Origin of the sequence: Sphingobacterium hungaricum (genome assembly GCF_015210005.1) — a bacterium.
In the GTDB taxonomy this organism is placed as follows: domain Bacteria; phylum Bacteroidota; class Bacteroidia; order Sphingobacteriales; family Sphingobacteriaceae; genus Sphingobacterium; species Sphingobacterium hungaricum.
In genome coordinates, this window is sequence record NZ_MU158698.1 from 800,112 (window position 1) to 857,782 (window position 57,671).

At 36.9% G+C, this 57,671-nt stretch carries 53 protein-coding genes and 5 tRNA genes (2 of these 58 cut by a window edge); 14 read left to right on the forward strand and 44 right to left on the reverse strand.

Annotated features, from left to right (window positions below; translation table 11 throughout):
* Both C4F49_RS06670 and C4F49_RS06675 read right to left on the reverse strand, forming a co-directional pair.
* Nucleotides 1-1,289 carry the 5' portion of an amino acid permease gene (locus C4F49_RS06670; RefSeq protein ID WP_196935097.1) on the reverse strand. It extends 406 nt beyond the left edge of the window, so 1,289 of the gene's 1,695 nt are visible here — the first part of the coding sequence; its start codon is at nucleotides 1,287-1,289; its stop codon lies off the left edge, out of view.
* A 43-nt stretch (nucleotides 1,290-1,332) separates the two neighbouring features.
* Nucleotides 1,333-2,016, reverse strand: coding sequence for a hypothetical protein (locus C4F49_RS06675; protein ID WP_196935098.1), 684 nt, complete (start codon nucleotides 2,014-2,016; stop codon nucleotides 1,333-1,335).
* Between the two features lie 88 nt (nucleotides 2,017-2,104).
* Here C4F49_RS06675 and tyrS point away from each other — a divergent pair, with 88 nt between their 5' ends.
* Nucleotides 2,105-3,388, forward strand: coding sequence for a tyrosine--tRNA ligase (gene tyrS / locus C4F49_RS06680; RefSeq protein WP_196935099.1), 1,284 nt, complete (start codon nucleotides 2,105-2,107; stop codon nucleotides 3,386-3,388).
* 199 nt (nucleotides 3,389-3,587) lie between these two features.
* On the opposite strand, the gene C4F49_RS06685 is transcribed toward tyrS, so the two are convergent.
* Complete coding sequence (locus C4F49_RS06685) at nucleotides 3,588-4,286, reverse strand: DUF4397 domain-containing protein (RefSeq protein ID WP_196935100.1); 699 nt, start codon at nucleotides 4,284-4,286, stop codon at nucleotides 3,588-3,590.
* Between the two features lie 153 nt (nucleotides 4,287-4,439).
* Here C4F49_RS06685 and C4F49_RS06690 point away from each other — a divergent pair, with 153 nt between their 5' ends.
* The 3 genes from C4F49_RS06690 (at nucleotide 4,440) to C4F49_RS06700 (ending at nucleotide 8,772) form a co-directional block, all read left to right on the forward strand.
* Nucleotides 4,440-7,019 (forward strand): FtsK/SpoIIIE family DNA translocase, encoded by a 2,580-nt coding sequence (locus C4F49_RS06690; RefSeq protein ID WP_196935101.1) that lies wholly within the window; start codon nucleotides 4,440-4,442, stop codon nucleotides 7,017-7,019.
* A gap of 2 nt (nucleotides 7,020-7,021) precedes the next feature.
* A complete protein-coding gene (lolA1, locus tag C4F49_RS06695; RefSeq protein WP_196935102.1) occupies nucleotides 7,022-7,663 on the forward strand; it encodes an outer membrane lipoprotein periplasmic chaperone LolA1 in 642 nt (213 codons plus the stop codon).
* Nucleotides 7,664-7,740: 77 nt separating this feature from the next.
* Complete coding sequence (locus tag C4F49_RS06700) at nucleotides 7,741-8,772, forward strand: LacI family DNA-binding transcriptional regulator (protein WP_196935103.1); 1,032 nt, start codon at nucleotides 7,741-7,743, stop codon at nucleotides 8,770-8,772.
* Between the two features lie 84 nt (nucleotides 8,773-8,856).
* On the opposite strand, the gene C4F49_RS06705 is transcribed toward C4F49_RS06700, so the two are convergent.
* Genes C4F49_RS06705 through C4F49_RS06715 form a run of 3 tightly spaced genes read right to left on the reverse strand, consistent with a single transcriptional unit; the run spans nucleotide 8,857 to nucleotide 12,235 of the window.
* Nucleotides 8,857-10,221 carry an MFS transporter gene (locus C4F49_RS06705; protein WP_196935104.1) on the reverse strand — a complete coding sequence of 455 codons (1,365 nt, stop codon included), beginning with the start codon at nucleotides 10,219-10,221 and terminating at the stop codon, nucleotides 8,857-8,859.
* 8 nt (nucleotides 10,222-10,229) lie between these two features.
* Entirely contained in the window at nucleotides 10,230-11,402 is a 1,173-nt protein-coding gene (gene uxuA, locus C4F49_RS06710) for a mannonate dehydratase (RefSeq protein WP_196935105.1), read from the reverse strand.
* Between the two features lie 11 nt (nucleotides 11,403-11,413).
* Nucleotides 11,414-12,235 carry an SDR family oxidoreductase gene (locus C4F49_RS06715; RefSeq protein ID WP_196935106.1) on the reverse strand — a complete coding sequence of 274 codons (822 nt, stop codon included), beginning with the start codon at nucleotides 12,233-12,235 and terminating at the stop codon, nucleotides 11,414-11,416.
* A gap of 170 nt (nucleotides 12,236-12,405) precedes the next feature.
* Here C4F49_RS06715 and C4F49_RS06720 point away from each other — a divergent pair, with 170 nt between their 5' ends.
* The 3 genes from C4F49_RS06720 to C4F49_RS06730 all read left to right on the forward strand — a co-directional run bounded on the left by C4F49_RS06720 (nucleotide 12,406) and on the right by C4F49_RS06730 (nucleotide 14,965).
* Nucleotides 12,406-13,395, forward strand: a complete 990-nt coding sequence (locus tag C4F49_RS06720; RefSeq protein ID WP_196935107.1) for a sugar kinase — start codon at nucleotides 12,406-12,408, stop codon at nucleotides 13,393-13,395.
* An 8-nt stretch (nucleotides 13,396-13,403) separates the two neighbouring features.
* Nucleotides 13,404-14,045, forward strand: a complete 642-nt coding sequence (locus tag C4F49_RS06725; RefSeq protein WP_196935108.1) for a beta/alpha barrel domain-containing protein — start codon at nucleotides 13,404-13,406, stop codon at nucleotides 14,043-14,045.
* Nucleotides 14,046-14,140: 95 nt separating this feature from the next.
* Nucleotides 14,141-14,965 carry a KilA-N domain-containing protein gene (locus tag C4F49_RS06730; RefSeq protein WP_196935109.1) on the forward strand — a complete coding sequence of 275 codons (825 nt, stop codon included), beginning with the start codon at nucleotides 14,141-14,143 and terminating at the stop codon, nucleotides 14,963-14,965.
* A gap of 63 nt (nucleotides 14,966-15,028) precedes the next feature.
* On the opposite strand, the gene rpoC is transcribed toward C4F49_RS06730, so the two are convergent.
* From rpoC to C4F49_RS06845, 23 genes are all read right to left on the reverse strand, one after another.
* Nucleotides 15,029-19,306, reverse strand: coding sequence for a DNA-directed RNA polymerase subunit beta' (gene rpoC / locus C4F49_RS06735; RefSeq protein ID WP_196935110.1), 4,278 nt, complete (start codon nucleotides 19,304-19,306; stop codon nucleotides 15,029-15,031).
* Nucleotides 19,307-19,374: 68 nt separating this feature from the next.
* Complete coding sequence (gene rpoB, locus C4F49_RS06740; RefSeq protein ID WP_418895776.1) at nucleotides 19,375-23,169, reverse strand: DNA-directed RNA polymerase subunit beta; 3,795 nt, start codon at nucleotides 23,167-23,169, stop codon at nucleotides 19,375-19,377.
* 177 nt (nucleotides 23,170-23,346) lie between these two features.
* Entirely contained in the window at nucleotides 23,347-23,724 is a 378-nt protein-coding gene (gene rplL, locus C4F49_RS06745; protein ID WP_196935112.1) for a 50S ribosomal protein L7/L12, read from the reverse strand.
* A 73-nt stretch (nucleotides 23,725-23,797) separates the two neighbouring features.
* Nucleotides 23,798-24,316, reverse strand: a complete 519-nt coding sequence (rplJ, locus tag C4F49_RS06750; protein ID WP_196935113.1) for a 50S ribosomal protein L10 — start codon at nucleotides 24,314-24,316, stop codon at nucleotides 23,798-23,800.
* 2 nt (nucleotides 24,317-24,318) lie between these two features.
* Entirely contained in the window at nucleotides 24,319-25,017 is a 699-nt protein-coding gene (rplA, locus tag C4F49_RS06755) for a 50S ribosomal protein L1 (protein ID WP_196935114.1), read from the reverse strand.
* A gap of 22 nt (nucleotides 25,018-25,039) precedes the next feature.
* Nucleotides 25,040-25,483 carry a 50S ribosomal protein L11 gene (rplK, locus tag C4F49_RS06760; protein WP_196935115.1) on the reverse strand — a complete coding sequence of 148 codons (444 nt, stop codon included), beginning with the start codon at nucleotides 25,481-25,483 and terminating at the stop codon, nucleotides 25,040-25,042.
* 220 nt (nucleotides 25,484-25,703) lie between these two features.
* A complete protein-coding gene (locus C4F49_RS06765) occupies nucleotides 25,704-26,027 on the reverse strand; it encodes a nucleoside triphosphate pyrophosphohydrolase family protein (protein WP_196935116.1) in 324 nt (107 codons plus the stop codon).
* 190 nt (nucleotides 26,028-26,217) lie between these two features.
* Nucleotides 26,218-26,862 carry a hypothetical protein gene (locus tag C4F49_RS06770; protein ID WP_196935117.1) on the reverse strand — a complete coding sequence of 215 codons (645 nt, stop codon included), beginning with the start codon at nucleotides 26,860-26,862 and terminating at the stop codon, nucleotides 26,218-26,220.
* 439 nt (nucleotides 26,863-27,301) lie between these two features.
* The gene (locus tag C4F49_RS06775) at nucleotides 27,302-27,451 is read right to left on the reverse strand and encodes a hypothetical protein (RefSeq protein WP_196935118.1); all 150 of its coding nucleotides are present in this window, start codon (nucleotides 27,449-27,451) and stop codon (nucleotides 27,302-27,304) included.
* A gap of 51 nt (nucleotides 27,452-27,502) precedes the next feature.
* Nucleotides 27,503-27,715: a helix-turn-helix domain-containing protein gene (locus C4F49_RS06780; protein ID WP_196935119.1), complete on the reverse strand. Its 213-nt coding sequence runs from the start codon at nucleotides 27,713-27,715 to the stop codon at nucleotides 27,503-27,505.
* A 3-nt stretch (nucleotides 27,716-27,718) separates the two neighbouring features.
* On the reverse strand, nucleotides 27,719-28,276 hold the full coding sequence (locus C4F49_RS06785; protein WP_196935120.1) for a DUF2975 domain-containing protein: 558 nt from the start codon (nucleotides 28,274-28,276) through the stop codon (nucleotides 27,719-27,721).
* Between the two features lie 170 nt (nucleotides 28,277-28,446).
* Nucleotides 28,447-29,427, reverse strand: a complete 981-nt coding sequence (locus tag C4F49_RS06790; protein WP_196935121.1) for a BtrH N-terminal domain-containing protein — start codon at nucleotides 29,425-29,427, stop codon at nucleotides 28,447-28,449.
* Nucleotides 29,428-29,590: 163 nt separating this feature from the next.
* Complete coding sequence (locus C4F49_RS06795) at nucleotides 29,591-29,953, reverse strand: VOC family protein (RefSeq protein WP_196935122.1); 363 nt, start codon at nucleotides 29,951-29,953, stop codon at nucleotides 29,591-29,593.
* 109 nt (nucleotides 29,954-30,062) lie between these two features.
* Complete coding sequence (locus C4F49_RS06800; RefSeq protein ID WP_196935123.1) at nucleotides 30,063-30,707, reverse strand: DNA alkylation repair protein; 645 nt, start codon at nucleotides 30,705-30,707, stop codon at nucleotides 30,063-30,065.
* A gap of 175 nt (nucleotides 30,708-30,882) precedes the next feature.
* Nucleotides 30,883-32,013: a WD40 repeat domain-containing protein gene (locus C4F49_RS06805; RefSeq protein WP_196935124.1), complete on the reverse strand. Its 1,131-nt coding sequence runs from the start codon at nucleotides 32,011-32,013 to the stop codon at nucleotides 30,883-30,885.
* A gap of 75 nt (nucleotides 32,014-32,088) precedes the next feature.
* Nucleotides 32,089-32,805: a DUF1963 domain-containing protein gene (locus C4F49_RS06810; protein WP_196935125.1), complete on the reverse strand. Its 717-nt coding sequence runs from the start codon at nucleotides 32,803-32,805 to the stop codon at nucleotides 32,089-32,091.
* Between the two features lie 98 nt (nucleotides 32,806-32,903).
* Nucleotides 32,904-33,278 carry a VOC family protein gene (locus C4F49_RS06815; protein WP_196935126.1) on the reverse strand — a complete coding sequence of 125 codons (375 nt, stop codon included), beginning with the start codon at nucleotides 33,276-33,278 and terminating at the stop codon, nucleotides 32,904-32,906.
* A 103-nt stretch (nucleotides 33,279-33,381) separates the two neighbouring features.
* Nucleotides 33,382-33,807, reverse strand: coding sequence for a hypothetical protein (locus C4F49_RS06820; RefSeq protein ID WP_196935127.1), 426 nt, complete (start codon nucleotides 33,805-33,807; stop codon nucleotides 33,382-33,384).
* A gap of 591 nt (nucleotides 33,808-34,398) precedes the next feature.
* A complete protein-coding gene (locus C4F49_RS06825; protein WP_196935128.1) occupies nucleotides 34,399-35,088 on the reverse strand; it encodes a hypothetical protein in 690 nt (229 codons plus the stop codon).
* Between the two features lie 156 nt (nucleotides 35,089-35,244).
* Complete coding sequence (locus C4F49_RS06830; RefSeq protein WP_196935129.1) at nucleotides 35,245-36,123, reverse strand: DUF5677 domain-containing protein; 879 nt, start codon at nucleotides 36,121-36,123, stop codon at nucleotides 35,245-35,247.
* 157 nt (nucleotides 36,124-36,280) lie between these two features.
* Nucleotides 36,281-37,744: an FAD-binding oxidoreductase gene (locus tag C4F49_RS06835; protein WP_196935130.1), complete on the reverse strand. Its 1,464-nt coding sequence runs from the start codon at nucleotides 37,742-37,744 to the stop codon at nucleotides 36,281-36,283.
* Between the two features lie 261 nt (nucleotides 37,745-38,005).
* Nucleotides 38,006-38,821: an alpha/beta hydrolase gene (locus C4F49_RS06840; protein ID WP_196935131.1), complete on the reverse strand. Its 816-nt coding sequence runs from the start codon at nucleotides 38,819-38,821 to the stop codon at nucleotides 38,006-38,008.
* A 501-nt stretch (nucleotides 38,822-39,322) separates the two neighbouring features.
* A complete protein-coding gene (locus tag C4F49_RS06845; RefSeq protein WP_196935132.1) occupies nucleotides 39,323-39,676 on the reverse strand; it encodes a hypothetical protein in 354 nt (117 codons plus the stop codon).
* Nucleotides 39,677-39,891: 215 nt separating this feature from the next.
* Between C4F49_RS06845 and C4F49_RS06850 the strand changes: the two genes are divergently transcribed.
* Entirely contained in the window at nucleotides 39,892-40,221 is a 330-nt protein-coding gene (locus C4F49_RS06850; protein ID WP_196935133.1) for a single-stranded DNA-binding protein, read from the forward strand.
* A 95-nt stretch (nucleotides 40,222-40,316) separates the two neighbouring features.
* Here C4F49_RS06850 and C4F49_RS06855 read toward each other — a convergent pair whose 3' ends face one another.
* The 9 genes from C4F49_RS06855 to C4F49_RS06895 form a co-directional block, all read right to left on the reverse strand.
* Nucleotides 40,317-41,213: an SMP-30/gluconolactonase/LRE family protein gene (locus C4F49_RS06855; RefSeq protein ID WP_196935134.1), complete on the reverse strand. Its 897-nt coding sequence runs from the start codon at nucleotides 41,211-41,213 to the stop codon at nucleotides 40,317-40,319.
* A 159-nt stretch (nucleotides 41,214-41,372) separates the two neighbouring features.
* The gene (nusG, locus tag C4F49_RS06860) at nucleotides 41,373-41,918 is read right to left on the reverse strand and encodes a transcription termination/antitermination protein NusG (RefSeq protein WP_196935135.1); all 546 of its coding nucleotides are present in this window, start codon (nucleotides 41,916-41,918) and stop codon (nucleotides 41,373-41,375) included.
* A gap of 25 nt (nucleotides 41,919-41,943) precedes the next feature.
* On the reverse strand, nucleotides 41,944-42,138 hold the full coding sequence (secE, locus tag C4F49_RS06865) for a preprotein translocase subunit SecE (protein WP_196935136.1): 195 nt from the start codon (nucleotides 42,136-42,138) through the stop codon (nucleotides 41,944-41,946).
* A 24-nt stretch (nucleotides 42,139-42,162) separates the two neighbouring features.
* Nucleotides 42,163-42,233, reverse strand: a tRNA-Trp gene (locus tag C4F49_RS06870).
* 165 nt (nucleotides 42,234-42,398) lie between these two features.
* Nucleotides 42,399-43,583, reverse strand: coding sequence for an elongation factor Tu (tuf, locus tag C4F49_RS06875; RefSeq protein WP_196935137.1), 1,185 nt, complete (start codon nucleotides 43,581-43,583; stop codon nucleotides 42,399-42,401).
* 74 nt (nucleotides 43,584-43,657) lie between these two features.
* A tRNA-Thr gene (locus C4F49_RS06880) sits at nucleotides 43,658-43,729 on the reverse strand.
* Nucleotides 43,730-43,826: 97 nt separating this feature from the next.
* A tRNA-Gly gene (locus C4F49_RS06885) sits at nucleotides 43,827-43,899 on the reverse strand.
* Nucleotides 43,900-43,953: 54 nt separating this feature from the next.
* Nucleotides 43,954-44,034: transfer RNA gene (locus tag C4F49_RS06890), tRNA-Tyr, on the reverse strand.
* Nucleotides 44,035-44,060: 26 nt separating this feature from the next.
* Nucleotides 44,061-44,133 (reverse strand) — tRNA-Thr (locus tag C4F49_RS06895).
* A 332-nt stretch (nucleotides 44,134-44,465) separates the two neighbouring features.
* On the opposite strand from C4F49_RS06895, the gene C4F49_RS06900 reads away from it, so the two are divergent.
* Nucleotides 44,466-45,608 carry a BamA/TamA family outer membrane protein gene (locus C4F49_RS06900; protein WP_196935138.1) on the forward strand — a complete coding sequence of 381 codons (1,143 nt, stop codon included), beginning with the start codon at nucleotides 44,466-44,468 and terminating at the stop codon, nucleotides 45,606-45,608.
* Here C4F49_RS06900 and C4F49_RS06905 read toward each other — a convergent pair.
* The 6 genes from C4F49_RS06905 to C4F49_RS06930 form a co-directional block, all read right to left on the reverse strand.
* Nucleotides 45,605-46,090: a hypothetical protein gene (locus C4F49_RS06905; protein WP_196935139.1), complete on the reverse strand. Its 486-nt coding sequence runs from the start codon at nucleotides 46,088-46,090 to the stop codon at nucleotides 45,605-45,607. The genes C4F49_RS06900 and C4F49_RS06905 overlap by 4 nt on opposite strands.
* 477 nt (nucleotides 46,091-46,567) lie before the next feature.
* The gene (locus C4F49_RS06910) at nucleotides 46,568-46,846 is read right to left on the reverse strand and encodes a Txe/YoeB family addiction module toxin (protein WP_196935140.1); all 279 of its coding nucleotides are present in this window, start codon (nucleotides 46,844-46,846) and stop codon (nucleotides 46,568-46,570) included.
* Complete coding sequence (locus C4F49_RS06915; protein WP_196935141.1) at nucleotides 46,843-47,067, reverse strand: hypothetical protein; 225 nt, start codon at nucleotides 47,065-47,067, stop codon at nucleotides 46,843-46,845. The genes C4F49_RS06910 and C4F49_RS06915 overlap by 4 nt, the downstream gene beginning before the upstream one ends.
* Before the next feature lie 315 nt (nucleotides 47,068-47,382).
* Nucleotides 47,383-48,669 (reverse strand): sensor histidine kinase, encoded by a 1,287-nt coding sequence (locus C4F49_RS06920; RefSeq protein WP_231388229.1) that lies wholly within the window; start codon nucleotides 48,667-48,669, stop codon nucleotides 47,383-47,385.
* A gap of 42 nt (nucleotides 48,670-48,711) precedes the next feature.
* Nucleotides 48,712-50,070 (reverse strand): sigma-54-dependent transcriptional regulator, encoded by a 1,359-nt coding sequence (locus C4F49_RS06925; RefSeq protein ID WP_196935143.1) that lies wholly within the window; start codon nucleotides 50,068-50,070, stop codon nucleotides 48,712-48,714.
* A 17-nt stretch (nucleotides 50,071-50,087) separates the two neighbouring features.
* Nucleotides 50,088-51,449 (reverse strand): TolC family protein, encoded by a 1,362-nt coding sequence (locus C4F49_RS06930; protein WP_196935144.1) that lies wholly within the window; start codon nucleotides 51,447-51,449, stop codon nucleotides 50,088-50,090.
* Between the two features lie 254 nt (nucleotides 51,450-51,703).
* Between C4F49_RS06930 and C4F49_RS06935 the strand changes: the two genes are divergently transcribed.
* The 5 genes from C4F49_RS06935 to C4F49_RS06955 form a co-directional block, all read left to right on the forward strand.
* Nucleotides 51,704-52,414, forward strand: coding sequence for an SMI1/KNR4 family protein (locus tag C4F49_RS06935; protein WP_196935145.1), 711 nt, complete (start codon nucleotides 51,704-51,706; stop codon nucleotides 52,412-52,414).
* 250 nt (nucleotides 52,415-52,664) lie between these two features.
* Entirely contained in the window at nucleotides 52,665-53,918 is a 1,254-nt protein-coding gene (locus tag C4F49_RS06940) for an efflux RND transporter periplasmic adaptor subunit (RefSeq protein ID WP_196935146.1), read from the forward strand.
* A 54-nt stretch (nucleotides 53,919-53,972) separates the two neighbouring features.
* Nucleotides 53,973-54,641 (forward strand): ABC transporter ATP-binding protein, encoded by a 669-nt coding sequence (locus C4F49_RS06945; protein ID WP_196935147.1) that lies wholly within the window; start codon nucleotides 53,973-53,975, stop codon nucleotides 54,639-54,641.
* Between the two features lie 344 nt (nucleotides 54,642-54,985).
* Nucleotides 54,986-57,364 carry an ABC transporter permease gene (locus tag C4F49_RS06950; RefSeq protein ID WP_196935148.1) on the forward strand — a complete coding sequence of 793 codons (2,379 nt, stop codon included), beginning with the start codon at nucleotides 54,986-54,988 and terminating at the stop codon, nucleotides 57,362-57,364.
* Nucleotides 57,365-57,615: 251 nt separating this feature from the next.
* A protein-coding gene (locus C4F49_RS06955; RefSeq protein ID WP_196935149.1) for an ABC transporter permease crosses the window boundary here: on the forward strand, nucleotides 57,616-57,671 show its 5' end (the start). It continues 2,293 nt past the right edge of the window; the window shows 56 of its 2,349 coding nt (coding positions 1-56); its start codon is at nucleotides 57,616-57,618; its stop codon lies beyond the right edge, outside the window.

Below are 57,671 nucleotides of genomic sequence, written 5' to 3' on the forward strand. Positions count from 1 at the left end.
AACACACCCGCACACACTAAAATAAAGGCGAAAAATGTTCCTACACTTGTTAAATCAACAAAGAAATCCATTTTCATAAACAGTGCCGGAATCGCAACGACAAAACCTGTTACAATAGTTGCGTAAGAAGGTGTTTTGTATTTAGGATGGATTTTAGAAAAACGTTTGCTCAACAATCCGTCTCTACTCATCGTCATCCAAATACGTGGTTGAGCTAATTGGAATACCAACAAAGCCGACGTAATAGCAATCACCGAGGTGACTGAAATAATACCCGCCATTTGGTCGAATCCAACATATTGGAACACGTAAGCTAATGGATCTTTCACATTCAGCTCTGTGTAATTAACCATCCCGGTCAATACTAGCGTAATCGCAACATATAAAACCGCACAAATAACCAAACAATAAATCATTGCCTTTGGCAAATCACGTTGGGGATTTTTACATTCTTCCGCCGTCGTCGATATCGAATCGAAACCAATAAAAGCGAAGAACACTGCTGCAACTCCACTTAAAACGCCCTCCATACCATTCGGAGCAAAAGGTGTCCAATTTTCAGGTTTGATAAAAAACATTCCTCCAAAAATAACTGCAAGTATAACACCAATCTTAATCATCACCATGATGTTACTTGCACGTTGAGATTCTTTAATACCAATATACACGAGCCAAGTCACAAAAACTGTAATCAAACCAGCTGGCAAATCAAATATGATAGGAAAATCAGCGATACGCGGCGCTGTTTCATAGGCTTGCAATCCGATGCGATCGATACCGCTTAAATTGGCTGCGCCCACTTCAAGCATTTTAGCATGAGCTTCTGTTGCATAGGCTGGAGCCATAGTCAACCATTTGGGAATCGAAATTCCAAAACCCTCGAGCATCGAAACAAAATACTGTGACCAAGAGATCGCGACAACCATATTCGATACCGCATATTCAAGAACCAGCGCCCAGCCGATTATCCATGCAAATAATTCTCCAAAAGCGACATATGCGTAGGTGTATGCACTTCCGGAAACCGGAACTGTGCTAGCGAATTGCGCATAAGACAAAGCCGTAAACACACAAGCAAAAGCTACAAAAACAAAAAGCAATGAAACTGCAGGCCCTCCATTGAAACTTGCCAATCCAATCGTACTGAAAATTCCCGCTCCTACAATTGCTGCGATTCCTAAAGAAACCAAATCACGAACGCCTAATATTTTTGCTAAACCAGAACCTCCATGTTCTGAATCGCGCATAATCTGCTCGACGCTCTTCTTTCTGAAAAGTCTATTTGCCATATATTCTTTTTAATAAAGGTTAAGGTACAAAAATTGGCAAAAATTATGACAAATAAGTCATGTTTGCTTGGATGTAATGGAAAACTTCTTTGTAGTTCGACAAATAATCGCTCTTATAATCGATTAAAACACCTGTAAGTTGCTGTTGATGTTTCTCTTCTACCTGAAAATCCCAAACACGTTTACAAATATTGAATAAAGCATGCGATAAATTTTCAATATTCTCGTATTGAAACATGTATTTGGACTGTAGGAATCGGTCATAAAACGAGAAATAGCGACTGGTATCTTCTAAACCTATTTGCTCGAGGTAAATTTTCGTGTGTTTCTTGCTAGCGCTTTCTAAATGCTCGTACAATCGGGCTACATTGACTACTTGATCCTGAATAATCAAATGATCCAATAGAATTTCAATGGCTATATGTGCTAAAAAGGAAGCTCTGATTGGCAAATCGCCAAGAACAGGATCAATTTTTTTCCTTAATTGATGGGAATGTGACAGAAAGAAGTCGCAATTGTGAAACAATTTATCGACTTCAACATGTCTGTACCAGCCTTCAGAAATTGCCCTGGTCTGCGGATTTGCAAAAAGAATTTCTTCGAAACGCTGAGGTTGAAAGGAATAGGATTTGTCTGCGTTTTTTAATAAATCGGGCAACAAACTGCCCAACACACGCTCGGGCTCATGTGCATAACGCTCAAAATAATAGTGTGATACAAAATTCAATGCGGTATGTAATCCAATTTATTCATGTAAGATACAGCATAATCTGTTATCTTTGCAATCTTATAAAAAAATATTACACATTTTTGAAATGAACTTTATAGAAGAATTACGTTGGAGAGGCATGTTACAGGATATCATGCCAGGTACAGAAGAATTACTGAATAAAGAAAAAGTTGCCGGATATATTGGCTTCGATCCTACAGGAGATTCTTTGCACGTAGGTCACTTGACACAGATCATGACGTTGATCCACTTTCAGCATGCAGGACACAAACCTGTTGCCTTGGTTGGCGGTGCGACCGGAATGATTGGTGACCCTTCTTTTAAATCTGCGGAACGCAATTTATTGGACGAAGCAACTTTACAACATAATGTGAATAGTTTAAAGAATCAATTGAGCAAGTTCTTAAATTTTGGCGAAGGTGAAACGGACGCTAAAATGGTAAACAACTACGATTGGTTTAAAGAATTTGGGTTCTTAGAATTTATTCGCGACGTTGGAAAGTTGATTACGGTAAATTACATGATGTCAAAAGACTCTGTAAAATCTCGTTTGGATGGTGATAGTGGCCTTTCATTTACCGAATTTTCGTATCAATTGATACAAGGATATGATTTTTATTATTTATGGAAAAACCATAATTGTAAAGTTCAAATGGGCGGTTCGGATCAATGGGGAAATATTGTCACAGGAAGTGAAATGATTCGCAAAATTGACCAAGGATCTGCTTTTGCCGTGACTACGCAATTGATTAAAAAATCCGACGGACAAAAATTTGGAAAGACAGAATCAGGAGCAATCTGGTTAGATGCCAAAAAAACTTCTCCTTATAAATACTACCAATTCTGGTTGAATGCTTCGGATGACGATGCAAAGAACTGGATTAAAATATTTACTTTAAAGACAAAAGAGGAATTGGAATCTATCATTGCAAAGCACGATGAAGCCCCTCATTTACGCCTTGTTCAGAAAGCTTTAGCAGAAGACATTACCATTCGTACACATTCGAAAGAAGCGTATGAATTAGCGATTAAAACATCGGATTTTCTTTTTGGAAATGGGTCTCTAAGTTTCTTGGCAGAACTCAATGAAGAAGAAGTATTAGAAGTTTTTGATGGTGTTCCGCATTATAAAATCAATAGAGCGGATATCGAAAACGGAATCGCTATTTTGGATTTATTGGCAGTACATACTGCAGTTTTCCCGTCAAAAGGAGAAGCCCGCAAAATGTTACAAGGTGGCGGTGTTTCTTTAAACAGAGAAAAATTAACAGATTTAGAACAAATCGTTTCAAAAGATTTGCTGATTAATGACTCCTATTTGGTGGTTCAGCGAGGAAAGAAAAATTATTATTTGATTCAAGTAATCTAAACAAAAGAGGCTGTATCAAAAGTAAAATTGAAGTTGGCTTTACAAAATAAAATTTGGCCATCAGATTAAGGTCACTGTTTACAAAGAAAAAACGGGCAATTTTCACATCGAAAATTGCCCGTTTTACTAACTTTAATCATTTGCTCAAAACTTAATTTGGCAAAAGATGTTCAAAATTGATTTATGATACAGCCTCTTTTTAATACTTCACGACCGAATAGCTCAGCGCTTTCGAATTGTCTGAGGTATTTAAAAGTCCTTTGACGAAGACCGTATAAACTCCGCGGTCAGCAAAATTATAATCAAAAGCTAGTTCCTTAAAGTTTGTGCTTCTCGAATTGATTCGGCAAGAGGTCATGCCTGATGTCAATTCAACAAACGAAGAAACGGCTTGATATTTCAAATTAGAAAAATCGCTTACAGTATTTTCTCCATATTGAAAATTCAGTTCCGGCGCATCCGGACTTAAATTCACAAAACGAATACTTATTTTCCCGGCGTCGGGCGTTTTAATCTCATCCACAGCAAGCAAGATTTCACTTGAATTTGTTCCTGTAATGAAGACCGTATGGTATTTTGTTTCCGCAAAATTCAATGATTTTGTAGCGTACGCATTGTTTACCGTTGCACCGGGTTGCACAAGATGCAAAGCACGCTGTCCTGGATAGACAGAACGATAATTCATGAATGCACCAAAATCAAAATTCTCTGTGCTTTTATTCAGCCGAATATCGTCCACATACAAATCAAGACCTTTCGAACCTGGTATGGCATTGATAGCGGATAATGTGGTCAAACTTGTGTCTGACTGAGCGATTTCCGCTGCATCATTTTTTGAGCAGGACACAAATAATAACAGTACGAATAGTATGGCGATGGATGATTTTATCTTAAACATAGTTATGCATAGAAAAACTAAAATTAACTTTTATTTTTTAATCTCTAACGATTATCAACCATGATTTGCTACATCAAAAGACAAAACCAACTCAAACAACAATATTCTGCTATTTTTTCATAAGTTTGTAAGTAGAAGAATTGTGTAAATTTCATGTCGAATAAAGGAAATACGTTTAAAAATAATGGCTCAGCAGCTGCGAAAAAGGCGAAAGCTGCTACGACCGTATCCTATAAAAAGCGCGAACCCAGAAAATCTTTTGATAGTATAAATTTCTCGGAGGGTCAGCGAAAAGCACTCAAAATTTTGGGTATATTTTTGCTGTTGCTTTCTTTTGTGTTCACTGTAGCATTTATATCTTACCTATTCACATGGAAGACAGACCAAAGCTACATTTCGCAAACCAATAGTGGCTGGGGAACTCTGTTCCAAACTTCAGATGAAATCGCAGATGAGTCCGTAGACTTACCGATAGTAGAAAATAAGCTTGGAAAATTCGGCGCACTGTTAGCCAACCAATTTATTTATGAATGGTTTGGAGTTGCATCTTTTCTATTTATCGTGGTTTTGTTTATTATTGGTTACAAACTATTGTATAAAAAATCATTGCTTCCAGTCTGGAAAACGATTATTTATTCCCTGATCGCTGTTATTTTTATTTCAGTAACGTTGGGATTTTTGCAAGATTTTATTGCCAATACGCCACATATTTTGGAAGGAAAATTTGGATACTGGACAAATCAACTATTAAAAGCACAGATCGGTTCGATTGGAATCGGCGCGTTATTGGTTTTTAGTTACCTGACCGCTCTTATTCTTCTATTCAATTATGATTTTAAGTTTTCATTTAGCTCCGCTAAAAAAACCGAAGATGAAGATGCTTTACTTGTTGATGAGTCAGAAGAAATGGAAACAAAATCCAACCGCGTCAATTCGATAACGAAAGAAACTATTCATCCACATGCTAACCAGCAAGAAGAAGAATTGATCGACGAGGAGGAGGAAATTGGAGAAATCAATTTTGAAGTTGAAGAGCGCGTTACTCCAGTTTTTAATGTTCCGAAAGCAGAAAATCCGAATAAAGAAATTGAATTGAGCATCGATGCTCCCCTATCCATTCCGGTAGAAGAAGAAATAGCCGTTCCAGCTTTAAGCGTAGCTGAGGTAATTGAAGAAAAACCGATTACTTCGAACGATTTGGTCGCACAATTTGGAGAATATGACCCTAAATTGGACCTTTCGGGTTACAAGCACCCAACCTTGGAATTGCTAAAAGATTATGGTTCTGGAAAAATCACGATCAATCAGCAGGAATTAGAAGCCAATAAAAATAAAATTGTGGAGACGCTACGCAATTATAGCATTGAAATTGAACATATCAAAGCAACGATTGGACCGACCGTTACGCTGTATGAGATTATCCCAAAACCTGGAGTCCGTATCTCTAAAATTAAAAATTTAGAAGATGATATCGCTTTAAGTTTGGCTGCGCTTGGGATTAGGATTATTGCGCCGATGCCAGGTAAAGGTACGATTGGTATTGAGGTTCCGAATAGCAACCCGGAAATGGTTTCGATGCGTTCTGTATTGGCAACTGAAAAGTTTCAGCGTACCGACATGGATCTTCCTATTGCGTTGGGAAAAACAATTTCAAATGAAGTGTACATTGCGGATTTGGCAAAAATGCCTCACCTGTTGGTTGCTGGAGCAACTGGGCAAGGTAAATCTGTCGGAATCAATGCAATCCTTACTTCTCTATTGTACAAAAAACATCCATCTGAACTGAAATTCGTATTAGTCGATCCGAAGAAAGTGGAACTTTCTTTATTCAAAAAAATCGAACGTCATTTCTTGGCGAAATTACCTGGTGAAGACGATGCAATTATTACGGATACGAAAAAAGTAATCAACACATTGAATTCTTTGTGTATTGAAATGGATCAACGATATGATCTCTTGAAAAATGCGCAAGTCAGGAATTTAAAAGAATATAATGTAAAATTTGTTAACCGCAGATTAAACCCTGAGGAGGGTCATCGATTCTTACCATTTATAGTTCTTATAGTAGATGAGTTTGCGGATTTAATGATGACAGCCGGAAAAGAGGTCGAAACACCTATTGCACGTTTAGCACAGTTGGCCAGAGCCGTAGGGATACATTTAGTGATTGCTACGCAAAGACCTTCGGTCAACATTATTACAGGAACAATCAAAGCGAATTTCCCTGCACGATTGGCATTTAGGGTATTGTCGAAAGTGGATTCAAGAACAATTTTGGATTCTGGGGGTGCTGATCAGTTGATTGGTCGTGGAGATATGCTGTTGGCAACTGGTTCTGATCTGATCCGTATTCAGTGTGCGTTTGTAGATACACCAGAGGTAGATGATATTTCGGATTTCATTGGTAATCAAAGAGGCTATTCTTCTGCCTTTTTATTGCCGGAATATGTAGATGAAAACGGAGAAGGAAGTGGCATTGGCGATATAGATTTATCAGATAGAGATCAATTATTTGAAGATGCAGCACGATTAATCGTCATGCATCAACAAGGTTCGACTTCATTGATTCAGCGTAAACTCAAATTGGGCTATAACAGAGCTGGAAGAATCATCGATCAATTGGAAGCTGCAGGAATTGTAGGTCCATTTGAAGGAAGCAAAGCACGCGAGGTGCTTTATCCAGATGAGTATTCTTTAGAACAATTTTTAGAAACGTTACGTAAAGATCATTAGAAATGAGAAGATTAGTTTTATTGTTATTGATTAGCTGTTATTCAGGGCTTACATTTGCTCAGCAAGATGCATTTGCCAAAAAGTTATTGGATCAAGTGTCCAAAAAATATGATGCTTATAAAACCGTTCAAGCTGATTTTTCCTTTCAAGCAAATCAAGTTGATGCTGAAAATTACACAGATGGCGGAGTGATGTACTTGAATAAACCTTTGAAGCAATATAAAATTGTTTTAAAAGACCAGGAATTGATCAGTGATGGAAAATCGGTCTGGTCTATTTTGAAAGAGGAAAAAGAAGTTCAAGTTACAGATGCCAATAACAGCACGGAATCGATAGGTCCAAACAATATATTTACATTCTATAAAACAGGGTTCAAATATGTAAGTATGGATGATGAACGATTGAAGGGTGAAGCGTTGAATGTGATTGAGCTCTCACCGATTGATACAAAGAAAAATTATTTTAAAATTAAATTGCGCATCAATCAAAATAAACACATCCATGATGTGCTGATATTTGATAAATCTGGCGCGAAATATACGTATACGATCAACTCGCTTTTTGTCAACCACAAATTGAATCCAAGCACATTTAAATTTGAAAAGAGCAAGTATCCTTCATTTGAAGTCGTAGATTTGAGATAAATATTTGTCACATTCAAATAGGTCAACTCGTTAACTATCTAATTTCTTAATTATATAGTTGCCATAAGTAATAAACCATGTCTAAAATAACACTTAAGGATTTAGCAAAGATGTTAAAAATGTCTATTTCAACCGTTTCTAAAGGGTTGAATGATAGCTATGAAATAAGTGAAGCGACGAAAAAGAAAATCAGGCAATTGGCTGAAAAGCACAATTACCAGCCCAATCTGTTTGCTAAAAATTTAAAGATTGGCAAAACGAATACCATAGGAATCATTATTCCGTTTATGGCAAATCCTGTGCAATCTCAAATTTTGGAAGGTGCACACAAAGCAGCTTTGGAAAACAATTATCACATTGTTTTTATGCAGAGCCGAGATAATAATATCATCGAAAAATCCTGTATTGAATTTCTGATCAATCAAAATGTCGATGGAATAATGATTTCTCCTGCTTCGCAGGAATCGAATGTTGAATACATCAAACATGTGCACGAAAACATTACGCCGATTATATTATTTGACCGAGTAGAATATCCGCTCGAAACGCATAAAGTTGGAGTAAATAGTTTTGTAGGAACGTACAATGCGACCAAGCATTTACTGGAAATCGGGCGCAAACGCATTGCCGTGTTATGCGGAAAAAATCTCGGCGTAACCTCAGAACGTCTGAATGGATATTTAAAAGCTTTGGAAGATAATTCAATTTCGATTGATCAAGATCTCATTATCTATTGTGATTACAATAAGACAAAAGAACAAATGGATTATGAGCTGAAGAAAGAATTGATGAAATTGATGAAGCAAGAAAATGCTCCTGATGCCATTTTAGGAACGACAGACACCTTAACTACGCGCGTGCTTGGTATTTTATCTGAAACAAAATACAGCGTACCTGAAGATTTAGCCGTCATCGGATTCGCCAATACGGAATTGGCTCAATCTTTAAACCCTTCCTTATCGACTATCAAACAGCCAGCTTTTGATATTGGTTACATTGCCACAAATAAACTGATCCGCTTGTCAAATGAAAAAGATCGTTCTGATTTTCCGTATGAATCCATCTTGCTGGAAACGACTATCCAGTTAAGAAATTCGACAAAAATTTAATACCATTCTAGATTTCTTTAAACAAGAAAAGTGAGGCGAGCGCCCCACTTTCACAACTGAACTTATTAAACCTGAATGAGTCTTTTATATTTTTACCAATTTCATTTTTGGAACTAAGGACTTCATAATCAGCCAAGCTACCAAATAAGAAACAGCACAAATTGTAAACATAATCGTATAACCCGTTTGGATCGATCCCAGCGCGTCGTATTTATCAAATAAATAACCGCCTAATTTTGACATCACCACGCCACCCATTCCGCCAGCCATTCCACCGATTCCAATAACAGAAGCTACCGTATACTTCGGAAACATGTCGGAAACGGTCGTGAAGATATTTGCTGACCAGGCTTGATGGGCAGAAGTTCCAATTCCTATTAAAATCACAGGAACCCAGAACGAGTAATGTCCAAACGGTTGTGATAATAAAACGACCAATGGAATCAATGCAATAATAAACATTGCACGCATCCTTCCATCGTACGGCGAATAACCTTTATTGATAAAGTACATCGGGAATGCTCCTCCTCCAACACTTCCGATCATTGTCATGCTATACAAAACAACTAGCGGGAACATGATATCCGTACCAGTCATGCCATATTGATCTTTTAAAAATGAAGGCAACCAGAATAAAAAGAACCACCAAACTCCGTCTGTCAAAAATTTACCGATAACAAAAGCCCAAGTCTGTTTAAAGCTCAGTAGCTTATACCAAGGTACTTTTGGAGTTTCGGGCAAGACTTCCTGAACGATTTCTTGAGGCTCGTCATCACTTAAGATGTATTCTAATTCGGTCGCTGAAAGTCTTTTTTGGTCTTTAGGTTCATCATAAAATATCCACCAAAAAATCAACCACAGAAAACCAACGCCACCGACAATCATGAATGTGGCTTGCCATCCCCAATGTGATGCAATCCAAGGCACAGATAAAGGTGCTAAAACTGCACCGATATTGGCTCCGGAATTAAAAATACCAGTCGCTAGCGATCGTTCCCGTTTCGGAAAATACTCTGCTGTGGTCTTTATCGCCGCAGGAAAGTTCGCGGATTCCCCAAATCCTAGAACCATCCTGGCGATAATAAAACCAACGACTGAAACCGATAATCCGCTGATTCCAATAACACCTAAAACCGTTGTTGTAAAAGTCCCCATCTCAACAGCGTAGGCATGAATGATTGCGCCGATAGACCAAATAATAATGGCCCAAGTAAACCCTTTTTTTGTACCCAATCGATCAATAAATCGTCCCGCAAACAACATAGACAAAGCATAAGCAAATTGAAAAGTTGCTGTGATGTTTGCATAATCTGTTTTCGTCCATCCGAATTCTTCTTCTAAAGTTGGATGGAGCAAGCTCAATACTTGTCGATCTAGGTAATTAATGGTTGTTGCAAAGAATAGCAACGCGCAAATTGTCCAGCGATAATTACCGATATGTTTTTTCATAATTGTGTTTACTTAATTGATCGTAGAATACCTAATTCCAATCCTCTCAGCTCGGCTAAGCCCCGTAATCGGCCGATTGCTGAATAACCAGGATTGGTTGTTTTATGTAAATCATCCAACATTTGATGCCCGTGATCCGGACGAAATGGGATTGCTGTATTTCTCTTTTGATTTTCCTGAGTCAGGGCATCCATAATCGATGCCATATCCACATCCCCGTCTAAGTGGTCGGCCTCATAAAAACTTCCGATAGGATCTTTTTTAACATTGCGCAAATGCGCAAAATATACACGCTCCTTAACTCGATTGAAAATTTGCAACAAATCATTATTCGGCCCAGCGCCTAAAGAGCCTGTACAAAAACAAATACCGTTAAAAGGCTGATCGACTGAAGAAAGTATGTAATCAAAATCATTGAAGTTGCTAGCAATTCTTGGAAGCCCCAAAATCGGATATGGAGGATCATCTGGATGAATAGTCATATTGATTTTATTCACCTGACAAACAGCAGCAATTTCATTTAAAAAATAAACCAAATTATTCCGCAGTCCATCGAAGCCAATTTCAGAATAGATGGAAATACTGTCATTCAACTGGTCAATGGAGATATCTCCCTCCCCTGGAATCCCCATCAAAACATTGTTCTGCAGGTCTACTAAATCAGATTTATTCATTAGCGAATACTTCTCAGCGGCTTGATCTTGAATAGAAAGGTCATAATCATCAATTGCATTCCTCCGCTGTAAAATGTAGATATCAAATATCGCTAAGTCGATCCAATCAAAATACAATGCTTTGGAACCGTCCGACATAACCAACTCCAACTGGGTTCTTGTCCAATCTAATACAGGCATAAAATTATAGCAGACTGTATAAATACCGCAAGAAGCCAAATTGATCAAGCTCTGTCTATAATTTTGAATGTACTTATCTGCGTCAGCGGATTTAGTTTTGATCGCTTCATGAACCGGTACGCTTTCTACGACTGACCAAACCAATCCTGAATCTTCGATAATTCGTTTGCGTTCTTGTATATCTTCAACAGGCCAAACTTCGCCATGTGGAACATGGTGAAGAGCTGTCACTATCCCTGTCGCTCCAGCCTGTTTAACATCCTGTAAACTAACTGAATCTTGAGGTCCGTACCAGCGCCATGTTTGTTCTAGGAATTTTTTATCCATTTTCTTCTAATCTAAACTCCTGACCAAGAATTAAAACCACCATCCACAAATACCGTTTCTCCGGAAACAAATGCTGAAGCATCGCTTAATAAATAAATTAGAGTACCTTCTAATTCTGAAGGATCGCCTAATCGAGAATACGGAGTTCCATTGATAAATTTTTGTGCTCGTTCTGTATATGATCCATCTTCACGGGTTAGCAATGCACGATTTTGATCTGTTAGAAATACACCAGGCGCAATAGCATTGACACGTACTTTATCTCCGTAACGCAAAGCCAATTCGGTAGCCATCCATTTTGTAAAGCCGTCAATTCCATGCTTAGCGACTGTGTAGCCTAACACTCTGGTCAATGGCCGGCTAGCAGCCAAAGAGGAAATATTAATGATGCTTCCACGACCCTTTTCAGCGATAACACGCCCAAAAACATGCGTTGGAATAATAGTACCATATAAATTAAGTTCGATTGCTTTAATCGTATCTTGTACGTTAGAGTCAAAAAGATTTTGGTCAGGTCCAATCGTTGCACCAGGAATATTTCCGCCTGCGGCATTCACTAAACCATCTATTGTACCCCATTTTTCTAAAATCAGATTTTTTGCTGCAACTACTTCTTCTTCATTCAACACATCTGCAACCACAGCGATAGCCGTCCCTCCTAAAGTTTCAACAAGCTTAACGCGCTCGTCCGCTTTTTCTTGACTGCGGCCGATTATACATATTTTCGCACCTGCTTCGGCAAGCGCTTTGACAAAAGATTTCCCCAGAATTCCAGTCCCTCCTGTCACAACAATAACTTTCCCGTTTAAGGAAAATTTTTCAAGAATACCCATTTGATTTGTTCGTGTTTATAATTTATCGAAATCAATATTATCAAATTAATAACAGAAAATAAAGCATTTACAGACTTTTATTAACGAAACCGTTTGCGTTAAATTTTGAGTTATTGGATTAATAAACTAGCTTTTAATAGTATTTTAGCTAAATATTCTATTCCTTTTTTATGAAAAAAGTATTGTGTTTCGGGGAGGTCTTGATTCGACAGCAAGCGTTGTCGGCAGATTTTTTTTCTTCACCAAACAACAAATTGAAAATCTATCCCGGCGGTTCAGAAACGAATGTTGCCGTGAATCTTTCCAAAATGGGAACCGAATCAGCTCTGTTCACCGCAGTCCCTAAGAATGAGCTAGCCAATCAGGCCATTGCGTATGTTAAAAATTGGGATGTTGATGTTTCTAAAGTAAAATGGCAAGGTGACCGCATTGGATCTTATATTTTGCTTTCAGCAAATGGATTAAGCAAAGGAGAAGTAATCTATGACCGAAAATATAGCAGTTTCAGTCAATTGAAAATTGACGATATAGATTTTGAGGAATTATTTGAAAATGTGGACTGGCTACACTGGACAGCTTTAACTCCAGCATTAAATCCAGAATTGGCGGATTTGATGGGTATCGTATTGAGCGAAGCTTCTAAAAGATCCATTTTTATATCGGTTGATTTAAATTATAGAAACAGGCTTTGGCAATATAGTAAAGAGCCAATTGAGGTAATGCCAAAACTTGTCCAATATTGCGACTTGATCATGGGAAATATTTGGGCGTCGAATAAAATGCTGGGCACATCCATTGATGAGTCTTTTGATCGAAACACATCATCAGAAAACTATATTTCATTTGCGGAAAAATCTGCTAAAGAAATATTTACTGCATTCCCAAGGTGCAGACACATTGCAAACACGTTTCGGTTTATGGATTCTCCAAATCATAATTTATTTTACGGAACCTATCATACCGGCTCAACCCATACACATGCTGCCATTCGCGAGACCAATGAGGTCGTCGATCGCATAGGAAGCGGAGATGCATTTATGGCGGGTTTAATTCATGCCATTCGATTAGCTAAAAACCCTCAGGAAATTATCGATATTGCTGTTTCGGCAGGTTTTGAAAAATTATTTGTCGAAGGTGATTTTGGAAACGGTAACTATTAATTAAGAACATGAAAGAAGTATTAGACAAAATTGAACAATATCCAATCATTCCCGTTTTTTACGATGATGATGTGCAAAAATGCAAAGATGTTCTTAAAGCCTGCTACAATGGTGGCATTCGAGTATTCGAATTTGTGAATCGAGGAAGCGAAGCAAAGGAAAATTTTAAAGCATTGATTCACTATAAAAATGAATTTTTCCCAGATTTAAAGCTGGGTATAGGAACTATCAAAACTGCACAGCAAGCTGGCGAATTTATCGAGTTAGGAGCTGAATTTATTGTTAGCCCAATTCTGAATGAAGAAATAGCTTCTATTACCGTTGAAAAAAATATACTTTGGATTCCTGGTTGCATGACACCAACAGAAATTGCAAAGGCAGAACAGCTGCATGTTCCTTTAGTAAAACTGTTCCCAGGAGACACCTTAGGTCCCAAATTTTTGAAAGCCATAAAACCGCTTTTCCCTAACGTGAAATTTATGCCAACTGGAGGCGTGGATGTAGAAGCAAATAACATTAAGAACTGGTTCGAAGCCGGTGTGTTTTCGGTTGGTCTTGGTTCTAAATTATTTCAAAAGCCAGAATATGCTGAAGATTATGACTGGCTAGAAGCAAATGTCAAGCTATTATTTTCTTGGTTGCCAAAATAAAAATTTCTTTTAACTCTTTGATTTAGAAATCACAATAAAGAAATTCCATTTACGTTTTTTAGATAAATACCTTAAAATTATGCTAATTAACGATTATGGTCAAAAGCAAAAACATACAGGTTAAGGGAATAAATATTGTTCTGTTGGAGTATCATAGAGAAGATTATATCTCCTTAACTGATATTGCACGATATAAAGACTCCAATCATACCGATATTATCATTCAAAACTGGATGAGAAATAGGAATACGATTGAATTGTTGGGATTCTGGGAATCAATTTACAATTTAGAGTTTAAACCCCTCGAATTCGAGGGGTTTAGAAAAGAGGCTGGACTAAACAGCTTCGTAATGACTCCAAAGAGATGGATAGAAAAGACCAATGCTATCGGCATTGTTTCAAAATCTGGTCGATATGGAGGAACATTTGCGCATAAAGATATTGCCTTAGAATTTGCGTCTTGGATTTCGATTGAATTCAAACTCTATGTTATTAAAGAGTTTCAGCGTCTTAAAGAAGATGAAAATAATCGACACTTATTAGATTGGAATTTACAGCGTACTATTTCCAAAATCAACTACCACATCCATACGGACGCAATCAAGGTAAACCTCATTCCGAAAGAAGTTACTAAACAACAGGCGAATTTTGTGTATGCACATGAAGCAGATTTGCTGAATGTCGCACTTTTTGGTATTACAGCCAAACAATGGAGAGATGAAAATCCAAACAGCACTGGAAACATTCGAGATTATGCCACATTAGAACAATTGGTGGTGTTGAGTAACATTGAAAGCATCAATGCCTTATTAATCGAGCAAGGACTTTCACAGAGCGAACGACTCGTTCAACTCAATAAAGTCTCCATTACGCAAATGAAATCTTTATTGGAAAACAAAACAGCCAATCGACTCAAATAAATCGTCAAAAAAAAGACCCGCAAAAAATTGCGGGCCTTTGGTATGTTATTAAAAAGCTTAAGATTAATCTTCTTCTTTCGAAGCTAACAATTGATCGTATTCTTCACGAGAACCAACGATAATATTGCTATAAGCACGTAAACCAGTACCTGAAGGAATCAAGTGACCAACAATTACGTTTTCTTTTAATCCTAATAGATTATCACGTTTACCAGCGATTGCTGCCTCGTTCAATACTTTCGTAGTTTCCTGGAACGACGCTGCTGAGATAAATGATTTCGTACCTAATGAAGCTCTTGTGATACCTTGCAACAATGGACTTGAAGTCGCAGGAATTGCATCACGCACTTCCACTAATTTCATATCCTGACGTTTCAAGCTTGAGTTTTCTTCACGTAGTTTACGCATATTCACGATCTGACCTGGACGCAACGTTTTAGAATCTCCTGATTCAACAACAACTTTTTTGTCGTACAATGAATCATTTTCTTCCATGAAATCCCATTTGTTAACGGCTTCTTTTTCTAAGAAACGTGTATCTCCTGGATCTTCGATGTTTACTTTTTGCATCATTTGGTGAACAATCGTTTCGAAATGCTTATCATTGATTTTCACACCTTGAAGGCGGTAAACCTCTTGAATACCATTTACGATATACTCTTGAACAGCCGCAGGGCCTTTGATTGATAAAATATCTGCTGGCGAAATAGAACCATCTGACAATGGCATACCCGCTTTAACAAAGTCATTATCCTGAACCAAAATGTGTTTCGACAATGGAACTAAGTATTTCTTAATTTGACCATCACGAGATTCGATTGAAATCTCACGATTACCACGTTTCACACCGCCTAATGTTACAACACCATCAATCTCTGTAACAACAGCTGGGTTCGATGGGTTACGCGCTTCGAATAATTCCGTTACACGTGGCAAACCACCTGTAATATCTCGCGTTTTACCAGTAGAACGAGGAATCTTAACCAAAATAGCGCCTTCTTTAACTTTAGCACCATCTTGAACAGAAACGTGAGCTCCTACCGGAATGTTGTACGAACGAATGACTTCACCTTTATTATCCAATACTTTGATCATTGGATTTTTAGTTTTATCACGCGTTTCAATAATTACTTTTTCTTTGTGACCAGTTTGCTCATCTGACTCTTCACGGAAAGTTACACCTTCGATGATTGCATCAAAATCAATCTTACCAGCAAATTCTGAAATAATTACCGCATTGTATGGATCCCAATCAACTAAACGTTGGCCTTTCTCCACTTTATCGCCTTCTCTTACGAATAGATTCGATCCATAAGGGATAATTTGTGTATATAATACTTTACGGTCTTCGTTAACGATACGAATCTCACCTGAACGTCCAAGAACGATTTGGTATTTTCCGTTTTCGCCTTCTTTCTCAACCGTACGTACATTTTCAAATTCAATTTTACCTTCGTACTTCGCGATTACAGCAGATTCTGCCGCAATGTTTGAAGCCGTACCACCCACGTGGAATGTACGAAGTGTTAACTGTGTACCTGGCTCACCGATTGACTGCGCTGCAATAACTCCGACAGCTTCACCTAATTGAACACGTTTACCAGACGCTAAGTTACGTCCATAACAGCATGCACAAACTCCGCGTTTAGATTCACAAGTTAATACCGAACGAATGTCGACACCTTCGATTCCAGCTTCATCAATTAATTGAGCAACTTCCTCTGTGATGTCATCATTTGCAGCAACGATTAATTCATTCGTTTCTGGATGATAAACATCATTTAATGGTGTACGACCTAAAATACGATCGAATAATGGTTCAACAACATCATCATTATCTTTTAATGCTGTTGTATAAATTCCGCGTAAACCTCCACAGTCAAAATCAACGACGATCATATCTTGTGCAACGTCATGCAAACGACGAGTTAAATATCCAGCATCCGCTGTTTTTAACGCCGTATCCGCAAGACCTTTACGCGCACCGTGAGTTGAGATAAAGTATTCTAATACCGATAATCCTTCTTTAAAGTTAGATAAAATCGGGTTTTCGATAATCTCACCACCTGATGAACCAGATTTTTGAGGCTTAGCCATCAAACCACGCATACCACATAACTGACGAATCTGCTCTTTCGAACCACGAGCTCCAGAATCCAACATCATGTATACTGAGTTAAATCCTTGGTTATCGTTGGATAAAATATCCATTACATTCGCAGTCAATCTATTGTTGATACGTGTCCAAATATCGATGATCTGATTGTAACGCTCGTTGTTCGTAATGAAACCCATGTTGTAGTTACCCATTACTTCTTCAACTTCTTTCGTCGCAAGATCAATCAGTTGAGCTTTCGAATCCGGAATATTTAAATCTTGAAGATTAAATGATAGACCACCTTTGAATGCTGTTTGGAAACCTAATTCTTTCATATCATCCAAGAATTTCGCAGCACGAGCCATACCCGTGTTCTTCACGATTTCTCCAATGATGTTACGCAATGATTTCTTAGTCAACAATTCGTTGATGTAACCAACTTCTTCAGGAACAACTTGGTTAAAGATTACACGGCCAACAGTCGTGTCAATCAATTGTTCTTCAAATACTTCTTCTTTTACTTTAACGATAGCTTTCACTTTAATGAACGAGTGAAGATCTACTTGCTGCTCATTCAAAGCGATAATTACTTCTTCAGCAGAGTAGAAAATAGATCCCTCACCTTTCATCTTGCGATCTTTATCCGTTTTACGACCTTTCGTAATGTAATAAAGACCCAAAACCATATCCTGAGATGGTACAGTTACCGGCGAACCGTTAGCTGGATTCAAGATATTGTGAGACGCCAACATTAAAATTTGGGCTTCCAAAATTGCAGCATTTCCTAACGGTAAATGCACGGCCATCTGGTCACCATCAAAATCGGCGTTGAACGCTGTACACACTAATGGGTGTAATTGGATCGCTTTACCTTCAACCAAAGTAGGTTGGAAAGCCTGGATACCTAAACGGTGTAATGTAGGTGCACGGTTTAATAAAACTGGGTGACCTTTCAATACATTCTCCAAAATATCCCAAACAACTGGATCTTTACGATCTACGATTTTCTTAGCAGATTTTACGGTTTTAACAATTCCGCGTTCGATCATTTTGCGAATGATAAACGGTTTGTATAATTCCGCTGCCATATCTTTTGGTAAACCACATTCATGTAATTTAAGGTTAGGACCTACAACAATTACCGAACGAGCAGAATAATCCACACGTTTACCTAATAAGTTTTGACGGAAACGACCTTGTTTACCTTTTAAGATATCCGATAATGATTTCAACGCACGGTTACCTTCAGTTTTCACTGCGTTCACTTTACGTGAGTTATCGAATAATGAATCGACAGCTTCTTGAAGCATACGTTTTTCGTTACGTAAAATTACTTCTGGAGCTTTGATTTCGATCAAACGTTTCAAACGGTTGTTACGAATAATCACACGACGGTATAAATCATTCAAATCGGACGTTGCAAAACGACCACCATCCAAAGGAACTAAAGGACGTAACTCTGGTGGAATGATTGGAACGATTTTCACGATCATCCATTCTGGGCGATTTTCGATACGGTCTCTTGAACCACGGAAAGCTTCTACAACGTGAAGACGCTTTAAAGCCTCATTTTTACGTTGTTGAGAAGTTTCATTCGCAGCTTGATGACGTAAATCGTATGACAACTGATCTAAATCGATGCGTTTCAATAATTCTTCTAATGCCTCAGCACCCATCTTAGCGATGAATTTTTGAGGATCATTATCGTCTAAATATTGATTTTCTTTTGGTAAAGTATCTAAAATATCTAAATATTCTTCTTCAGTCAAGAAGTCCATGTAGTTTATACCATCCTCTTGTTTGATACCTGATTGGATAACCACATAACGCTCGTAATAGATAATCATATCCAAACGTTTCGTTGGTAAGCCCAATAAGTAACCAATTTTATTAGGTAAAGAACGGAAGTACCAAATGTGCGCAACAGGAACCACCAAAGAGATGTGTCCCATACGCTCACGACGTACTTTCTTCTCAGTTACCTCAACACCACAACGGTCACACACGATTCCTTTATAACGGATACGTTTGTATTTACCACAGTGACATTCATAATCTTTTACCGGACCGAAAATACGTTCACAAAATAAACCGTCACGTTCTGGTTTGTACGTACGGTAATTGATTGTTTCCGGTTTTACAACTTCACCACTTGAACGCTCAAGAATAGTTTCAGGCGACGCCAAGCTAATGGTGATGGATGTAAAATTGCTTTTTATTTTGTTATCTTTTTTGTAAGACATACGATCAAATTTAATGCTGTATAGATTAGTTTGGAAGATGTTGCCATCCTCCAAACTTGTATGCTTTATTAATCTAAAGTGATATCAAGACCTAAACCACGTAACTCATGTACTAATACATTGAATGATTCAGGAACAGATGGTGTTGGTAAGTTATTACCTTTAACGATTGCTTCGTAAGTTTTCGCTCTTCCGACAACATCATCCGATTTCACAGTTAAGATTTCTTGTAGGATATTCGATGCACCAAATGCCTCTAATGCCCAAACCTCCATCTCACCAAAACGCTGACCACCGAACTGAGCTTTACCACCCAATGGCTGTTGTGTAATCAATGAGTATGGTCCGATCGAACGCGCGTGCATTTTATCATCTACCATGTGACCTAATTTCAACATGTAAATCACACCTACTGTAGTTGGTTGGTCAAAACGATCTCCTGTCAATCCGTTGTATAAATACGTACGGCCTGATGCAGGCAATCCTGCTTTAGCTACCCATTCTTCAACTTCTTCTTTTTCAGCACCATCAAAAATCGGCGTAGCGAACTTAACACCTAATTTTTGTCCAGCCCATCCTAAAACAGTTTCATAGATCTGACCTAAGTTCATACGAGAAGGTACACCTAAAGGATTCAATACGATATCCACTGGAGTTCCGTCTTCTAAGAAAGGCATGTCTTCATCACGTACAATACGCGCAACAATACCTTTATTACCGTGACGGCCAGCCATCTTATCTCCTACTTTCAGTTTACGTTTTTTCGCTACATAAACTTTCGCCATTTGAACAATTCCTGATGGCAATTCATCACCTACTGAAATCGCAAATTTATCGCGTTTGAAAGCTCCTAACTCTTCGTTCAACTTGATGTTATAGAAGTGAAGAGCAGATTTGATCATGTCGTTTTTATCTTCATCCGTAGTCCATTTTGTTGGATTTACGTGTGAATAATCCAAATCAGTTAAGATTTTTTGAGTGAATTTAGCACCTTTCGCTACCAATAACTCTTTATAAACGGTATAAACACCTTGACTTGTTTTACCATTTACGATAGAAAACAACTTCTCAACCAATCTCTCTTTTAAGTCTTTAACAGCTTTGTTATGAGAAACTTCCAACTTATCTAAAGCTTTTCTTTCGACTTCTTTAGACATTTTTTTCGCACGAGAAAATAATTTCGTATCGATAACAACACCTTTGATTGAAGGTGGAGTTTTCAATGAAGCATCTTTTACGTCACCAGCTTTGTCACCAAAGATCGCACGTAATAATTTCTCTTCTGGAGAAGGATCAGATTCACCTTTTGGTGTAATTTTACCGATCAAGATATCACCTTCGCTTACTTCAGCACCAACACGGATAATTCCATTTTCATCTAAATCACGCGTTGCTTCTTCAGAAACATTTGGAATATCTGCAGTTAACTCTTCTTCACCACGTTTTGTATCACGAACTTCCAATTCAAATTCTTCAATGTGAAGAGAAGTGAAAATATCTTGTGAAACAACACGCTCAGAAATTACGATCGCATCCTCAAAGTTATATCCTTGCCAAGGCATGAACGCTACTTTTAAGTTACGGCCTAATGCCAATTCGCCATCTTCTGTTGCATAACCTTCACACAATACCTGACCTTTAGTAACTTTTTCACCTTTCGTAACGATAGGTTTTAAGTTGATACATGTATTCTGGTTGGTTTTTTTGAACTTCGTCAAGCGGTATGTTTTTACGTCGTCATCAAACGATACTAAACGCTCATCTTCTGAACGCTCGTAACGGATTTTGATTTCTTGCGCATCAACATATTCAACAACTCCATTTCCTTCTGCGTTAATCAACGTACGTGAATCGGAAGCTACGCGAGCCTCTAAACCTGTACCAACGATTGGCGCTTGTGGACGTAATAATGGAACTGCTTGACGTTGCATGTTCGATCCCATCAACGCACGGTTGGCATCATCATGCTCCAAGAAAGGAATCAATGATGCAGCGATTGATGTAATCTGATTTGGCGCAACGTCCATATAATCTAACTTCTCTGGCTCAATTACCGGGAAGTCACCTTCATATCTTGCTTTAACTTTTGCATCTGTAAAGTTTCCTTTATCATCATACAAAGCATTCGCCTGAGCGATTGTTTTATCATCCTCGTCTTCAGCAGATAAATAAACAACTGGCTCATTTACCACAACTTTACCATCTCTAACGATACGGTAAGGTGTTTCAATAAAACCTAAGTTATTGATTTTCGCGTGAACAGATAAAGAAGAAATCAAACCGATGTTTGGTCCCTCTGGAGTCTCAATCGTACACAAACGGCCATAGTGCGTGTAGTGAACGTCACGAACCTCGAAACCAGCGCGCTCACGTGATAAACCACCTGGACCTAAAGCTGACAAACGACGTTTGTGCGTAATCTCCGCCAATGGATTCGTTTGATCCATAAATTGAGACAACTGATTCGTTCCGAAGAATGAATTAATTACCGACGATAATGTACGTGCATTGATCAAATCCGTTGGAGTGAAAACTTCGTTGTCACGAATGTTCATACGCTCACGGATTGTTCTAGCCATACGTGCTAAACCAACACCAAATTGAGCGTACAATTGCTCTCCTACCGTACGTACACGACGATTCGATAAGTGGTCAATATCATCCACTTCAGCTTTTGAATTGATTAAGTTGATCAAATATTTTACAATCGCAATGATGTCTTCACGAGTTAAAACTTTCGTGTCAGCATCAGTTCCTAATTGTAATTTGCGGTTAATGCGGTAACGACCAACATCTCCCAAATCATATCTTTTATCTGAGAAGAATAAACGATCGATGATACCACGAGCAGTTTCCTCATCAGGTGGTTCAGCGTTACGCAATTGACGATAGATGTGTTCTACCGCTTCTTTTTCAGAGTTGGACGTATCTTTCTGTAATGTATTATATATGATGGAATAATCTGCATTGTTTGATGCATCTTCTTTTGCCAAAATGATTGATTTCACTCCAGCATCCAAGATCAAGTCAATGTGATCTTCTTCCAAGACAGTTTCACGTTCAAGGATAATTTCATTTCTATCGATGGAAACTACTTCACCAGTATCTTCATCAACGAAATCTTCTACCCATTTTTTCAATACCCTAGCCGCTAAACGACGACCAACGTATTTCTTTAAACCAGATTTACTTACTTTAACTTCATCAGCTAAATCGAATAATTGTAAGATATCTTTATCAGAATCAAAACCAATTGCACGAAGTAAAGTTGTTACTGGGAATTTCTTTTTACGGTCGATATATGCATACATGACGTTGTTTACGTCAGTTGCAAATTCGATCCAAGATCCTTTAAAAGGAATTACCCTAGCAGAATAAAGTTTTGTACCATTTGTGTGTCTACTCTGACCAAAGAAAACGCCAGGAGAACGGTGAAGCTGTGAAACGATAACGCGTTCAGCGCCATTGATCACAAAAGTACCTTTAGGAGTCATGTACGGGATAGTTCCCAAATACACATCTTGTACGATCGTTTCGAAATCTTCGTGTTCTTCATCATTACAAGATAACTTCAATTTTGCCTTTAAAGGAACGCTATAAGTCAATCCACGCTCAATACATTCTTGAATGTCGTAACGTGGTGGATCAATAAAATAATCCAAAAACTCAAGCACAAAAATGTTTCTCGAATCAGAAATAGGGAAGTTTTCAGCGAAAACCTTGTACAGCCCTTCCTGATGGCGGTTGTCAGAAGTAGTTTCTAATTGAAAAAACTCCTTGAAAGACTCTAATTGTACGTCCAAGAAATCAGGATAATCAATAACCTTTTTACTTGTAGCAAAATTTACTCTTTCTTTTTGCATATTATTGTTTGCCAAGGGAATAAGATTTTAGTTTAAAAAAACTGAGCTAACTATGCTGCTATTGTTTCAGAATTGTAGGCCAGCATACCTACAATTGATTTGTAATATTATAAACAGGAATAGACTCTGATGTTTTATCAGAGTCTAAACCATTAAAGGTACTTTGCTATGTAGAGATTACTTAATCTCAACAACAGCTCCTGCTTCTTCTAATTGTTTTTTCAAAGCTTCTGCTTCGTCTTTAGAAACACCAGTTTTTAACTCTTTAGGAGCACCATCAACTAAATCTTTAGCTTCTTTTAAGCCTAGACCAGCTAAATCTTTTACCAATTTAACTACTGCTAATTTAGAACCACCAGCTTCTTTCAAGATCACATCAAATGAAGTTTTCTCTTCTGCAGCAGCAGCACCACCTTCAGCAGGAGCAGCAGCAACTGCAACAGCAGCAGCAGCAGGCTCGATACCATACTCATCTTTTAAGATATCAGCTAATTCTTTAACTTCTTTTACTGTTAAGTTAACTAACTGTTCAGCAAGTTGTTTTAAATCTGCCATTTTATTTTGTTTTTGAATTTACTTTTTAAATATTGTTAATTAATTGCAACGATTTTTTTCCTTAGAAGGATCGTTAACCTCTTTGTTCTAAAGCTTTTACTAATCCAGATATCGTATTCCCGCCTGATTGTAGAGCAGAGATAACATTTTTCGCTGGAGATTGTAGTAATGCGATAACGTCCGCGATAAGCTCGTCTTTAGATTTAAGACTAACTAAAGCATTCAATTGATCATCACCTACAAAAGCAGTTTCTTGAATATAAGCAGCTTTGATTTTAGGTTTATCACCTTCTCTGCGCAATTGCTTAATTAATTTAGCTGGAGCTGTTGCTGATTCAGCAAACATCATGGTAGATGCGCCTTTCAACACGCCAACTAATTCTTCAGAATCTACACCTGCTTCGATTAATGCTTTTTTGATCAAGGTATTTTTCACCACTTGAACAACAATGCCTGCTTCGAAACATTTGCGACGAATGTTATTTACTTTAACAACAGATAAATCAGCAGTATCTGTAATGTAAAAATTACCGTAAGATTTAATCTGTTCGGCCAAAGCTTGAACAATTTCTTGTTTTTCTTCTTTTCTCATGATTAAATTCCTGCTACTGATTTAGTTTCAATATGAATCCCAGGACTCATAGTTGAAGAGATATGGATACTTTTGAAGTACGTTCCCTTAGCTGCTGAAGGTTTAAGACGCGAGATAGTTTGTAATACCTCTAATGCGTTTTCATAAATCTTCTCAGAAGAGAATGACACTTTACCAACTGAAGTATGGATAATACCTGTTTTGTCAACTTTGAAATCGATCTTACCGCCTTTAACGTCAGTTACAGCTTTACCTACTTCTGTAGTTACTGTACCTGTCTTAGGATTTGGCATTAAGTTTCTTGGACCTAAAATACGACCCAATTTACCTACTTTTGCCATCACACTAGGCATTGTAATAATGATATCAACGTCAGTCCAACCGCCTTCAATCTTGCTGATGTATTCATCAAGACCTACGTAATCGGCGCCTGCCGCTTTAGCTTCTTCTTCCTTATCAGGAGTACATAAAACTAAAACACGAACAGTCTTACCCGTTCCGTGAGGTAATGTCGCGATACCACGAACCATTTGATTTGCTTTACGAGGATCTACGCCCAAACGAACGTCGATATCCACAGAAGCGTCAAATTTGGCTAATGATATATCTTTCACTAAAGCTGCTGCTTCTTGTAAAGAATACGCTTTACCAGCTTCAATTTTGGATAGTGCCGCTTTTTGATTTTTTGTTAATCTAGCCACTTTCTTAAACTGATTTCGTTAATTAATTGTTCCAAGGAGCATTACCCGATACGGTAATCCCCATACTGCGCGCTGTCCCAGCTACCATTCTCATAGCAGCTTCTACAGTAAACGCATTTAAATCCTCCATTTTATCTTGCGCGATCGTTTGAACTTGCTCCCAAGTAACCGAAGCTACTTTTTTGCGGTTAGGCTCACCTGATCCACTCTTTAAACCTGTAGCTTCTTTTAACTGGATAGCTACCGGAGGAGTTTTGATGATAAAATCAAAAGATTTGTCGCTGTAAACTGTAATGACAACAGGCAATACTTTACCTGGTTTGTCTTGCGTACGAGCATTGAATTGCTTACAGAAATCCATGATGTTCACACCTTTAGCACCTAATGCAGGTCCTACTGGAGGAGACGGATTGGCTGCGCCACCCTTTACTTGTAATTTTACTAACGCACTGACGTCTTTTGCCATTTTGTTTTGAATTTAATTGTGTTAAATGTCTGTTAGTAAGTTGGAAGCTAAAAACGTAACATTTATTTCTCGTTTACACTCAAATTGAGCACAAACGAGGTGCAAAGATAAACAATCTTTCTGATATAAAAAACACTTTTTTACAAATGATTTTTATTGCTTGGCTTAAGTCTCCGCCACAATTGTGCCATTGTTGGTTAGATGCTGTAAAATGCAGCAATTATTTAACTCCAATGAGCTTTTCGGTTTTCGTCAAAAACTTTTCTACGGCCGAATTGATATCTAAACCTGTTCTTTCTGCCAGGATAATTAACCACCATATATTCTCACCTAATTTATGCTCCAACTCATCTTGGGCGTTAGATTTAGACCAAGTTTTTTCAAACGACATCACATCTCTCCCAATCAGGCCTGCATCGGTTAAATAGGCTAAAGCATCTTGTTCCAAAGTCCACTCCTTTCCATTGCTCTGCATTTCTAGTTCGTGGTATCGTTTGCGAATCGCTAATGAGCGTTCGACTATTTCATTCAAATTGACTTCCATCTTCTGATTTCTTATGCTAAATGTTTTATTAGCTTAGCTAAGTTAGAATTATTTGGAATGATGAACTCCTATAGATTTCGCATCTGCGAGATAATGACACTGGCAGTATAAATTAACAAAAAGAACGAGTAAAATTCTATTGGCTAAAATAATAGGTGAAAATAGCTGGAGTCATTTCACTCTTTCAAAATTAGAAAGAAACGTTTTCTTTTTTCGATTGCTTAATCAACAAAAAATGCGACATAAAAACTATGGGAACTATGCAGGTCGGCAAGAAAGAATATGGAAATTCCAATAAAGCAACATTGGGTTGGCTGAAAGCAAGTAGCTGAATGGGCAATGGCGAAGATAGGATTGCTAAAGAAACAATTATTAGCAAAAAAACTATTCCTGCAATATTCCAAGCAACAAGAAATTTTGGGCTGATTTTTCGCTTTAAAATTTGCTGATAGCCCATAATAATTAATGCAGAGAGTCCAATCAAAATATCAAAATTGAACCCTTGAAAAGTCATTAAGGTCGGAATCTTGCCTTGAAAGCTTAGTTGAAGAAGAACAAACTCAACTGGTATTCTTAAAACGTGAACGAATAGAAGTGCATTTGTATTCAATTTTTCTCTCTTTAGCCCTTTTAAAAGCAAGAATGTTATCAACGCAGTTGAAATTAGAAAAAACGGAAACATTGTTGGATTTTCTTCAAAAACCGTGAGAAACGAAAGCGTTCCAATAATAAGTTGCCAAAAGCTTAAAACAATCAAAACCCTTTTATTGCTTCCAGTTCCCCAATAGATTAAAAGTAGCGAGAGGAAGGTTAAAACCAAAAATATAATTTGCATCAGGAGCTGGACAAATTGGTATGTTATTAGCCCTAAAAGTTGACTAATGGAACAAACATACTGTATTTCCACTTTTAAAAAGTTGTCATATGGCAATTAAACTTTGAAAAAACATATAGCAGTTAGAATAAACTGCACGTTTTGGAGATTTCTGGCGTATAACCTTCAATATGTAAGAATCGAAACGACAGCAGGAAAAGTAAAAACGCTTTCCGAGTAAAGACTATATAAAAAACTAGTTTTAATAAGTATTATGCTCAGTGAAACTCTGTGCCTTCTCTGTGTTTCTCTGAGTCCAACCTTTAAACGAAGACCGCAGAATACGCGGAGGAGGCACGGAAGACACAGAAAAAAATCAAAATTCAAAAATGTGGTGAGAATTAAAAAAATTACGATATCTAAAAATTATTCCCCCTTTGATTTAAGGGGAATAAGGAATTTAGAATTCTACATCATCAGCTATATTTCCGCCTTGCTCCGAAGCGAATTTGGCAGCATATTCTTGTTGTTTTTGTTGCCTATAATTTTTAGTTGTTAACTGTAAGCGGAATGGGTATTCTTTTAGCCAAAACAACTTCGGTACTGGCATAGAAAAAAAGTCTAAATTCTTTTTAAAAATTAAAAGTTTTTTTGAATAGCCTTATTTATTCTCTTCCACATACTCCAAAATATCGCTCGGCTGACAATCCAATGCATCGCATATTGCTTCCAAGGTGCTGAATCGGATGGCTTTTGCCTTTCCTGTTTTTAATATCGAAAGATTGGAAAGCGTTAAACCCACTTTTTCTGAAAGTTCGTTTAAAGACATTTTTCGCTTAGCCATCATTACGTCTAAATTCACTACTATCGGCATCGGCTATATGGTTAAGTCGTTTTCATTCTGAATTTCAATTCCCTTTTTGACCAGTTGTACGATTAAGAAAAAGATTACCGCCATAAAAAGCCAGACGTCCGCTCCTGCAATATCCAAAGATTCTAAATCAGCAATTCCTGCCCCTTGCTCCTGTAGCCAAATCGCATATTTCATCGCGTAACGCGAGAACAAACCAATTCCTAAAGCCAGATAAAAAAGATTTAAAATGAACTTGGCCAATTCATTGCTAAATGGCTGGGCGATGTTTAATTTCTTGTTGTAAAACATGTTTAAAATTACATAAAACATCAGCGCTTTAAATACCGATACAATTATCATCAGCGATGTCAACACGCAGAAATGACCTTTATCCAGCGCATATAGATTTGACAAATAATCAGATGCTTCCCAGAAATTCTGAACGCCAGATGGATTTATAAAAACCGTAATAACGGTGTTGACAATAAGGGCTCCCGCTTCTACGCACAAGCCGATAAAAATAACCCAAGAAAGTACGCAGAGTACTTTTAAAATTTGATTTGTTGTGATTTTGATTTCCATAATTGATTACTAATTTAAATCCACAAAACAAATATCAGTAAATATTTATTGATAAACAATAAATAAATATTAAATAAAAATAAATTAGATGATAAGATACTGCAAATCAGATAGAAAAATATTCTAAAAGATTTGAAAACTCAATGAGTATGACGCTAGAGTCGAGCAAATTAAATTTCAGATAATTTCTCCATCGCACTCTTTTCCCTTTCAGAAAGTTCTTTTAAAATTAGCGATGCCTCATCTAGATATTTCCTATCCTTTGTTTCGCCTACTTTCATAAATAGACAGGAAACTTCTGTCCATAACTTTGCAAGTTCAGCAAATTCGAGATACGCTTCCTTTAGGGAATCGATTTTGAGAATTCCATCAGATTCTTTCAAAAAATCTCGGTACAAATTCCTGAACAGCGCGCCACCCGTACCACCTTTTTCCATAATACTAGCCAACGCCTTGAATTCAGCTTCTACATTCTTGCTTGTTTCAAACCATTTAATGATTTCAGAACTTGCCTTCAAAATCCCTTTGTATCCTATATTTTTTATTGCTGGACTCAGGTAGTCCTTCGCATTATTCCGGATTGCTGTCTTCAAAGCGGTTTTCAAATCATAATCATCAAGCGACCCTTGTATTGTATAATACAAATTCTTAGAAGACATGGGGCCTTTCTCTGCCCTTGCCAGTGCTAAACTTTCCAGAGAGGTTTTGACTTTGCCTCCTTGCTGTCTGGTGTCAACCAGATAGGCATGAGTCGCGTCGTAATCGTAAATAGCAACATAGTGCCCTGCAAAATGAAATGGATTGGAGAAATAGTCCAAATAATAACAATCCAGTTTTAATCCAACAGCTTTGTCATTGTCAATTAATCGTTTCACATTTTCCCAGGCTTTCTGTTTAGATGATGTTTCGTTGACTGTTAGCTCAAGATTGAGGTTTTTAACTAAGTTTTCGGTCAACAAATCGGTTTTTATTCTACCTCCAAAGAATGGAAAATCCATTGTTTTCATATTCCAAAAGATAAAACCAAGTCCTTGACCCAAACCAAATAATAGGGGTTCAGAAAGTTCAATCCCGATGTTCTTCAATAGCGTTCCAGTTGCTGTTGTTTCACAATGTTGCCCGTCAAAAGGTTTGATAAATCTTGCTTTCATTCTATTTTTTTCAAAAAGTAACAATGGAACTTGACAACAGTATGTCTCGAGGGAATTTATTTGTGAAACTTTTTAATCATGGAATAGATTATAAGGCTTCGTTATGGGCAATAGCTGAAATGGATTGAATCTGCTTGAGCATTTCTTTTAGTTAACTATTTTTTCACGGCAATTCTTCTATAAAATGCCAGCAAACCCCTGCGATATCAATTATATTGACTTCCTTTCCGTAAGGCTGTTCTATAGGTTGTCCGATGGCTGGAATGCCAAATTTTTCAGAAAGATTCTTTTTGCTTATTTCATTCCAAAATTCATTGATATCGGCCACCTTAATTGACAACATCAAATTTTCGGCGAATGATTTATTGTCGTATTTCTGTAGAATAAATTTGCAGTTGCCATTCTGAAAACCAACAAGCTCTCCTCCATCCCATTCTATTACAAAACCAAGTTCCTGAAATAGCTGTTTTGATTTTTCAAAATCTTTTCCTGACGGAATAAACGGTTCAATCGACAAATAATTCATGATTATTTTAATTTGGTTGTTCTAATTTAAGGTTTTATTACTTATCAAAAATCGAATTCGGCTTACTATCACTAATAGGGATTTGATTTTTTCAACTATCCGGCGTTTTCTACTTCTTTAGCTTAGCGACCTGTATTTCAATAAATTTCGGTAAGTAATTTGGCGTACAGTTCTTCGCCACGATTTCGTCTTTGTAAAGTCCCGTTCGCTCACCCAAATTAATGCATCTCGAACGGTAGCTTTCTTGAAAAATTCCGATTTGAGCTGTCGCAAAATTCATCGCCCATTGAACTTCTGAAACTTCTGTTTCAATTCTATCTTCAATCTTGGAGAGCAACTCTTCTGTGTTTGGAGGTGGAGTCTGTCCGACCCATCGCAGTCGAGCTTGATGGTACCAAAATAGTCTTCTTAAAAGTGCTGATGGATTACTTTCCCAACTTTCCATTAATGCAATTGTGTTTTTGTCTTTGGAAAGCTGGTTTGCCATTAACCAGTCGATAAGCTGAAGCCTTTCGTCTTCACTATGCTGGCGAATATCTTTTTCAAGCTCGTCTATGATTTCTTGAGAAAGAAGCTTTTTGTCCATGATTAAAATCGCTAATTGACGAGCTAAATAGTCTCCAGATGACCAAAGCTCCATTGCCAATGCATGGTCTGTCTTGATATCGTTCGCAATTTTTCTTAGGTCACCAAGTTTGGTGCCCTGAACGCTAATCTGTGCGAGTATTTTTTCTGCTTTCGTTGATTCTTTCATCCTTAGCTAAAGTTTAAGAAGCTTTGTGCAATCCTATTCCAGTTCCATATTTAAGGATGTTATACCGTCTGGACTTCCAATAGTTAAGCGTCCAAATTACCATTCTTGTTTTCAAGTCTATTTCAACCAATAAAGTCGTATAAAAATTCAATACTTTGTTGCTATGCGCTTAGTTTTAGACGTTATATATGCTAAAACACCCGTAGTCGGTTCTTGCTCCTAACTGATTTCCCACGAATTTGATTTTACAGGTTTTTACAAGGTGTTCAATCTTAAAACTATGCACGTGTTTTTTATTGCTGAAATCGAATACATGGGCATTTGCTCGCTGAAGAAGAACTAATTTTGTTTGGTCTTTGTTAAAGCAAAAAGCATTTACCTCTTTTGTATATTCCGGGATTTCCAATTCTTTAATCTGGATTTCTTTATTTGTAGAAAGGTCAAAGTAGTGCATTCCCCAAGTTCCGTATTGTTCCCTGGCAACTAGCAGTTTGTTATTATCAGCAAATTCAAGTTGGTTCAGCAGTTGAAAATCAGCGACAATCGTATTCAGAATATCTCCAGTTATTGCGTCTATAATCTGAATTTCTCCAACTTTGTTATGAAATGCCAACAACTTGCCATCTTTGGACAATTTCCCGCAGAAAGGAGAACTGCCTTTTACTATTTCTACTTCATAGGCTTTTGAATGCAACACCTTATTTTGGTTATCCATTACCGTTAATTGATTCAGTGTAGCGAAAGCTGATTTATCATCTGCTACCGAAACAAAACTGTCAATACTGCTTTTTTCTTTCCCCAGATTATTGATTTTCCCATTCTCAATAGTTAATTCATAAATGAAATGGTCAATATCTAAAAGCAATGAATTCGTCTTTTCTCGGTATTCAATATCCCAAGCTAAGGGCTTCGGCAATTCTATTGTTTTCAGAATAGTTCCATCTCCATCAATGAGCTGAAGCAAACCTGTAATTTCGTCATCTTCCACCCTATCTTCATAAACAAACACGCCTTCTGGAGAACCCGCAAACGATAATGCGCCGGTATAAGCCCCGCCAATAAATTTGTGCAAAACAGGCTGTCCCACTTGCGTGCTTTCACTGTTCAGGACAAATCCTTCTTTCAACGCTTCCCACTCTTTCTTATAAAAGTTTTTCAACGCATCTTCTTTGCTTGAAAATTCCTTCTCGCTCGCTCTTAGTTTGCCAATTTTTCCACTTTCAGAAATCAGGGTTTTACTTCTTAGCGTTAGATTGATTATCTTTTCTGAATTAGTGTCAACGAGCTGATGCTTTATTTCTTTCATCTGATTTTGTTCACTTTATAAAATGGTGCGACGTCTATTTTGAAGAACAGTTTAGGTTTTGATTGAATTACTCGTTTAGGATTGCCCCCATTCAAATTTACAATTCTCAAAATTTAAATTCTTCAAATCCTCCTTTGGAATTGTAACGCTAAAAACGCCGTCGTCGTTAAATCCATTTTCTCCAATCTGCAAAAGCAGGATAGTATCCGAAAACGTAATTTCTTCAATCTCTTCCTGACTGTATTGGCAATGGGTATAAATTCCGAATATTTTCGACTTTTCAGTACCCAGAAAATAATCCCACACCTGCCCGTCTTCGTCTACATCCTCGTCATCATATTCAGGCTCTTTGAAACGTTCTTCCAAGGTTTCTGTCTCCGCAATTATTTGGTCAACTAAAACACCTGAATAAAAATTATCTTCATGCTCCCTGGTAATTCTAACTAATTTTTCATTTGGAACATCCGCATAGATTACTTTTCCTTTCTCTTCCATTAAATCAGCAAAGAAAATAAGCTGGCCTGTTTTTGGCAAAAGTCCAGACTTGTCAAATGCTGAAAATTTTGATAAATCGAGTTGCCCTGCAAACTGTAAGTCTTGTGGATATTCGACTCCATTAGGCAAATCCACCACAGGCCCTCCATAACGAGAATGCCCTAAAGGAATTTCAATTTCCGTGTGCTTTACATAATTTTCGGGCATCCAGCTTTCATGTTCCATTGAAGCTGGATAGTACTGTCTTTTATCAGCAGTAAATCGTATAATTTCAAATACTTGTTTCTTTCTGTCCATATTTTTTCTCGCTTCCTTGGCTGTTTAGGATTGTTACTGCCAGATTAAAAATAAGAAATTCAAATGAAGAACAGTTAAGAAGTTCTGATGTTTTAGCTTTACTTATCTTTTCTTTCCTGAAGATTAAATACCGTTCCTGCTGGGTCTTGAATCCAATGCATATTTTGAGGCAATTCTTCCAGTTCATCACATGTTTCTACAGCATTTGACCGTAAATAATCAGTCGCTTCGTCAATATTTGGCACCGTTAATTGCAACCAAGTTTCTGAATGCGTGAAATTATCGACGCAATCCAGCCAAATAATGTTGTTGCCGAATTTCACTTCGTGTGTTCTGGAAACTGTTGGATTGCTGATAGGCTTTTCTGCGACTTCCAACTTCAAAATATCTCTGTAAAAAGCGACTGTTTTGTCGTACTTGCTTTTTGGAATCTTGATGGCAATATTGATTCCTGCTTCAAATTTTGGTGTCATGGTTTAAGTTTAAATTTATATGATTAAATAGTTGTTGATTGATTTCTTTGGCTTAAGATAGATAAATTAAATAATTGATTTGTTTTCAACGGGTTTGAGAAAGCTACAGATTTGGAAATTTAGCTTTATCGAGCGTATATGACCAATGAATTTCCTCGTACGATGTGGAGAGCAATTTCTTCAGGGCTGTTTGAAATGGTTCAATTATTTGTGTACGATTTCCAGTAATTGTAGTTATGATTGCTTGTTCGTAATTTTTATAGTCAAGATTACCTACTTGAATAATCGTTAAAGTATATTTTTCCTCATTTCTTTCAAAATCAAAATAGTATTCTCCTGGTTCGAGCCAGAAAGTAACTCTACTCCGCTCTTCGCTTTGCAGTTTTGTTATCACATTATAGAGTTCTTCTATCGGGTCATTTAATCCATCGGACGCATCAAAATTTAAATTGAAATCAGTGTACTTAAAATTAACAGGCAACCAGCCGTGTTCTAGCGTTCCAAAAGCTACTAAAATTGAGTTTTTCATTTTGATAGATTTTAAAATAGTGATAAATGATTTGTGGTATTAACCTTATATCCTGCTTTGGCTTGAAAATGAGCTTGGCAAAGATTAATCTTTGCTAATCGGCGATAATTGTACAGATTTAACTTACGATGTCTTCATTAATAAAGTCATATTCATTATCCATTTATTTTCATAATACCAGCAATAATACTAAATTCGTCTAGGTCATGCAAAAATCTAGCTATTTGGCCTTTTTTGCTTTCGAAGTCCATTTGCTTCTTTTGTTGACAGCATTTTAAAGAAATCACTTTCGAAACTTCATAACATTGTTTTCGATATTTTGCTGAAATTTTTGGAAATTTCATTATCATGGGAATATCTGACAATTCTGTACATCTGACAGGTATTGCAAATAGATTAAATTTCTAAGGCTCGGAATGAGCACCACATCTCTGCTTTCGCAAATACCTTCTATTAAAGATAGAAAATGTTTACCATACCTTTTTTTATTGCATAAAGAAATTTTGGTGGCGAAGCCACGCAATAGTGTAAATGCAAATGACTTGTTCTTCACCCCGCATTACGCAAAACTGATTGTTATCGGCAGCTCTTTTAGTAGTCATCAAATTCAATTGCATTTTTAGTTTTTGTTGCCCAATCAACAATTCTGTTTTTCAACTTATTTTTTTCGTCAGTAGTTAGTTTTCGCTTCTTTGGTAATGACCAATTTTCTAAAGAGTTGAAATAAAGAATTAGTCCATTTACACCTAATTCAAATTCCACTTCTGCTATTTTTCCTTCTTCTGTAATGTATAAAAATCCACTTCTTCCATGGGATTTTAAATGCACTCCTTCAATTGTCAATAAATCATTTGTCTTATCTTTCTTATGTCTTTCAGTTGCCCATTCTTCCTTCAGTTTTTCTGAAATGTGATGTTGAAAATGGTTTTCATCAAATTTTATTGTTGTCCAACCAAATGGTGTTTTAGCTTTTAAGTCTTCAAGATTTCGTTCAATTTGCTTTCGACAATAATTTGATTTATGTTTCAAGTTCATTTTATCAGCAGAGTTTGCAAGAGCAATCCAAAATTCTTCAGCAAAATAGTGTCCTGTTTCGTCTGCAAGTTCAACTAAACTGTCAAGCGCAAGTTCCCATTCTTTATGCTCTAAGAAGTCGACACTATCAACAAATTGTTGATATGATTGATAAAAATCAGGCATATAATCAATCAAACGTCTTAAAGACTTTTCTGGTGATGGGTCAGTTTTTTGCGTTCGTTTTAAGAAGTTGAATAGTTTCACAGTTTTTGAGTATAGTTGCCGATAACGTTAGGCCGCTAACCGAAGTGGCGGCTTCCGGAGAAAGTAATCTCCGAAACGAATATACAGATTTTTGAAACGAGATTTCCCCGTTAGTTCTCAATCCGCCATTTTGGTTAGTGGCGGTTATGAGCCGCTTTAATCGTTTTTAATATTCATATTTCTAAACATATTTTTAATTAGTTCAGACGGTTCTTTGATATTCAAATGTCCAAATGTTACTAAGAAAGGCCAATCATTTTTTTTGTATTGAATTTCAAGTTCTTCAATTGACTCAATAATTAAGTTTGGCAAATTAAGAGTTTCTTTAAAATTTTGACTTTGTTTAATAAATAGATAACTGGAATAAAACAAAGCGAATTTAAAATAGTGCTTGTAGTCATTTTTGTGTGAGAACGTTGCTTTAATTGTTTCATTCTTTACATCGATTTCTCCCCATCCCATTGACAGAAGAGTAAAAATATCAAAATGTACAGCTTTTGATGTTGAATGATAAATAAAATCATAGAGATATTTTAGATTAACTTTCTCCGCCATTTGATAAACGTTAGGTAAGTTAACTTCTTCTAATTTGTGTCCAGCATCTCTATGTAGTTGAATAATTTCTTCTATGCTGACGCCTTCATTATAAATTGGTGGCACGATTTGACCAGAATTATAATTGTGAAAAAAGTTATTTTGAGCAGTTGTTGACTTATTTAATTCTTGGTAACGCTTTTTTACAATTATGTAGTTTTGTCTTTCTTTTGGCTGTTGAATAATGTATGTAAGAACTATTAAATCTTCGCAAATACCTCTAAGGAAAGGTAGAAGAAAAAAGGAATTTTGATGATCATTAATATTACATAAAAATAATATGAAGTCATATGTTTTGACATACGAGCTGACAATTATTTGATCTAATTTGATATCAGTGTTTTTTGAAGGTTCTGTACTCCGTAGTTCAGAAATATCTTTCTCAAACGATTTATAAATCCTCTCAGTTTCAATTACGAATGCAGGTCTGGGTTCTTTCACGATTTTTGACTAAGATGGCTCATAAAGTTTCGGGGCTTTGCGATGGTAAGCAATCGAAGCACAAATCTTCAATTTTGCACAAAAGTTCAATCGAAGAACTACCCTTGAACCTTGCAGTTTCGCCCCACTATTGCAAAACCCTTGTTGTGTGCTGTTTTTATTTGTAGTGTTCATAAAACTTATTATTGAATAATTCGGTTGGGTCGTATTTCAATTTTAATTGAAAAAATGTATCTGCGTTTGGATAAGATTTTCTCATTTTGTCTTTGTCAATGTGCAACCGATAAGGTAAATAAAATGTTCCTTCGTTTTTTAGTGCGACGTCTACAAGTTGGTTTGTCATTTTTTTCATTTCTGCTTCTTGTTTGTCTGTTTTCTTTTGGTTGAACAAGATTACAAAACCAAATACATTTTCTCTTGCAAAGTTCAAATAACTGTCTTTGTCTTGATTAACACCACGAATGGTTATGTTTAGCAAGTCTATTTTTGAGTTTTTCAAAATTGGTTTTATATCCGAAATGAATTGATTAAAATTCCTTTCAGGAATAAAATATTCTTGAAGTAAGTCGGTTGAAGAAGTATCTTTATTTTCGATTAGTGAAACGTGGCCATTTAAAAGTTCATTTCTTGAAAAAATTTGGTTTTTAGCAACCTTATTCATTCCAGTTTCTAAATCCCAACGAAGACGTTTCCCATATTCGCTGTTCACACTTCCTCGAAACACCAATCTTTGTGTTTCGGTGCTTTTTTCATTTTGTAAAATCGGTATTGTTGCATCAACTTTTTCAAAGAAGTTTAATGTTGCTTGTTCTAAAAAATGTTTGTTTGAAATCCGTAATCTACCAAATACGAGATTTACATTTTTATTTTCTGAAATGTATTTTTTGTAATAGTTTACATAATTGTCAGGACTTAAACGAATGTACTTGTATTGCAAGGCTTCGTTTTCAACAACTTTTAATTTTATGTCTAAGACTACGCCAAATAATCCATAGCCTCCAATTACTAACTTAAAAAGCTCTTTATTTTCTTGTCTGCTACAATTGATAATTTCGCCATTTTCTTTCATCAAAGTGAAAGAAATTACACTTGAAGAAATTGGCGGTAAATCTTTTTGCCAACCGTGTCCGTTTACACTTATTGAACCGCCTATTGAAAATGAACTGAATGCTTGCATTACGGAAATTGATTTTCCATATTTGTCTATATACTTTAAAGCATCTTCCCACAATGCGCCAGAACCAATTGTTAAAATATTGTTGTTGGTGTCAAGCTCCATTTGCTTGTAAGGAAGCATATTTAATACAATTCCATTCGGATAAATAGTGTGTCCACCCATACTATGTCTTGCACCAGCAATAGAAATTTTTAGATTATTCGCTTTTGCATATTTCAAGACATTTTTGAGTTGAATTTCAATTTCTTTTTTGTTATTTGGAACTTGAATGATTGTATCAATTTTTGTTAAGTTCAATTGACTTGCATCATTTGTATAACCTTTTGGGATTTCGATACTTATTTCCCTTTCATTCCATTTTGTTTTTAGGATATGAAAAATGGGAACAGATAGAAAAATAATTACTGTCAAAATTCCGAATATCCAAAGGTGTTTTTTCTTCATTTGTCTGTATTGTTGTTCTGAGTCCTGTTATAAAATAGTACACAACGGTTCGAGTATCGCGGAAGATGGGGATTTTTAGGACAAAAGTTGAGGATTTGACTTTCATCCCCGCTTCTGGCAATTACCTTGTTAGCGGTAGTTAATTTACATTTTTCAAAGCAAATAAAAAATGGCTTTTTTGGAATAGAAGCACAAAAGTTGAGGGTTGAAGGTTCAGCCCCGCTTCTGGCAATACCTTGTTAGCTGTCGTTTTTTCTTTCACTATATGTTGTTTAATGTCCAAGTTATAGCTTTCTCTTTGGTTGCTCTGAAAATTGTATTATGCTTTTCTTTCTTTTCATCAGAATACTCCCACTTAATATTTTCCGAATTCTTTGTTTTTAAAATGTCCGAAAGTTTTCCAACGGTTACCGATATATCTGTTGCTCCTGAACCTGCAAACCAAAATGTTTTTTGCGCGTCAGGAAATTTATCCAAATGTTCATTTGCTGTTTTTACAAGATACTCATCGTTCCACCAAAGCGATGGGTCAAACGCAATGTAGAAGTCAAACATTTCAGGTTTTAAAAGAAAAGTTTCCGTCACAAAAAGTCCTGCCAAAGATTCTCCGATTATACCTTTTTTGTTTGTTGTTCTGTAGCGTTTATTGATTTTAGGGATTAGTTCATCGTCGATAAATGCTCTGAATTGTCCCGAACCACCAACAACTGGGGCTATTTCTTTGTCTTTTCCTACAGTTGTTGGCCCTGTTAAGTCTTTTCTTCTCTGTGTATTTTCAATTCCAACTAAAATAACAGCCGGAATCTTATTTGCTTTTATCAGGTCGTTTAGTGTATTGGCAATATGCGGAAAATCTTCTTTAATGCCTCCGTCAGGCATATACAAAACCATAATCGAATCTGTATTTGATTTATACTCTTCGGGTGTCCAAACATTTATTGTTCTTTCTTCTCCAACTTGTTTGGATTGAATGGTGAAAGTTTCGTGTTCGGGAATTGGGTCGTTTGGCTGTGAAGCATTAGAACAACTTGTTAGGAATAAAATTCCTGCCAATAAAATGTAATAAAGTGCTCTCATAATTTTAATGATTTTTGTCTAGATGCTGTTTTTTGGTAAAATGACAGCTAATGTTTCCGGTATTACCGAAGGCGGGGATTTTTAGCACAAAAGTTCAACCGAAGAACTTCAGCCCCGCTTCTGGCAATTACCTTGTTAGCGGTAGTTAATTTACATTTTTCAAAGCAAATAAAAAATGATTTTTGCGGATTAGAAGCACAAAAGTTGAGGATTTGACTTTTTGCCCCGCTTTTAATAATACCTTGTTAGCGGCGGTGTTTCTTTATTTTTCGATACTTAAAATATATTTTTTTTGAATCATTCAATTAGGTTTTCCAAAATTAGTGTCACCATGGGAAAAATATTATTTGGGTAAAGTTTCTTTATAGCAAAGAAAGTCTTGCGGTACTCAAAACGCACTCAAGCCAACGTGGTCGCAATCGCGAAATTGAGGTATTCTTTTTAAAATATACTCCAATTATATTACTATTCAATGTCTAATTAATCCGTCATCTAAAATCGCTACTTCTCCCCCCTTCTCACCAACAAAACCTCCTCATTTTCCAAATTCAGATAGCCGTATTCATAACAGAAATAATAAAGACTCCCCTTCTGGGTAGAATACGTATGCGTAAAATAGGTAAAGTCAAATCCCTTTTGCATTAAACTTTTGCGCTTAACCTTATTTTTCCCATCAGGATTTAAGGATTTTAGGATAGAACGATTTTTCTTTAGGATCTGATTAATTGAGCGGATAACCAAGCTATCATCGGCTTTTACATGATTATTGTAATGGCTACGGCATTGGTCATCACAGAACTTTTTATCAATCCTGCCTTTTAAGAGAGTGCCACAATCCAAACAAAATCGCTCCATAATCCTACGTATCAGTAAATTATAAAATAAATTTACAAAATATTCTAAAATAAAAAACTGTATTTTTTGAAATCTAGAATTAGATTATCCGTGTTTATCCGTTTAAATACGGATATAAATGGATAACATCCGAATCTATTTTCGAACGCTTCCCAATTTTGTTGTGTCGGTAATCAGGCTGATTATTCGGCGGTAAATTTTAAAAATACAAGAAAATGGAAAATTCAATGAACAAGGTCATGTTATCCGGATTTGCTGGAGCAGACACAGAATTAAAAACCGTAGCTGGAAACAAAAAATTAGCGAAAGTAAATTTCGCCGTAAATGAATCTTTCAGAAATGGAGGTGGACAAGAAGTAAAGAAGACATCGTGGTTCACCTTAACTTTCTGGAATGAAATGGCAGAACTCGCCTCAGAAAAAATTAAGAAGGGAACAAACTTCAGTATAGAAGGGCGTTTAAATAACGGAACTTACGAGGCTAAAGACGGAACAAAACGCTACGTAACCAATATTATTGTCAATGAAATTGAATTTATCAATTAGTGGCAAAAGCTAGAATATCTCGAAGAATGCGCTAACAAAAATCCTTTGCCATTTCTTATTTGGCAAAGGATTTTCGTCTTGTTTAAAGCGGTAAATTATCGAGCGTCTTTGACTTTCATTTTCAATGTGAATATTTTTTCCGATGCCGTAATAAAAAGCTGGTCTCTATCTTTTCCGTAAAATGAAACATTTGCTGTCCATTTCGCCGGCACCTCAATGTGTTCGATTTTTTCGCCTTTAGGATTATAGACAGTGACGCCATTGCCCGTCAGGTAAATATTCCCTTGATGATCGATCGTCATACCATCGGAACCTTGATTAACAAACAGCGTCTTATCCGAAAGCGTGCCATCGGCTAAAATAGTATAGCGATACGTTTTGTGGTCATTGATATCCGCGACATAAAGAAACTTGCCATCAGGTGTTCCTACAAGTCCATTTGGGCGTTTGAATTCCTTGTCCAATAATTGAAGCTTTCCTTTTTTGGTTAAAAGATAAAGGCCTTCATGCTTAATTTCAGGATTGGTTCGAGTCCAATAATCGCGTTGATAATAAGGATCCGTAAAATAAATGAATCCGCTCTTTGAAACCCAGACGTCATTAGGGCCATTCAAAGGATTATTTTCAAATGCATTGACCAAGGTTTTAACTTTAGTCTTACTATCGATTATCCAGAGTTCATTTTTTTCATCTGCGCAGGCATACAAATTTCCTTTAGCATCGAAAAACATGCCATTAGCACGCCCTGCATTATCCATAAACAAGCTTAAATTACCCTGATTGTCATACAGCCAAATTTTATTGTTCGGCTGATCTGTAAAATAAACATTCCCCTCCTGATCGATTGCCGGTCCTTCGGTAAATGAAAATTGACTGGAAATTTCTAGAAGTTCAGCACCATCGGCAATGACAGATGAATTCTTTTGTAGTTGGGCACCTGCCGTAAAACAAATCACGGTAAATAGGCATAACATGAAATTACGGACAATCATGGGCTTTGGGTTTATAAAGCAAAGACAAGTTTGCTTGATTTGAATTATCTTCCACCTTAAAAATAAGGAATTATTTCTAGATAAGAGATTGGAATTTCAAATTGGGGATTTGAATCCTTGATAAGCAAAAAAAATCCCCAATTCTCATTGGGGATTTTCTTATTCTTTTTCTACTTGCATGTAGTTTAACTCCAGCGGTGTTTTTCTTCCGAAAACTTTCACCATCACGGTTAATTTCTTTTTATCTTCATGAACCTCTTCAATTTCACCAGTGAAACCATTGAAAGGACCATCATTTACTTTAACCGTTTCTCCAACATAGTAAGGAACATTGATGGTTTCGCCTTGTTCGGCCATTTCATCTACTTTTCCTAAAATACGGTTAACTTCTGCTTGACGCAAAGGAATTGCATTTCCTTCTTTATCGCCTAAGAAACCGATAACGCTGTTGACGTTTTTGATAATGTGTTCTGTTTCTCCATCTAAAGAAGCCTCAATTAACACGTATCCTGGATAAAAGTTACGCTCTTTTGCAACTTTCTTCCCATCACGCATTTGGTAGTATTTTTCCATTGGGATCAATACCTGAGAAACAATATGTTGAATTCCTAATCGATTAACTTCAGCATCGATATATTGCTTCACCTTCTTTTCCTTACCACTAACTGCACGAACTACGTACCATTTTAAACCTTGATCTGCCATACTATATGTGCTTCGCTTACTAAAATTAAGAACCTATACCGTATAACATTTCTAGCACTTGGCTAGATGCCTTATCCATCACAAAGATGACCAATGCGATAATCACTGAAGCAACAAGAACAACTATTGCATTATTTTGTAATTGAGCCCAAGTAGGCCAAGTTACTTTTTGAGTAATCTCAATATAAGAGTCTTTTATAAAATCAAGTACTTTTGCCATTTTATAGTTTACCTAATTTGTTAGCACGGGCACAAGGATTCGAACCCTGATCGAAGGTTTTGGAGACCTCTATTCTACCATTGAACTATGCCCGTGTAGAGTTAAAAATTTAATGTTGCAAATATAGCGTTTCAAGGCTATCAGAACAAATTTTATTTATCTTTTTTTAATGAAACAACGGCTTCATTAAGAAAAAATAAGCTAATCAATGTGAATTGATTAGCTTATTGCAAGTTTGCTTATTTTAAACTATTTCTAGCTTAGATAATTTCAGTAACCTGACCAGCACCTACAGTTCTACCACCTTCACGGATAGCGAAACGTAGACCTTTTTCCATAGCGATAGGAGAAATCAACTTAACAGTGATTGTAACGTTATCACCTGGCATTACCATCTCAGTACCTTCAGCTAATGAAATCTCACCAGTAACGTCTGTTGTACGGAAATAGAATTGAGGACGGTATTTGTTAAAGAATGGAGTGTGACGTCCACCTTCAGCTTTTGACAATACATAAACCTCAGCTTTGAAGTGATCGTGAGGAGTTACAGAACCTGGTTTACAGATAACCATACCACGACGGATATCAGTTTTCTCAATACCACGTAATAATAAACCTACGTTATCACCTGCTTCACCATAATCTAAGATTTTACGGAACATCTCTACTCCAGTAACTGTAGATTTCAAGTTTTCAGCACCCATACCTAAGATCTCAACTGGATCTCCAGAGTTGATTACACCTCTTTCGATACGACCTGTAGCAACTGTACCACGACCTGTGATCGAGAATACGTCCTCTACTGGCATTAAGAAAGGCAATTCAGTTAAACGAGGAGGAATTGGAATGTAGTTATCTACAGCATCCATTAATTCCATGATTTTTTCTACCCACTCAGGCTCTCCGTTTAAAGCACCTAAAGCAGATCCTTTGATTACAGGGATATCATCACCTGGATATTCGTAGAAAGATAATAATTCACGAACTTCCATTTCAACTAAGTCTAATAATTCTTCATCATCAACTAAGTCAGTTTTGTTCATAAATACTACTAACGCAGGAACACCTACTTGGCGAGCCAATAAGATGTGCTCACGAGTTTGAGGCATAGGACCATCAGTTGCCGCAACAACGATAATCGCGCCATCCATTTGAGCCGCACCAGTAACCATGTTTTTCACATAATCCGCGTGACCTGGACAGTCAACGTGAGCGTAGTGACGGTTAGCTGTTGAATATTCTACGTGTGCTGTGTTAATAGTGATACCACGTTCTTTTTCTTCAGGAGCAGAGTCAATTGAATCAAATGAACGTGCTTCTGATAAACCTTTATCAGCCAATACTTTAGTGATAGCTGCCGTAGTAGTAGTTTTACCGTGGTCAACGTGACCGATTGTACCGATATTTAAGTGTGGTTTACTACGGTCAAATTTCTCTTTTGCCATGTTTATGCGAATTAGTAATTATAAATATTTCCTTTTAAATTATTCTTTACAAAGTTAATAAACTTATTTTATCGAGCCAAAGATGGGATTTGAACCCACGACCTCTTCCTTACCAAGGAAGTGCTCTACCCCTGAGCTACTTCGGCTTTCTTAAAAAGCTTATTTACAGATTTATGCCTCTATTTTTGATTCAATTCTGTATCAAGAACATAGAGACAAACCCAATATTGTTTTTAAAAAATGAGCGGAAGACGAGGTTCGAACTCGCGACCTATAGCTTGGAAGGCTATCGCTCTACCAACTGAGCTACTTCCGCTTTTGTCTGCGATTATTAAGTATTGACTACCTAATATTCACAAACGGTTTTGTGTGGAGGGAGAAGGATTCGAACCTTCGAAGCCGAAGCAACGGATTTACAGTCCGTCCCATTTGACCGCTCTGGAACCCCTCCAGACCTGCGACTTTCGTCACATTTTGAGCCTCCTATCGGAATCGAACCAATGACCTACTGATTACAAGTCAGTTGCTCTACCAGCTGAGCTAAGGAGGCTTTTATAGTATTTTGTTAAAAACTAATCTTTTTAAGAACAGCTATCATTTTCGGATAGCGAGTGCAAAAATGAAACAATAATTTAACAATTGCAAATTTTTTGTTCCTTTTTTTTAGTTTGATTAACTTTTTTATTCTTCTTCAAATAACGAACCTTAAAGCCCTTGCTTTTTGGTGATGCAAAGATAGTTACTCTGAACACATTTCAAAAGTTTTTTATTCCCTTTTTCGCTCATTTCTATCATTCCCTTGATAAGCAAGCATATAATTTTCATTTTTTATGCTAAAGCTTTCCTCCTATATTTGTCCGTTCATAAAAATCAGAAGGCTCTATGAGATCAACGTATATATTTTTTATTTTATTATTCTGTTTCAACATTAATTCATTCGCTCAAGAAAAAGATAATTTCATCAAAAAAGTCTACAAAAAATTCCTTTCTTCGGATAAAGACTCTACCCGCTCGGCAAGTTTTATCGCCATTCCAGCCGTCGGCTATGCGCAAGAAACGGGGGTTGAATATGGATTTGCGTCGACGTATAATTTCTACATCGATAAAAACGACCTGTCCAGCAAGACTTCCAACATCACGCTGATGGGAACATTGACAACGAAGGACCAAAAGAACATCAAATTGGAATCTGATATTTGGACCAAGGGAAATGATTACCACATTATATCCGAATTGCGTTACCGAGACTGGCCTTTTAATTTTTATGGAATAGGCTCCGACACTTGGTCTGCCGACGAAGATTACATCGGACAGCAATTATTCCGCATAAAAGCGGAAGTGGAGAGGAAAATAACTTCAACTTTTTTTGCTGGCGTGAATGTGAATTATGAACACTTACGGTTTGAGGATAAGGAATTAGGCGGAATTTTCGATTCCGGCTCGATGATAGGAAAGGAAGGTGGAAAATATGTGGCTTTGGGAGTTTCGGCACTATTCGACAGCAGAAACAACACAACCTATAGTACACAGGGATTTTACAACCGGATTAAATATGCCTATGCGCCAGATTTTTGGAAAGGCGAAAATTTCACGGGAGGACAATTTGAACTAGATTCGCGCGCCTTCTATACAATCAGCAATTCGCTAACGCTGGCTGGACAAGCGGTTTTTAGAAGCACAATGGGCCAAGATATTCCTTTTTACGTGTTTCGAGATTTAGGAGGCGACAATACTATGCGCGGATATTATTTGGGGCGCTACAAAGACAAAAACTACGCAACGGTACAAGCAGAATTGCGCTACCGTTTTCATCCTCGCTTCGGCATCACGGGATTTGCAGGAACAGGAAGTACTTTTTCCAAAGAGCATGACCTACGCTTGGTCCCTTCTGTTGGGGGAGGAATCCGCTATTTCTTTAGCTTGGAACATAACAGTACCGTTCGTTTAGACTATGCCGTCGGAGAAAAACGAGCTGGAGAGAAAAGACAGTCTGGCTTCTATCTAAGCATCAGCGAAGCCTTTTAAAAGCCATAAATCCAAAACGGATACCTCAGTTTGAAATTCTCTTTGCGCTGTTGAGGGCGATGGAAAAGCAATCCAAAATAATACAAATCGATGGAAACGTCAATTGCTGGATTTGAAATCATAGATTTCCATTTCTTTAGGTTTTCGCGGGTTTGATAGATGTTATTGACTTGAATAAAACAAGAGTTTTCTAAATAAGCTAAATCACTTTCTTTAAAATCACTTATGTCAATTATTAGGACTGTATTTCTATCTATTGAATTAGCATGCAAGTCCGAACTCATTAACTTGCCTCCCAATTTTCTGGAAATGGCACGAGAAAGGTATTCCCCTTTACTGTGATATCCTGAACCTTTACCATCACGAACTGTGTCAGCAAAATCTTTGTTGTAAATAACGCTATCTGCCAATTCATAGACGAATGGCGAATGAGTCCCATGCCGGCTATTACTTGTTAAGAAATGATATAGAAATCGAAGCACTGCTGTAAAAGTAAAAGTTAAAAAGTAAAAAGTAAAAATTCAAAAGTAAAAAATGTGAAAAGGCTGATATAGTAGTTAGTATCTAGTATTTAGATAAGCGCGTTATCTCTGCGAAGCTCAGCGACTCCTCCGCGGAACTCTGTGTCTAACCTTTCCAAAAAAATCTACAAATCCAAAAGACCGCAGAATGCGCAGAGAAGACACAAAAGACACAGAGAAAAATAAAGACTTTCTACAATAGTTCCCCCTTAGGGGGTTAGGGGGATTTAACTCAGCGAAACTCAGCGACTTCTCCGCGAATCGCTGTGTCTAACCTTTCTAAAAAACACCTCGAAAATGATTTAACTATCAGGATTAGGACAAATTATTCACATCCAAAAGACCACAGAATCCGCAGAGAAGGCACAAAAGACACAGAGGTAGGAAAATATTAAAAATCAGCACTCTTTGATTTTAAAAATCAGTGTTTTTCACTAATTACTTGTCTTCATAATGTCCATGGGCGGAGATTACTAACACAATCACTTTGTTGTGTTCAATCCGGTAAATCAGCCTATGCTTCCTGTTTATCCTTCTTGACCAAGTAGGAATTGCATAATGTTTTAATCTCTCAGGTGTTCCAGTTCCAGTAGAAGGATGTTTTCTTAACTCGTCAAATAAAATATTGATTTTGCGAAGGGTTACATAATCTCCAGCTAACTTATGCCTTTCTATGTCAGCTATTGCATCTGTCGTCAACTGAATTTCATAAGTCATAGACCTAAAAACTCCTTTTGTTTGTCTTCTGATAAACTAATTACTTCCCCTTGCTCAGCTTGCAGAATAGAATGGTCAAGTTTTGCATAAAACTCCTTTTCCGAAAGAAGAACACCTTCATCAGCTTTGCTGATTTCATAAGGAACATTCATTTCCTCCAACATTGATTTTATCAATGCTTTCTGATTTTCATTTTCAGGATAAATTGTAATGCTTTCCATGTTGACATTTTTATAAATCGCTACTACAAAAATAATGAAATAAAATAGCTAAAACCAATTGACTATAGCTTTGATTTAAGCAAAATGTTTGTGATTTTTTCTAAAAAACTCTGCGAAACTCAGCGACTTCTCCGCGAATCGCTGTGTCTAACCTTTCTAAAACAACTCGATAATGATTTAACTATCAGGATTAGGACAAATTATTCAAATCCAAAAGACCGCGGAATGCGCAGAGAATGCACGAAAGGCACAGAGTAACCAATCACCCCAATAACACGCTCTACATTTTTTGAATTTTTACTTTTTAATTTTTACTTATTTAACAAAATTCAGCGTAAACGAACTTCCTTTCCCCTCTTCGCTTTGCACAAAAACATTTCCTTTATGAACCAGCATAATCTGTTTGGTCAGCGTCAGTCCAATTCCGCTTCCGGTTTTCTTTGTCGTAAAAAATGGCGTAAAAATCTGTTCTTGCAATTCAGGAGAAATCCCGACTCCGTTGTCCTGAATTTTCAGCTGTATTTTATCCTCCAATTCTACCGCGGACAGAATAATTCGCGGATGTTCAACGCCTTTAACCGCTTCAATCGCATTGAGCAACAAATTTATCAAGACTTGCTCAATTAAGTTGGCATCAATATGCAGAAGCATTTTGGTGTTCTTCACAATGACATCAAATTCAATTTCTTGGCGAAGCATGACAGGTTCCAACAGTTGGTTGACATTTTCCAACAGCTGAAGAATAGGAACTTCTGATAAGTTAGGCTGGTCGATTTTATTCAGCATCCGATAGCTTTTCGAAAACTGCAGAAGCCCTTCGCTCCTTTTCTTAATCGTCCGAACCCCCACTTTAACGTCTTCGAGTTCAGGGCGATTTTCTATCGACAGCAAATGCCCGTGCATCGTGTCGGCCAAAGAAGAAATCGGCGCAATGGAGTTCATAATTTCATGCGTCAGTACACGCAATAATTTATGGTATGCTTTCGCCTCCGTTTCGTCAATGGCTTCATTGATATTTTGATAATGAACAATTCGAAACACGCCTTCTTTAGTTTCAAATTCTGAAGTCTGAATCAATAATTTTATTTTTCCCTTGCTCGAATCAGCAGTTTCAATCTGTTGCTTTCCAATCTTTAAGGCAATTGTTTTTTCGTATAAATCCGGATGACGCTTTTGCAGGCCTTTAAGATTTCCGAGATGTGGAGTCTTAAATAAATTCTTAAACGCATCATTAATCCAAATCACTTTCCCGCTTTCCAGCTGATAGAACACAATTCCTGAATCCAGCATATTGATTACTTTATTCAGGTATTGATTTTGTATTTCCTTGTCAGAATGAATGTTTTTAAACTCTTGGTTGATTTGGTTGAATGCAGTAAATAATTTTCCTTCCAGTGACTTTTTATTTCGAACGGCGTAATTTCGAGTGAAGTCATGGTATTTTGTGGCTTCCGAAAAGTCAAACAACTGCTGGTACATCCAGAGCTGTTGTGAAAACCAATTGTAGAAAAGAAATAATGCCACAATAAACAAGAGAATCGCATAGGGATAATAGCCTTTGAAAAATAAATATCCGCATCCGATTGCGACCAGGAATAGCAATATAAATTTTAAAAAAGCGAGTATTTTGACGCGTTGCATGGACTAAATGTTGTATTTCTCCAAACGTCTATAAAGCGCTGCGCGCGTCAGCCCTAATTCTTTGGCCGCTTTGCTGATGTTTCCATTGCATCGGTCAACCACGGTCTGGATTGCTTTGCGCTCTATTTCTTCTAAGTTCAATGAAGAATTAGATTCAGATTTTGCATTTTCCGAAGGCATTTCGATTGGCGAAAACAAAATATCATCCGCCTGCAAAAACTCGTTGTCCGACATAATCACCGCACGTTCAATGCTGTATTGCAATTCGCGCACATTGCCAGGAAAATGATAGCTATTTAATTTCCTTATGGCGTCCGCATCAAATCCAGATTTATTTTTATTGTATTTTTTCGCGTAAAAATCCAAGAAATAAGTACTCAGCAATCCAATATCTTCTCCCCTTTCTCGTAGTGGCGGAACAAAAATCTCGACGGTATTGATGCGATAGATTAAATCTTTTCTGAATTTATTTTCATTCGCCAGCATCTGAACGGGTAGATTCGTCGCGCATAGCAAACGGATATCAATTGGAATCTGCTCGTTGGAGCCCAAAGGAATGATTTTTCTATTCTGCAGAACCGACAGCAATTTGGCTTGCTGTTGCAATGAAATATTTCCGATTTCATCCAAAAACAATGTTCCTTTTTCAGCACTTACAAACCGCCCATTGCGGTCCTCGCGCGCATCTGTAAATGCTCCTTTTTTATGCCCAAATAATTCGCTTTCAAATAACGTTTCGGTCAATGAGCCCACATCCACTTTTACAAAAGCTTGTTGCTTGCGCAATGATTTTTCGTGGATTGCATGGGCAATTAAATCTTTCCCCGTTCCATTCTCCCCTAAAATCAAAATATTGGCATCCGTCGGAGCAATCTTTTCGATTTTATGAAATAAATCCTGCATAATCGCCGATTTCCCAATGATTCCGGCCTGTTCAGCTTCGCTGAATAACTGCTTGGGCTGGGATTTGGTAGCCGATTTTGTTTCTTGCAGAACGGTCTCAATCGTTTCGACCATGTGCTCATTTTGGAATGGCTTCACAATAAAATCTGACGCTCCTTGTTTCAAGGATTTCACCGCCAAATCAACAGAACCATAAGCCGTTATCATTACCACCTGTATATCAGGAAATTTTTCCTTGATTTTTGAAAGCCAAAAAATCCCTTCATTCCCTGTATGCAAACTGCTTTTGAAGTTCATATCCAACAGCAAAACGTCAACATGTTGACGTTCTAAAATGGATACAATTCGTTCGGGATTCGGTTCCGTCAAGACGAGCTTGAATTTTGGTTTTAACAAAATTCGGAGCGCAGTCAAAACATCTTGGTCATCATCTACAACTAAAACAGTGGCTTTTTTCATTCTTCCAGCTAATTTACTCATAAATTCAATTTCCCAGCATAATAATCATTCAAGTATTTTTGAAATAACCATTCATATTGCTTGATGACCAGCTGATTTTTGCTGTTATCCCATTTATTTTTAGCGGATAAATAATCGACGGAATTATTTGCGCCAGCATCAAACTGCACTTGAGAAATCCTGAAAAACTCCGCATAGCTTTTCTCTTGTTCGTTGAGGTTTTTCACTTGTTCTTCCGCAATTTTTAAATCAAAAATCGCCTGCGAAGTATTCTTCCTTAAATTATTAAGCTGTGCATCCTTCTCCAGTTCCATTTCTTTCAACGTAATTTTGGACAGATTGACTTGATTTTTAGTAATAAAACGGCTGAAAATTGGAATGGACAGATTAAACGATAAGGACCTTCCCAAGTTATCTTGAATCTGGTTGAAATAATTTCCTTGTCCAGAATTCGAGTAATTGCTATACAACCCAGCGCCCACTGAAAGTTGTGGATAATACGAGGCTTTGGAGACGCGAATACCCTGCTCCGCTTCTTTAATCCGCCATTCCAACGCTTTGAATTCAGGCAGAATACTTCCCGCTTGGCTGTACAAATTCTTCCAGTCCGAATATTCATTTTGCGATTGCGCAACGAAAGGCAGATTTTCTAGATTCCCCAAATCTTCTTCCGAACAGTTCAGCAGATTTGCCAGATTCAATTTGTTGGTGTATAATTGTTGCTTGACCAATTGCTGATTATTCAGTTCCAAACTATATTGGCCTTTGACATCATAATAATCTGCTGGCGCAATGGCTCCTTCCAGATTCAGTACTTCAGAACGACGCAATTGTTCTTTGGTCAACTCCAATTGTTGTTTGTTTAAATCTAGCATATCTTGTGCAGTCAGCACTTGGATATAGGCTTCAATCACATCCAGTTTCAGCGCATTGATTTGTCCTTCATATTCCAATCTTCCCGCAGTTTTGGCACTCGCTTTCATTCTAACATCATTCAAAATCCGCATTCCGTCGAACAATATCAATCCAGCATTGACATTTTGATTTCCCGAAGTAATGTTTTGTTGCACAAATTGATTGGTAGTTGGGTCAATTGTTTTTCCTTGACTATACCCATGACCAAAAGTAGCGTCCAAAAGTGGTAGCTGATTTTGCCAAGCTTGCCTATAATTCACATCATTGCGTTTATTGTTCAGGTTATTTTGTTGCAGAAGCGGATTGTTTGCTACCGCAATGGCTATGCATTCAGCTAAAGTACGTGTAGAATCATTTCTGTCTTGCGCTTTTGCTTCATGCAAATAGCAAAATAAACAACTGACGAGGATATATAAATAGGATTTCATTAACTTTTTCCAAGTCAATTCCATAGGCTGTGCCAAAAACCCAGCGAATTTATAATCAATAGTTTACAAAACGAACGAATTCAAATTTGTTCAATAACGAACAGAAAACGTACGAAAATGGACAGTTTTTCAAATTCAAAAGTAAAAATTCAAAAACCCTTTCGTTTTTGCTAGATTCTATATTGAATCTTCAAAAATATATTTGGTTAAGATTAACAGAATTTTGTATAAAGAATTTTTTTATATGAGTACAATAATCATTCATAATATAAAACCTTAAGATTGCTAAAATGACTCTTAAAGAAAAACTGATTTATATTTCAGAAAGCCTTTACAGAAATGAAGAGGATGAAAATTATCAAATTGAGCTTTTGGAAGGAATGTCTCATGAGGAGATACAGAATTTTAGAAATAAGCTACCAAATCAATATTTGCAAGAAGATGTTGAAGAGTTAATCAGATTTTCCAGTGGCTTTGAATTTGAGCCGTTGGAAGAAGTTCGATTTGACAATTTCGCAATTTTTGGAAGGGAAGAATTATTTCCAAATTCAATCCAACTTGCAGGAGATGGATTTGGTAATTTTTGGATTCTTGATATAGATTCGAAAGGAAATTGGAATTCTGTTTATTATGTATGTCATGATCCTGCGGTTGTTGTAAAACAGGCTGAAAACCTTTCAGAATTTTTGGATCAAATAAACGATTTAGGAAATAATTTTGAAAATGCTTTGATCAATGTAATCCATGAAGAAAAGGCATTTGAGATTTGGAAAAAAAAGTCCGAAATTCTAAAAAATAATGGGAGCAATTATAGCTTCCCTCTTAATACCGAAACTCCTGATTCATATATAATTGCTGATCTTAAAAATCAACCAAACGGTTCTGGATTTATTTGGGGATTATCGGGTGCAAATACAAAAATAATCAGACCTACAGACGAGCCCATTTGGATTGTTGAGAATAAAGAAAAACGAGGTTTTTTCAGTAAGTTATTTTCATAAGATTGATATGTGGCTAAAGCCGAATGTTTTCACAATATTTAAGAATTGACTAAAGGCCATTTCTACTTAAACATTTCTAAATTAAAATCTTCCCTTCTCCCATATTTTCCCCTACTGTCCAACAGCGAACACAAACTGTTCGATAATGAACATACCTGAATGGGTTTAATAATCAATTCAACTCATTTTCAAGTCGTTAAAACTTTGGCACATCCTTATCTATAAACCTAGAAAAAGGAATCAAAATTTCATGGACAGACCGATAGAAAAAAAGTTTTTTACGAGCAAACGCATATTTACAGCGGTTGGGATTATAGCGTTAGTGGCCTTGTTAGTTGCTAGTTTTTATTTTACGCGAGGAAATAGCAAACTCAATGTGGATGCGGAGCGCATTAGCATTGCTGAAGTAAAAGAAGATTCCTTTCAAGAATTTATTCCAATTAACGGAACAGTGTTGCCTATCAGTAGCATCTTTTTGGATGCTTCGGTTGGTGGACGTGTGGAGGAAAAATATGTAGAAGACGGTGCTCATTTGAAAAAAGGCGATGCCATTATGCGCTTGTCAAATACCGATTTAGAATTAAGTTTGGTCAATCAAGAAACGCAAGTACTAAACTTATTGACGCAATCTCAAATCGCTCAAACCAATGCTCAGCAGGTTTCTATCAACAACAGAAATCAAATGGCTGATGTGGAACAAGCTTATAAAGAAGCCGAGCGCATTTATAACCTGAACACAAAATTATTGAAAGAGAAGGCAATTGGTTCTCAAGAATATCAGAAATCTAAAAATGAATACGCCTACCAAAAAGAGCGTATTCAGCTAACCAAACAGATTTTAAGACAAGATTCGACTTCGTCGAATCAAAAAGTTTTTCAAGATCGTGAAACGTACAAAAGAACACAAAACGCATTGGAACTGATGCGTCGCAAAGTAGGTGATTTGATTTTGCGCGCTCCAGTTGATGGCCAATTGACTTCCTTTGATGCCGAAATAGGACAGAATAAAAATGCAGGTGAGCGTTTGGGACAAATTGATGTATTGACCGGATTTAAAGTTCGCGCTGATATTGACGAACATTACATTAACCGAATCTTCCCTGATTTGGAAGGTCAATTTACCATTTCTGGCAAAGCCTATAAATTAAGAATCAAAAAAGTTTATACACAAGTGAAAGACGGCAAATTTCAGGTGGACATGGAATTTGTAAACGAAATCCCTGAAGGAATCCGTCGCGGACAAACTCTGCAGATTCGATTGGCATTAAGTGATGAAACAAAAGCTGTGCTTCTTGCAAAAGGTGGATTCTATCAACAGACTGGCGGAAACTGGATTTTTAAAGTGGACAAAGACGGAACTTCTGCTTATCGGGTTGATATTCAGCTTGGCCGTCAGAACCCAGAGTATTACGAAGTCTTAAATGGATTAAAACCAGGTGATAAAGTCGTCATCTCAAGTTATGAGACCTACGATAAAGTACAGGAATTAACGATAAAAAAGTAAATAAAGAAATTAAGTTGAAACACGTAATTCAACCTGAAATATAATTAAACGAACATGATCAAAATAACTAATCTTCAGAAATTTTATCGCACGGATGAGGTCGAAACCGTTGCATTAAATGATTTAAATATGCACGTGAAACAGGGCGAATTTGTTGCTGTCATGGGACCATCCGGTTGTGGAAAATCCACGCTCCTAAATATCATAGGTTTATTGGATGATTTGGACGAAGGAAGCTATGAGTTTAATGCCATTGAAGTTGCAAAATTCAAAGAGCGGAAACGTGCGGATCTGCGCAAGAATAACATTGGGTTTGTCTTTCAAAGCTTTAACCTGATCGACGAATTGACGGTGTATGAAAATGTCGAATTGCCTTTGATCTATACAAATGTTCCTGCGAAAGAGCGCAAGGCTCGTGTAGAAGCTGTTTTGGAAAAAGTTCAGATTATGCATAGAAGAAACCATTTTCCGCAACAGCTTTCCGGTGGTCAGCAACAGCGTGTGGCCGTTGCTCGTGCAGTCGTTAATAATCCAAAATTAATCTTAGCCGATGAGCCTACGGGTAATTTGGATTCCAACAACGGTAATGAAGTGATGCAGTTATTGACTGAATTAAACGAAACCGGAACTACGATCGTCATGGTGACGCACAGCGAGCACGATGCTAAATTTTCCGATCGCATTATCCGTATGCTGGATGGGCAGGTGATTATGGAGGAATAATCCCCCTGACCCCGAAGGGGGGAATGGAGGGAAAAGAATTGAGACGATAGATTGAGATGTGAGATATGAGGCTATAGATTTGAGACTATAAATTTGAGACAATTAATACGAGGTATGTCTAAATAGATTTGAGGTTTGAAAATCTTTCCACAATAGTTCCCCCTTTGGGGGATAGGGGGAATTTAGTATTTAGAAAGAACATGTTTACATCATGCATTATTGCTCCGTAGGAGCAGAATGTTTTTAGATAAATAACAGGTAGAAATTTGTGCTCCGTAGGTGCACAACAGTATTGAAATCAAGGAATAAGGATAAAAAAATAAGAAACTTAGGCTCACATTAAGATGATAAAAAACTATTTCAAAACTGCTTGGCGGAATTTGCTCAAAAACAAAGCATTTTCCATTATCAATATCATTGGTTTAGCAATCGGAATGACTGGTGCTTTGTTAATTGCTTTGTGGTTGCAGAATATGTTGACGATGGATCGTTATCATGAGAAGGGTGATCGCTTGTATATTATTAGCAATCGGGATACAGATCAAGGTAAGCTTTGGGCTTGGGTCAGTACTCCTAAAATCTTAGGACCTTCCATTTCTACAGATTTCCCGGAAATCGAAAATTATTCTCGCTATGATGACTATAATTTTTTCTTAACCACGTTTAAAGAACAAAAGATAATTAGCAGAACGGCTTTTGTCGATTCTGGATTTTTCCAATTGTTTACTATGCCGGTCTTAAAGGGTGATATTAATCAAGTATTTGACGACCCCTATTCGATTGTCCTTACAGAAAGTTATGCAAAATCACTTTTTGGTGATGAAGATCCTATTGGAAAAATTATCCGGATTGATTCGGTCGATCAAGTAGCCGTTAAAGCAGTTCTAAAAGATTTGCCCGCCAATACGCAATTTAAATTCCAAAGTCTTTTGCCTTGGTCTTATGCTAGAAAAATCGGATATGTTGACGATAACTGGAGCAACAATTCAATATTCACTTTTATTCTTTTGAAAAAGGATGCTATGCTGGAAGCATTCAATCAAAAGATAAAAAAATATATAAGCGATCATGTCAACACAGGTGATAACTACATCAAAAACACAGGTGAGATTTTTGCATTTCCATTTAGAGACATGTATCTGTATAACAAAGGGGAAGGTGGCAATTATACCTCTGGCAGGATAGATTTAGTTAGGCTATTCTCCTATATAGGATTTTTTATTTTGGCTGTGGCTTGCATTAATTTTATGAATTTGAGCACTGCCAAATCCGAAAAAAGAGCTAAAGAGGTCGGGGTAAGAAAAGTCGTCGGAGCAAATAAAAAAAGCCTGATCTTCCAGTTCTTGACAGAAAGTATTTTAATCAGCTTAGTATCGGTAATTATAGCTTTATTTATCGTACAGCTCAGCTTATCTTCTTTTAATGAGCTGGTTGAAAAAAACTTGTCTCTTTCGGTATTCGAACCGCAAACATGGGCATTCGTCCTACTTTTTGCGTTACTGATCGGAATTCTATCTGGAATCTATCCAGCATTTTTCTTATCGTCTTTTAATCCGATCAAAACATTAAAAGGAAAAATAAATGCTACTAGAAAAGGATTTAGTGTTCGATCAATCTTGGTTGTCATTCAATTCAGTATAGCGATTATCCTAATCATTTCAACGCTCATTGTTTATCAACAAATTCAACATACGAAAAACAGATCGCGTGGATATGATGATAATGGATTGGTTTACACACAAATGAAGGGAAGCATTGAGAAAAATTATAACTTAATCCGTTCCGAATTATTGGCAAGCAATGCAATAACTTCCATTTCAAAAAACATGTCACCGATTACTGATCTATATAGCAGTGGATGGGGATTTACTTCTGCTTATTCTTCAGAAGAAGATAAGAAAACCCAATACAATAGATTTAGTACAGATGCGGACGGAATAAAAAATCTTGGCCTAATTTTAGTCGAAGGACGCGATATCGATGTATACACGTATCCTACCGATAGTTTAGCCGTTTTACTTACTGAATCTGCTGTAAAAAAATTACACTTAGAAAATCCAATTGGTGAAACGATCGATGGCGACGGTGAAAAACGAAAAGTTGTGGGAGTGGTAAAAGATTTTATCATAAACTCTCCTTATAGTAATATAGATCCCATGGTTATCATGGGACCAAAATCTTGGGCTACGACAATACATTACCGGCTGAACCCTGATCGACCTATTGATCAGAATCTGAAAACCATCGAGAATGTATTTAAAAAATTCAATCCAGACTATCCCTTCGAATACGAATTCATTGATAAAACCTACCAAAGCAAATTCAGTGAAACACAAGCTATAGGAACATTATCTATGCTATTTGCTGGTTTGACCATCTTCATATCCTGTTTAGGGCTTTTAGCCTTAATCGCTTACATTGCAGAAACTCGCACAAAAGAAATTGCTGTCCGCAAGGTGCTTGGCGCGAGCATGCAACAGATTACTTCCCTACTATCCACAGATTTTATCAAACTGGTCATTTTATCAATACTGATTGCCTCTCCTATCGCTTGGTGGGCAATGGACAATTGGCTCAAAGATTTCAGCTACCGCATCGATATCAAATGGTATTATTTTGTGATTGCTGGCGTAATGGCAATTCTGATTTCGCTTGCAACAATTAGCTTTCAATCCATTAAAGCTGCGTTGGCAAATCCGGTGAAGAGCTTGAGGAATGAGTAGAGGTGAGATTTGAGACGATAGATGTGAGATATGAGTATTTAGTATTTAGTATTTAGAAATAACAAATCTATTGTAAGCATTATTGCTCCGTAGGAGCAGAATGTTTGTAGATAAATAATAAGATAGAAATTTGTGCTCCGTAGGTGCACAACAATTTTAGGAATAAAGAGCAAAGGATAAGGAACAAAGAAGATACTAACATGATAAAAAACTATATAAAAATCGCGTGGCGGAGTATAAAATCTAATCGATTGTTTAGTCTTTTAAATATTTTCGGTTTGGCGATTAGCCTTGCGGTAGCAATTCT

What these genes read in the sequence shown, in the direction of transcription:
- C4F49_RS06845 (WP_196935132.1), bottom strand. Translation starts at nt 39,676, where the DNA reads ATGGAGCGATTTTGTTTGGATTGTGGCACTCTCTTAAAAGGCAGGATT.
- C4F49_RS06855 (WP_196935134.1), bottom strand. Translation starts at nt 41,213, where the DNA reads ATGATTGTCCGTAATTTCATGTTATGCCTATTTACCGTGATTTGTTTT.
- C4F49_RS06785 (WP_196935120.1), bottom strand. Translation starts at nt 28,276, where the DNA reads ATGGAAATCAAAATCACAACAAATCAAATTTTAAAAGTACTCTGCGTA.
- C4F49_RS06805 (WP_196935124.1), bottom strand. Translation starts at nt 32,013, where the DNA reads ATGAAAGAAATAAAGCATCAGCTCGTTGACACTAATTCAGAAAAGATA.
- C4F49_RS06790 (WP_196935121.1), bottom strand. Translation starts at nt 29,427, where the DNA reads ATGAAAGCAAGATTTATCAAACCTTTTGACGGGCAACATTGTGAAACA.
- C4F49_RS06775 (WP_196935118.1), bottom strand. Translation starts at nt 27,451, where the DNA reads ATGCCAGTACCGAAGTTGTTTTGGCTAAAAGAATACCCATTCCGCTTA.
- C4F49_RS06690 (WP_196935101.1), top strand. Translation starts at nt 4,440, where the DNA reads ATGTCGAATAAAGGAAATACGTTTAAAAATAATGGCTCAGCAGCTGCG.
- C4F49_RS06940 (WP_196935146.1), top strand. Translation starts at nt 52,665, where the DNA reads ATGGACAGACCGATAGAAAAAAAGTTTTTTACGAGCAAACGCATATTT.
- secE (WP_196935136.1), bottom strand. Translation starts at nt 42,138, where the DNA reads ATGGCAAAAGTACTTGATTTTATAAAAGACTCTTATATTGAGATTACT.
- C4F49_RS06730 (WP_196935109.1), top strand. Translation starts at nt 14,141, where the DNA reads ATGGTCAAAAGCAAAAACATACAGGTTAAGGGAATAAATATTGTTCTG.
- rplJ (WP_196935113.1), bottom strand. Translation starts at nt 24,316, where the DNA reads ATGAGAAAAGAAGAAAAACAAGAAATTGTTCAAGCTTTGGCCGAACAG.
- rpoB (WP_418895776.1), bottom strand. Translation starts at nt 23,169, where the DNA reads ATGCAAAAAGAAAGAGTAAATTTTGCTACAAGTAAAAAGGTTATTGAT.
- C4F49_RS06715 (WP_196935106.1), bottom strand. Translation starts at nt 12,235, where the DNA reads ATGGGTATTCTTGAAAAATTTTCCTTAAACGGGAAAGTTATTGTTGTG.
- uxuA (WP_196935105.1), bottom strand. Translation starts at nt 11,402, where the DNA reads ATGGATAAAAAATTCCTAGAACAAACATGGCGCTGGTACGGACCTCAA.
- C4F49_RS06810 (WP_196935125.1), bottom strand. Translation starts at nt 32,805, where the DNA reads ATGGACAGAAAGAAACAAGTATTTGAAATTATACGATTTACTGCTGAT.
- C4F49_RS06820 (WP_196935127.1), bottom strand. Translation starts at nt 33,807, where the DNA reads ATGAAAAACTCAATTTTAGTAGCTTTTGGAACGCTAGAACACGGCTGG.
- rpoC (WP_196935110.1), bottom strand. Translation starts at nt 19,306, where the DNA reads ATGTCTTACAAAAAAGATAACAAAATAAAAAGCAATTTTACATCCATC.
- C4F49_RS06685 (WP_196935100.1), bottom strand. Translation starts at nt 4,286, where the DNA reads ATGTTTAAGATAAAATCATCCATCGCCATACTATTCGTACTGTTATTA.
- C4F49_RS06780 (WP_196935119.1), bottom strand. Translation starts at nt 27,715, where the DNA reads ATGCCGATAGTAGTGAATTTAGACGTAATGATGGCTAAGCGAAAAATG.
- C4F49_RS06935 (WP_196935145.1), top strand. Translation starts at nt 51,704, where the DNA reads ATGACTCTTAAAGAAAAACTGATTTATATTTCAGAAAGCCTTTACAGA.
- C4F49_RS06835 (WP_196935130.1), bottom strand. Translation starts at nt 37,744, where the DNA reads ATGAAGAAAAAACACCTTTGGATATTCGGAATTTTGACAGTAATTATT.
- tuf (WP_196935137.1), bottom strand. Translation starts at nt 43,583, where the DNA reads ATGGCAAAAGAGAAATTTGACCGTAGTAAACCACACTTAAATATCGGT.
- C4F49_RS06795 (WP_196935122.1), bottom strand. Translation starts at nt 29,953, where the DNA reads ATGAATTATTTGTCGATTGAACCGTTTATTCCGTCAGGAAAAGATTTT.
- lolA1 (WP_196935102.1), top strand. Translation starts at nt 7,022, where the DNA reads ATGAGAAGATTAGTTTTATTGTTATTGATTAGCTGTTATTCAGGGCTT.
- C4F49_RS06765 (WP_196935116.1), bottom strand. Translation starts at nt 26,027, where the DNA reads ATGGAAGTCAATTTGAATGAAATAGTCGAACGCTCATTAGCGATTCGC.
- C4F49_RS06945 (WP_196935147.1), top strand. Translation starts at nt 53,973, where the DNA reads ATGATCAAAATAACTAATCTTCAGAAATTTTATCGCACGGATGAGGTC.
- rplL (WP_196935112.1), bottom strand. Translation starts at nt 23,724, where the DNA reads ATGGCAGATTTAAAACAACTTGCTGAACAGTTAGTTAACTTAACAGTA.
- C4F49_RS06800 (WP_196935123.1), bottom strand. Translation starts at nt 30,707, where the DNA reads ATGAAAGAATCAACGAAAGCAGAAAAAATACTCGCACAGATTAGCGTT.
- C4F49_RS06850 (WP_196935133.1), top strand. Translation starts at nt 39,892, where the DNA reads ATGGAAAATTCAATGAACAAGGTCATGTTATCCGGATTTGCTGGAGCA.
- rplK (WP_196935115.1), bottom strand. Translation starts at nt 25,483, where the DNA reads ATGGCAAAAGACGTCAGTGCGTTAGTAAAATTACAAGTAAAGGGTGGC.
- C4F49_RS06720 (WP_196935107.1), top strand. Translation starts at nt 12,406, where the DNA reads ATGAAAAAAGTATTGTGTTTCGGGGAGGTCTTGATTCGACAGCAAGCG.
- tyrS (WP_196935099.1), top strand. Translation starts at nt 2,105, where the DNA reads ATGAACTTTATAGAAGAATTACGTTGGAGAGGCATGTTACAGGATATC.
- C4F49_RS06950 (WP_196935148.1), top strand. Translation starts at nt 54,986, where the DNA reads ATGATAAAAAACTATTTCAAAACTGCTTGGCGGAATTTGCTCAAAAAC.
- C4F49_RS06705 (WP_196935104.1), bottom strand. Translation starts at nt 10,221, where the DNA reads ATGAAAAAACATATCGGTAATTATCGCTGGACAATTTGCGCGTTGCTA.
- nusG (WP_196935135.1), bottom strand. Translation starts at nt 41,918, where the DNA reads ATGGCAGATCAAGGTTTAAAATGGTACGTAGTTCGTGCAGTTAGTGGT.
- C4F49_RS06700 (WP_196935103.1), top strand. Translation starts at nt 7,741, where the DNA reads ATGTCTAAAATAACACTTAAGGATTTAGCAAAGATGTTAAAAATGTCT.
- C4F49_RS06770 (WP_196935117.1), bottom strand. Translation starts at nt 26,862, where the DNA reads ATGCAAATTATATTTTTGGTTTTAACCTTCCTCTCGCTACTTTTAATC.
- C4F49_RS06900 (WP_196935138.1), top strand. Translation starts at nt 44,466, where the DNA reads ATGAGATCAACGTATATATTTTTTATTTTATTATTCTGTTTCAACATT.
- C4F49_RS06910 (WP_196935140.1), bottom strand. Translation starts at nt 46,846, where the DNA reads ATGACTTATGAAATTCAGTTGACGACAGATGCAATAGCTGACATAGAA.
- C4F49_RS06840 (WP_196935131.1), bottom strand. Translation starts at nt 38,821, where the DNA reads ATGAGAGCACTTTATTACATTTTATTGGCAGGAATTTTATTCCTAACA.
- C4F49_RS06925 (WP_196935143.1), bottom strand. Translation starts at nt 50,070, where the DNA reads ATGAAAAAAGCCACTGTTTTAGTTGTAGATGATGACCAAGATGTTTTG.
- C4F49_RS06915 (WP_196935141.1), bottom strand. Translation starts at nt 47,067, where the DNA reads ATGGAAAGCATTACAATTTATCCTGAAAATGAAAATCAGAAAGCATTG.
- C4F49_RS06815 (WP_196935126.1), bottom strand. Translation starts at nt 33,278, where the DNA reads ATGACACCAAAATTTGAAGCAGGAATCAATATTGCCATCAAGATTCCA.
- C4F49_RS06725 (WP_196935108.1), top strand. Translation starts at nt 13,404, where the DNA reads ATGAAAGAAGTATTAGACAAAATTGAACAATATCCAATCATTCCCGTT.